Origin of the sequence: Kitasatospora sp. NPDC057936 (assembly GCF_042887525.1) — a bacterium.
In the GTDB taxonomy this organism is placed as follows: Bacteria; Actinomycetota; Actinomycetes; order Streptomycetales; family Streptomycetaceae; genus Kitasatospora.
In genome coordinates this window covers 1-57,671 of record NZ_JBHVPD010000018.1, presented here as the reverse complement: position 1 = coordinate 57,671, position 57,671 = coordinate 1, and the positions used below count along the sequence as shown (strand labels likewise).

General features: G+C 71.6%; 48 protein-coding genes and 3 tRNA genes (1 of these 51 running past the window's edge). 12 read left to right on the top strand and 39 right to left on the bottom strand.

Features of this window, described 5'->3' with window-relative positions; all coding sequences use genetic code 11:
• Both ACFVU9_RS12560 and rfbB read right to left on the bottom strand, forming a co-directional pair.
• A protein-coding gene (locus ACFVU9_RS12560; RefSeq protein WP_380435907.1) for a hypothetical protein crosses the window boundary here: on the bottom strand, window positions 1-881 show its 5' portion. It extends 436 nt beyond the left edge of the window; the window shows 881 of its 1,317 coding nt (coding positions 1-881); it begins with the start codon at window positions 879-881; the stop codon falls past the left edge of the window.
• Complete coding sequence (rfbB, locus tag ACFVU9_RS12555) at window positions 878-1,852, bottom strand: dTDP-glucose 4,6-dehydratase (protein ID WP_380435905.1); 975 nt, start codon at window positions 1,850-1,852, stop codon at window positions 878-880. The genes ACFVU9_RS12560 and rfbB overlap by 4 nt, the downstream gene beginning before the upstream one ends.
• 93 nt (window positions 1,853-1,945) lie before the next feature.
• Between rfbB and rfbA the strand changes: the two genes are divergently transcribed.
• From rfbA to ACFVU9_RS12530, 5 genes are all read left to right on the top strand, one after another.
• Window positions 1,946-2,821, top strand: coding sequence for a glucose-1-phosphate thymidylyltransferase RfbA (gene rfbA, locus ACFVU9_RS12550; RefSeq protein WP_359962247.1), 876 nt, complete (start codon window positions 1,946-1,948; stop codon window positions 2,819-2,821).
• The gene (rfbC, locus tag ACFVU9_RS12545) at window positions 2,818-3,417 is read left to right on the top strand and encodes a dTDP-4-dehydrorhamnose 3,5-epimerase (protein WP_387592767.1); all 600 of its coding nucleotides are present in this window, start codon (window positions 2,818-2,820) and stop codon (window positions 3,415-3,417) included. Before rfbA ends, rfbC begins: the two co-directional genes overlap by 4 nt.
• A gap of 152 nt (window positions 3,418-3,569) precedes the next feature.
• Window positions 3,570-4,472: a glycosyltransferase family 2 protein gene (locus ACFVU9_RS12540; protein ID WP_380435901.1), complete on the top strand. Its 903-nt coding sequence runs from the start codon at window positions 3,570-3,572 to the stop codon at window positions 4,470-4,472.
• Between the two features lie 26 nt (window positions 4,473-4,498).
• Window positions 4,499-5,455 (top strand): NAD-dependent epimerase/dehydratase family protein, encoded by a 957-nt coding sequence (locus ACFVU9_RS12535; protein ID WP_387592764.1) that lies wholly within the window; start codon window positions 4,499-4,501, stop codon window positions 5,453-5,455.
• Between the two features lie 154 nt (window positions 5,456-5,609).
• The gene (locus ACFVU9_RS12530) at window positions 5,610-6,716 is read left to right on the top strand and encodes an acyltransferase family protein (RefSeq protein ID WP_387592762.1); all 1,107 of its coding nucleotides are present in this window, start codon (window positions 5,610-5,612) and stop codon (window positions 6,714-6,716) included.
• Here the strand turns inward: ACFVU9_RS12530 and ACFVU9_RS12525 are convergent.
• The 9 genes from ACFVU9_RS12525 to ACFVU9_RS12485 all read right to left on the bottom strand — a co-directional run bounded on the left by ACFVU9_RS12525 (window position 6,706) and on the right by ACFVU9_RS12485 (window position 17,629).
• Window positions 6,706-7,179 (bottom strand): GtrA family protein, encoded by a 474-nt coding sequence (locus tag ACFVU9_RS12525; protein ID WP_387592759.1) that lies wholly within the window; start codon window positions 7,177-7,179, stop codon window positions 6,706-6,708. The genes ACFVU9_RS12530 and ACFVU9_RS12525 overlap by 11 nt on opposite strands.
• Window positions 7,180-7,196: 17 nt before the next feature.
• Complete coding sequence (locus tag ACFVU9_RS12520; protein WP_387592756.1) at window positions 7,197-9,626, bottom strand: hypothetical protein; 2,430 nt, start codon at window positions 9,624-9,626, stop codon at window positions 7,197-7,199.
• Between the two features lie 84 nt (window positions 9,627-9,710).
• Window positions 9,711-10,724, bottom strand: coding sequence for a glycosyltransferase family 2 protein (locus ACFVU9_RS12515; RefSeq protein WP_380435891.1), 1,014 nt, complete (start codon window positions 10,722-10,724; stop codon window positions 9,711-9,713).
• 134 nt (window positions 10,725-10,858) lie between these two features.
• Window positions 10,859-12,019 carry an acyltransferase family protein gene (locus ACFVU9_RS12510; protein WP_380502159.1) on the bottom strand — a complete coding sequence of 387 codons (1,161 nt, stop codon included), beginning with the start codon at window positions 12,017-12,019 and terminating at the stop codon, window positions 10,859-10,861.
• 244 nt (window positions 12,020-12,263) lie between these two features.
• Entirely contained in the window at window positions 12,264-13,457 is a 1,194-nt protein-coding gene (tuf, locus tag ACFVU9_RS12505; protein ID WP_380435887.1) for an elongation factor Tu, read from the bottom strand.
• 236 nt (window positions 13,458-13,693) lie between these two features.
• On the bottom strand, window positions 13,694-15,799 hold the full coding sequence (gene fusA / locus ACFVU9_RS12500; RefSeq protein WP_380435885.1) for an elongation factor G: 2,106 nt from the start codon (window positions 15,797-15,799) through the stop codon (window positions 13,694-13,696).
• Window positions 15,800-15,838: 39 nt separating this feature from the next.
• Window positions 15,839-16,309, bottom strand: coding sequence for a 30S ribosomal protein S7 (rpsG, locus tag ACFVU9_RS12495; protein WP_148644378.1), 471 nt, complete (start codon window positions 16,307-16,309; stop codon window positions 15,839-15,841).
• Window positions 16,310-16,311: 2 nt separating this feature from the next.
• Complete coding sequence (gene rpsL, locus ACFVU9_RS12490; RefSeq protein WP_014144289.1) at window positions 16,312-16,683, bottom strand: 30S ribosomal protein S12; 372 nt, start codon at window positions 16,681-16,683, stop codon at window positions 16,312-16,314.
• A gap of 424 nt (window positions 16,684-17,107) precedes the next feature.
• Window positions 17,108-17,629 (bottom strand): DUF1707 and DUF4190 domain-containing protein, encoded by a 522-nt coding sequence (locus tag ACFVU9_RS12485; protein ID WP_380502161.1) that lies wholly within the window; start codon window positions 17,627-17,629, stop codon window positions 17,108-17,110.
• Between the two features lie 225 nt (window positions 17,630-17,854).
• Here ACFVU9_RS12485 and ACFVU9_RS12480 point away from each other — a divergent pair, with 225 nt between their 5' ends.
• The 4 genes from ACFVU9_RS12480 (at window position 17,855) to ACFVU9_RS12465 (ending at window position 23,171) form a co-directional block, all read left to right on the top strand.
• Window positions 17,855-18,718, top strand: a complete 864-nt coding sequence (locus ACFVU9_RS12480; protein WP_387592751.1) for an ABC transporter ATP-binding protein — start codon at window positions 17,855-17,857, stop codon at window positions 18,716-18,718.
• Window positions 18,715-20,331, top strand: a complete 1,617-nt coding sequence (locus ACFVU9_RS12475) for a transporter (RefSeq protein ID WP_387592748.1) — start codon at window positions 18,715-18,717, stop codon at window positions 20,329-20,331. The genes ACFVU9_RS12480 and ACFVU9_RS12475 overlap by 4 nt, the downstream gene beginning before the upstream one ends.
• A gap of 366 nt (window positions 20,332-20,697) precedes the next feature.
• Complete coding sequence (locus ACFVU9_RS12470; RefSeq protein WP_380502164.1) at window positions 20,698-21,972, top strand: DUF2786 domain-containing protein; 1,275 nt, start codon at window positions 20,698-20,700, stop codon at window positions 21,970-21,972.
• A gap of 80 nt (window positions 21,973-22,052) precedes the next feature.
• On the top strand, window positions 22,053-23,171 hold the full coding sequence (locus ACFVU9_RS12465; RefSeq protein WP_387592745.1) for an ADP-ribosylglycohydrolase family protein: 1,119 nt from the start codon (window positions 22,053-22,055) through the stop codon (window positions 23,169-23,171).
• Window positions 23,172-23,186: 15 nt separating this feature from the next.
• Here ACFVU9_RS12465 and ACFVU9_RS12460 read toward each other — a convergent pair whose 3' ends face one another.
• From ACFVU9_RS12460 to ACFVU9_RS12365, 20 genes are all read right to left on the bottom strand, one after another.
• On the bottom strand, window positions 23,187-24,464 hold the full coding sequence (locus ACFVU9_RS12460) for a serpin family protein (RefSeq protein WP_387592742.1): 1,278 nt from the start codon (window positions 24,462-24,464) through the stop codon (window positions 23,187-23,189).
• Window positions 24,465-24,563: 99 nt separating this feature from the next.
• A complete protein-coding gene (locus tag ACFVU9_RS12455; RefSeq protein ID WP_380435871.1) occupies window positions 24,564-25,562 on the bottom strand; it encodes an ADP-ribosylglycohydrolase family protein in 999 nt (332 codons plus the stop codon).
• A 19-nt stretch (window positions 25,563-25,581) separates the two neighbouring features.
• A complete protein-coding gene (locus tag ACFVU9_RS12450; RefSeq protein WP_387592739.1) occupies window positions 25,582-26,796 on the bottom strand; it encodes a cytochrome P450 in 1,215 nt (404 codons plus the stop codon).
• Window positions 26,797-26,866: 70 nt separating this feature from the next.
• The gene (locus tag ACFVU9_RS12445; protein WP_380502172.1) at window positions 26,867-27,604 is read right to left on the bottom strand and encodes an NAD-dependent deacetylase; all 738 of its coding nucleotides are present in this window, start codon (window positions 27,602-27,604) and stop codon (window positions 26,867-26,869) included.
• 128 nt (window positions 27,605-27,732) lie between these two features.
• Window positions 27,733-28,362, bottom strand: a complete 630-nt coding sequence (locus ACFVU9_RS12440) for a hypothetical protein (protein ID WP_380435865.1) — start codon at window positions 28,360-28,362, stop codon at window positions 27,733-27,735.
• Between the two features lie 131 nt (window positions 28,363-28,493).
• On the bottom strand, window positions 28,494-29,174 hold the full coding sequence (locus tag ACFVU9_RS12435; protein ID WP_380435863.1) for a response regulator: 681 nt from the start codon (window positions 29,172-29,174) through the stop codon (window positions 28,494-28,496).
• Complete coding sequence (locus tag ACFVU9_RS12430) at window positions 29,171-30,307, bottom strand: sensor histidine kinase (RefSeq protein WP_387592735.1); 1,137 nt, start codon at window positions 30,305-30,307, stop codon at window positions 29,171-29,173. The genes ACFVU9_RS12435 and ACFVU9_RS12430 overlap by 4 nt, the downstream gene beginning before the upstream one ends.
• 169 nt (window positions 30,308-30,476) lie before the next feature.
• Window positions 30,477-31,154, bottom strand: coding sequence for a DUF4097 family beta strand repeat-containing protein (locus ACFVU9_RS12425; protein ID WP_380435859.1), 678 nt, complete (start codon window positions 31,152-31,154; stop codon window positions 30,477-30,479).
• A gap of 182 nt (window positions 31,155-31,336) precedes the next feature.
• On the bottom strand, window positions 31,337-35,230 hold the full coding sequence (locus tag ACFVU9_RS12420; RefSeq protein ID WP_380435857.1) for a DNA-directed RNA polymerase subunit beta': 3,894 nt from the start codon (window positions 35,228-35,230) through the stop codon (window positions 31,337-31,339).
• Between the two features lie 99 nt (window positions 35,231-35,329).
• Entirely contained in the window at window positions 35,330-38,806 is a 3,477-nt protein-coding gene (rpoB, locus tag ACFVU9_RS12415; RefSeq protein WP_329930352.1) for a DNA-directed RNA polymerase subunit beta, read from the bottom strand.
• Between the two features lie 699 nt (window positions 38,807-39,505).
• Window positions 39,506-39,886, bottom strand: coding sequence for a 50S ribosomal protein L7/L12 (rplL, locus tag ACFVU9_RS12410; protein WP_363648534.1), 381 nt, complete (start codon window positions 39,884-39,886; stop codon window positions 39,506-39,508).
• Between the two features lie 88 nt (window positions 39,887-39,974).
• The gene (rplJ, locus tag ACFVU9_RS12405; protein ID WP_350503606.1) at window positions 39,975-40,538 is read right to left on the bottom strand and encodes a 50S ribosomal protein L10; all 564 of its coding nucleotides are present in this window, start codon (window positions 40,536-40,538) and stop codon (window positions 39,975-39,977) included.
• Between the two features lie 343 nt (window positions 40,539-40,881).
• Window positions 40,882-41,745: a hypothetical protein gene (locus ACFVU9_RS12400; protein WP_380435855.1), complete on the bottom strand. Its 864-nt coding sequence runs from the start codon at window positions 41,743-41,745 to the stop codon at window positions 40,882-40,884.
• Between the two features lie 459 nt (window positions 41,746-42,204).
• The gene (locus ACFVU9_RS12395; protein ID WP_387592729.1) at window positions 42,205-43,050 is read right to left on the bottom strand and encodes a hypothetical protein; all 846 of its coding nucleotides are present in this window, start codon (window positions 43,048-43,050) and stop codon (window positions 42,205-42,207) included.
• Between the two features lie 114 nt (window positions 43,051-43,164).
• Window positions 43,165-43,953, bottom strand: a complete 789-nt coding sequence (locus tag ACFVU9_RS12390; protein ID WP_380435851.1) for a hypothetical protein — start codon at window positions 43,951-43,953, stop codon at window positions 43,165-43,167.
• 147 nt (window positions 43,954-44,100) lie between these two features.
• The gene (gene rplA / locus ACFVU9_RS12385) at window positions 44,101-44,823 is read right to left on the bottom strand and encodes a 50S ribosomal protein L1 (protein WP_360342401.1); all 723 of its coding nucleotides are present in this window, start codon (window positions 44,821-44,823) and stop codon (window positions 44,101-44,103) included.
• Between the two features lie 103 nt (window positions 44,824-44,926).
• Window positions 44,927-45,361 (bottom strand): 50S ribosomal protein L11, encoded by a 435-nt coding sequence (gene rplK / locus ACFVU9_RS12380; protein WP_350511356.1) that lies wholly within the window; start codon window positions 45,359-45,361, stop codon window positions 44,927-44,929.
• Between the two features lie 165 nt (window positions 45,362-45,526).
• On the bottom strand, window positions 45,527-46,408 hold the full coding sequence (gene nusG, locus ACFVU9_RS12375) for a transcription termination/antitermination protein NusG (RefSeq protein WP_387592726.1): 882 nt from the start codon (window positions 46,406-46,408) through the stop codon (window positions 45,527-45,529).
• A 209-nt stretch (window positions 46,409-46,617) separates the two neighbouring features.
• Entirely contained in the window at window positions 46,618-46,974 is a 357-nt protein-coding gene (gene secE, locus ACFVU9_RS12370) for a preprotein translocase subunit SecE (RefSeq protein WP_359962165.1), read from the bottom strand.
• Between the two features lie 150 nt (window positions 46,975-47,124).
• Window positions 47,125-47,197: transfer RNA gene (locus ACFVU9_RS12365), tRNA-Trp, on the bottom strand.
• Between the two features lie 284 nt (window positions 47,198-47,481).
• Here ACFVU9_RS12365 and ACFVU9_RS12360 point away from each other — a divergent pair.
• A complete protein-coding gene (locus tag ACFVU9_RS12360) occupies window positions 47,482-48,729 on the top strand; it encodes a pyridoxal phosphate-dependent aminotransferase (RefSeq protein ID WP_380435846.1) in 1,248 nt (415 codons plus the stop codon).
• A gap of 138 nt (window positions 48,730-48,867) precedes the next feature.
• Entirely contained in the window at window positions 48,868-49,920 is a 1,053-nt protein-coding gene (locus ACFVU9_RS12355; protein ID WP_380435844.1) for an adenosine deaminase, read from the top strand.
• Here the strand turns inward: ACFVU9_RS12355 and ACFVU9_RS12350 are convergent.
• The 6 genes from ACFVU9_RS12350 to ACFVU9_RS12325 all read right to left on the bottom strand — a co-directional run bounded on the left by ACFVU9_RS12350 (window position 49,917) and on the right by ACFVU9_RS12325 (window position 52,477).
• A complete protein-coding gene (locus tag ACFVU9_RS12350; protein ID WP_387592722.1) occupies window positions 49,917-50,960 on the bottom strand; it encodes a UDP-N-acetylmuramate dehydrogenase in 1,044 nt (347 codons plus the stop codon). The two genes, ACFVU9_RS12355 and ACFVU9_RS12350, sit on opposite strands and share 4 nt — an antisense overlap.
• Before the next feature lie 60 nt (window positions 50,961-51,020).
• Window positions 51,021-51,443: a MaoC family dehydratase gene (locus tag ACFVU9_RS12345; protein ID WP_380435840.1), complete on the bottom strand. Its 423-nt coding sequence runs from the start codon at window positions 51,441-51,443 to the stop codon at window positions 51,021-51,023.
• A gap of 5 nt (window positions 51,444-51,448) precedes the next feature.
• A complete protein-coding gene (locus tag ACFVU9_RS12340) occupies window positions 51,449-51,907 on the bottom strand; it encodes a MaoC family dehydratase N-terminal domain-containing protein (protein WP_359962150.1) in 459 nt (152 codons plus the stop codon).
• Window positions 51,908-52,040: 133 nt separating this feature from the next.
• Entirely contained in the window at window positions 52,041-52,205 is a 165-nt protein-coding gene (rpmG, locus tag ACFVU9_RS12335; protein WP_006604855.1) for a 50S ribosomal protein L33, read from the bottom strand.
• Window positions 52,206-52,288: 83 nt separating this feature from the next.
• Window positions 52,289-52,361, bottom strand: a tRNA-Met gene (locus ACFVU9_RS12330).
• Window positions 52,362-52,404: 43 nt separating this feature from the next.
• Window positions 52,405-52,477: transfer RNA gene (locus tag ACFVU9_RS12325), tRNA-Thr, on the bottom strand.
• Window positions 52,478-52,729: 252 nt separating this feature from the next.
• Here ACFVU9_RS12325 and ACFVU9_RS12320 point away from each other — a divergent pair.
• Window positions 52,730-54,001 carry a hydrolase gene (locus tag ACFVU9_RS12320; RefSeq protein ID WP_380435838.1) on the top strand — a complete coding sequence of 424 codons (1,272 nt, stop codon included), beginning with the start codon at window positions 52,730-52,732 and terminating at the stop codon, window positions 53,999-54,001.
• Between the two features lie 271 nt (window positions 54,002-54,272).
• Here the strand turns inward: ACFVU9_RS12320 and ACFVU9_RS12315 are convergent, their stop codons facing one another.
• On the bottom strand, window positions 54,273-54,947 hold the full coding sequence (locus ACFVU9_RS12315) for a response regulator (RefSeq protein WP_380435836.1): 675 nt from the start codon (window positions 54,945-54,947) through the stop codon (window positions 54,273-54,275).
• Window positions 54,948-55,016: 69 nt separating this feature from the next.
• Entirely contained in the window at window positions 55,017-57,557 is a 2,541-nt protein-coding gene (locus tag ACFVU9_RS12310) for an ATP-binding protein (protein ID WP_380435834.1), read from the bottom strand.
• Between the last annotated feature and the right edge of the window lie 114 nt (window positions 57,558-57,671).

Genomic DNA, 57,671 nt, shown 5'->3' with positions numbered 1-57,671 from the left:
AACTCCCCGTGGTTGCCGGCCGCCGCGGCGCCGGACAGCGAGGAGACCAGCGAGGCCTGGATGGCCGCGTACGCGAAGAGCGGCACCCGGGCCAGCACCACCGCGTTGAGCAGCGCGGCGATCAGCGCCTTGGAGGAGGGCGAGAGCACGCCCACGCTCACCACCGCGGCGTTGACCATGAGCTGCGCGAGCAGCGTCGAGCCGGTCAGCAGGCCGAGCCCGGTGACGACGTCGCGCCAGGCCGGGGCCGGGCCGCCGCGCCGGTCGGCGAGCACCGAGCGCATCCCGATCACCGAGGCGGCGAGCGGCGCCACCACGAGGATCAGGCTGAACGCGAACGCCGAGTGCACGCCGAACAGCGGGATCAGCGCGGCCAGGCCGATCCGCAGACCGCCGTCGACGCCCAGCTGGAGGCCGTAGGAGCCGAACCGGCCGAGGCCGGCCAGCGCGCCGCGGGCCACCGAGCTGACGGCCAGGCCGACCAGGGCGCCGCCCATGCCGGCCACCAGGCCGATGTCGCCGGAGAAGAAGCGGTCCGCGATCGGGCGGGCCGCCACCGCGACGCCGGCCAGCACGACGGCCAGCACGGCGGCGGTGGCCAGCAGCACCCGGCGGATGGCCGGGCCGGGGCCGTGGCCGGCCACGTCGCGGGCGGCCACCAGCCGGTTCAGCTCCAGCTCGACCGGCGAGAACAGGCCGTACCCGACCGACATGACCAGCGTCCACAGCATGGAGACGCCGGCCACCTGCGTGGTGTCCAGGCCGTGCCCGGCGAGCGCCAGGAAGATGTACGAGGAGGCACCGAGCACGACGGTGCCCCCCGCGACGAGCCGCACGCCGGGGGGCAGCGCCCCCAGCAGCCTGGCCACCGGGTTCGTCATCGCAGCGCGGCCTTGGCCTTCAGCGGCTCCCACCAGGCGCGGTTCTCGCGGTACCAGGCGATGGTGGCCGCGAGGCCGTCCTCGAAGCGGACCTGCGGGGCGTAGCCGAGCTCCTCGCTGATCTTGGTGATGTCCAGCGAGTAGCGCAGGTCGTGGCCCTTGCGGTCGGCGACCGGCTCCACGGACGACCAGTCGGCGCCCGCGGCCTGGAGCAGCAGCTCGGTGAGCTCCTTGTTGGTCAGCTCGGTGCCGCCGCCGATGTTGTAGACCTCGCCGGCGCGGCCCTTGCGCATGGCGAGCTCGATGCCGCGGCAGTGGTCGGAGACGTGCAGCCAGTCGCGGATGTTGCCGCCGGTGCCGTACAGCGGCACCTTCTTGCCGTCCAGCAGGTTCGTGGTGAACAGCGGGATGACCTTCTCCGGGAACTGGTAGTGCCCGTAGTTGTTGGAGCAGCGGGTGACCACCACGTCCATGCCGTGGGTGCGGTGGTAGGCGAGCGCCAGCAGGTCGGAACCGGCCTTGGAGGCGGAGTACGGGGAGTTCGGGGCGAGCGGCCACTCCTCGGTCCACGAGCCCTCGGAGATCGAGCCGTACACCTCGTCGGTGGAGACGTGGACGAAGCGGGCGACGCCGTGCTTGCGGGCCGCGTCCAGCAGCACCTGGGTGCCGAGGACGTTGGTCACCACGAACGGGCCGGCGCCCTCGATCGAGCGGTCGACGTGCGACTCGGCCGCGAAGTGCACGACCACGTCGTGTCCGGGCATCACCTGGTCGACGGCGTCGGCGTCGCAGATGTCGCCGCGCACGAAGGCGTAGCCGCTGTGGTCGGCGACCGGGGCCAGGTTGGCCTCGACGCCCGAGTAGGTGAGCTTGTCGAAGACGGTGATCTGATCCGTTGCGTCGGCGCCGAGCAGCTGGCGGACGAACTCTGAACCGATGAAGCCGGCGCCGCCGGTGACGAGGATGCGCATAGTGCGGGCAGTCTACCGGGGTGAATCGAACCCCGGACCCCGGGCCGACGGGGGCTTCCGGAGCGCCCCCGGACCTCACATAAGCTGCTCGGCATGCGTGGAATCCTCTTGGCCGGCGGCACCGGCTCCCGACTCTGGCCGCTGACCCGGGCTGTCTCGAAGCAGCTCCTCCCGGTCTTCGACAAGCCGATGATCTACTACCCGCTGTCGACCCTGGTCATGGCGGGGATCAGCGAGATCCTGATCATTACCACCCCCCAGGACCAGGAGCAGTTCCAGCGCCTGCTCGGCGACGGCTCCCAGTTCGGCCTGAAGCTGGAGTACGCCGTCCAGGAGAAGCCCGAGGGCATCGCCCAGGCCTTCGTCCTCGGCGCCGACTTCATCGGCGACGAGCCGGTCGCGCTGATCCTGGGCGACAACATCTTCCACGGCAGCGGCCTCGGCACCCGGCTCGCCCAGCGCACCGACCCCAAGGGCGGCATGGTCTTCGCCTACCCGGTCGCCGACCCGACCGCCTACGGCGTCGTCGAGTTCGACGACAACGGCCAGGTCATCTCCATCGAGGAGAAGCCGGACGCCCCGAAGTCCCGCTACGCCGTGCCCGGCCTCTACTTCTACGACAACCGCGTCGTGGAGATCTCCCGCGGCCTGACCCCGAGCGCCCGCGGCGAGCTGGAGATCACCGCCGTCAACGAGGAGTACCTCAAGCTCGGCGAGCTGCACGTCACCGTCCTCGACCGCGGCACCGCCTGGCTGGACACCGGCACGTTCGTCTCGATGGTCCAGGCCTCGGAGTTCGTCCGGGTCATCGAGGAGCGCCAGGGCTTCAAGATCGGCTGCATCGAGGAGGCCGCCTGGCGGGCCGGCCTGATCGACGCCGAGCAGCTGCGCGAGCTGGCCGAGCCGCTGCGCAAGAGCGGCTACGGCGACTACCTGGTCGCGCTGCTCGACGAGGAGGCGGCCAAGTGAAGTTCCGCGAACTGTCCATCCCCGGCGCCTTCGAGGTCACCCCGCAGCAGCACGGCGACCCGCGCGGCCTGTTCATGGAGTGGTACCGCTTCGACCGCCTGGAGGAGGTCGTCGGCCACCCGCTGCGGCTCGCCCAGGGCAACCTGTCGGTGTCGGCCAAGGACGTCGTGCGCGGCATCCACTTCGCCGACGTCCCGCCCGGCCAGGCCAAGTACGTCAGCTGCGTGCGCGGCGCCGTCCTGGACGTGGTCGTCGACCTGCGGGTGGGCTCCCCCGCCTTCGGGAAGTGGGAGTTCGTCCGCCTCGACGACACCGAACGTAAGTCCGTCTACATCCCCGAGGGCGTCGGCCACGGCTTCTGCGCGCTGACCGACGACGCCACCCTGTCGTACGTCTGCTCCGAGACGTACAACCCGACCGGCGAGCACTCGGTGCACCCGCTCGACCCGGACCTCGGCATCGAGTGGCCCGCCGACGCCCCCCAGCTGTCGGCCCGCGACGCGGCCGCGCCCACGCTCGCCGAGGCGATCGCGAGCGGCCTGCTGCCGGACTACCGGCAGTGCCTGGCGTACACCGAGGGCCTGCGCACCAACTGAACCGACCGGTGCCCGGACCGGCCGCCCGCAGCGGCCCCGGTCCGGGCATCGCCGTCGGCGGGGGGCCGCGCGGGGCTCAGTATGATGGGCCCGCCGCGGGGTCGTGCTCCCGCCCGCAGGCCCCGAACCCGACCACCGGATGTGCCTCCACCATGACCACTCTGGAAATCCTGCTTCCGTACTACGGCGACGTCGCACTGATGCAGGAGGCGGTCCGCAGCGTCCTGGCCCAGACCGACCCGGACTGGCGGCTGACCGTCGTGGACGACGGCAAGGAGCCCGGGGTCCCGGAGTGGTTCGCGGAGCTCGGCGACCCGCGGGTGCGGTACTTCCGCAACGAGCAGAACCTCGGCGTCACCGGCAACTACCGCAAGTGCCTGGGCATGGCCGAGCACGAGCACATGATGTTCATGGGCACCGACGACGTGATGCTGCCCAACTACGTGGCCACGATCCGCTCGATCCTCGCCCAGCACCCCGGCGTCGCGATGATCCAGCCCGGCGTCCAGGTCATCGGCAGCGACGGCCGGCCGAGCACCTCGCTCGCCGACGAGTCCAAGCGCCGCATCTACGCGCCCAAGGCGCAGGGCCGCGTCCTGATGGACGGCGAGGAGCTCGCCGTCAGCCTGCTCAAGGGCAACTGGCTCTACTTCCCGTCCATCTGCTGGCGCACCGAGGCCGTGCGGACCACCGGCTTCCGCGACAACCTGGAGATCATCCAGGACCTCGCCCTGGTCATCGACCTCCTCCAGGCCGGCGAGCAGATGGTCATCGACGACGTCCGCGCCTTCCAGTACCGCCGGCACGCCGTCAGCATCTCCTCCTCGTCCGCGTTCAGCGGCACCCGCTTCACCGAGGCCCGGCGCTACTTCCTCGACGCCGCCGACCGCCTCGACGCGCAGGGCTGGCCGCGGGCGGCGCGCGCCGCCCGGATCCACCTGTCCGCCCGCATCCACGCCCTCACCCTGGTCCCGGGCGCGATGCGCGCCGGCCAGTGGGACGGTGCGAAGGCCCTGCTGCGCAACGCCACCAGCACGGCCCGCCGTCCCCGCTGACCCACGAACCCCCTGGAGTCCCCGCAATGACCGCTCCGCACACGGCACCGGCCCGGGTGGCCGTCCTCGGTGGCACCGGCTTCATCGGCCGGGTGCTCGGCGCCCGCCTCCTGGCGCAGGGCGCCGAGGTGCTCAGCCTCGCCCGCAAGGCCCCGGCCGAGCCGGCGCCCGGCCGGTTCGTCGCCTTCGACCTCTCCAACGGCGACCCCGCCGAGCTCACCGCGCTGCTCGACCGCGAGCGGATCGACACCGTCGTCAACGCGGCCGGCGGCATGTGGGGCCTGAACGACGAGCAGATGTACCAGGCCAACGTCGTCCTCACCGAGCGGCTGATCGAGGCCGTCGCCGCCATGGCCTCCCCCGCCCGCCTGGTCCACCTCGGCACCGTCCACGAGTACGGCATGGCCCCGGTCGGCACCAGCCAGCGCGAGAGCGACCCGGCCGCCCCGGTCATGGAGTACGGCAAGCTCAAGCTCGCCGCCACCGAGGCCGTCGTGCGCGCCGTCGAGGCCGGCCGGATCTCCGGCGTCGTGCTGCGGCTCGGCAACGTCGTCGGCGCCGGCCAGCCCGGCCACAGCCTGCTCGGCGTCATGGCCGCCAAGCTCGACGCCGCCCGCGCGACCGGCGAGACCGCGCAGCTCTCGCTGCAGCCGCTCACCGCCCTGCGCGACTTCGTCGACCTCACCGACACCCTCGACGCCGTCCTGCTGGCCGCCGCCGACCGCTCGGCCCCGCCGGTCGTCAACGTCGGCACCGGCTCCGCCTCCACCGCCCGCCACCTGGTCGAGCTCCTGATCGAGGAGAGCGGCGTGCCCACCGAGATCACCGAGGTCCCGGCCCCCGACGGCACCGGCCCGGAGACCGAGTGGCAGCAGCTCGACGTCACCGTCGCCCGCGACAGCCTCGGCTGGACCCCCCGCCGCACCCTGCGCGAGGCCGTCCGCGAGCTGTGGACCGCCCAGAGCACCGCGCCGGTCGCATAACGGCCGACCCGTCGTCCCGCGGCGCCCGGAGCACGGCTCCGGGCGCCGCACCCGCATCCGCGCACGAGGGGGAGCCATCGGAGAGCGTTTCCGGCGCGGGACCTTCGCCGACCTGACCGCCGGCCGGGCGAACGCCTTCGGGGCGCTGCGCCTGGTGCTCGCCGCCACCGTGGTGGTGTCGCACGTCTACCCGCTCGGCTGGGGCCGCCAGGACCCGCTGTGGTCCTGGAGCGGGCAGCAGACCGACCTGGGCAAGAGCGCGGTCCTCGGCTTCTTCGCGATCTCCGGTTTCGTCATCACCGGCAGCGCCCGGCGCCTCGGCACCCTGCGGTTCGTCTGGCATCGCGCCCTGCGGATCGTCCCCGGGCTCTGGGTCTCGCTGCTCCTGTCCGCCGCCGTCCTGATGCCCGTGCTCTACCGGTGGCAGCACGGCACCCTCACCGGCTTCTGGGACCGCTCGGACGGACCGCTCAGCTACGTCACCAGCCTCGGCAGCAGCAGCCCGACCGCGGGCTGGGACGTCTCCGGAGTCATCGCCACGGGCATCCGCGCCGGGACGAACTTCGACGGCAGCCTCAACGGCGCCCTGTGGTCGCTCAAGTACGAGCTCCTGTGCTACCTCCTGGCCGCCCTGCTCGCCCTGGCCGGGCTGCTGCGGCGGCCGGCAGCCGTCCCCGCGCTGGCGCTCGCGCTCTGGGTGCTGATCCTCTCCGGCGCCACCGACCTGCCCCCGGACGTGCCCCCGGCCGGCGGACCGGGCGCCACCCTGCCGCTCCTCGGCCGGCTCACCTGGCACCTCGCCGCCGTCCTGGCCTTCACGTTCCTGCTCGGCACCGCCTGCCGGCTCCACGCCGAACGCATACCGGTGGACGACCGCCTCGCCCTGGCCTCCGCCGTGGCGCTGGCCGCCACGCTCCGCTGGGGCGCCTTCGGCGCCCTCGGCCAACCGGCCCTGGTCTACCTGCTGTTCTGGGCCGCGGCCCGGCTCCCCCGCTGGTGCCGGCGCCTCGACGGGATCGGCGACTACTCGTACGGGGTCTACATCTACGGCTTCCCCGTCGAGCAGGCCCTGGCCCTGGTCGGCTGCGCCGCGTACGGCCGGCCGGGCTTCCTGGCCTGCGCGCTCACCGTGACGGGCGTGCTGGCCGCCCTCTCCTGGCACCTCGTCGAGGAACCGGCCACGCGGCTGCGCGGCTGGACGCCCCGGCCGCTGCGCCGCAGCGCCGACCGGGACGGCTCGGCCGCCCGCATCACTTCTTGAAGACCCACACCTTCATCAGCAGGAAGCGGACCACGGTGGCCAGGCCGTTCGCCACGATCAGGCCGCCGACCTCGACGACCTTGGAGGCGTGCGGGGCCGCCACGTCGAGCAGGGCGAGCACGCCGGAGCTCAGCGCGAGCCCGATCACGAACGCGACGGCCCCCTGCAGCTGGTGGCGCAGCGCCCCCTCGCTGCCGGTGATCCCGAAGGTGAACCGCCGGTTGGCGGCGGTGTTGGCGACGGCGCTCACCGCGAGCGCGATCAGGTTGGCGGCCTGGGGGTTGACCACCATCCGGGCCACGACGTACAGCCCGAGGTAGAACAGCGTGCTCAGCACCCCGATGACCAGGAAGGACGGGATCTGGCGGTTGGCCTTGCCGCCGCCGGCGGAGCCCTGCTCCGCGGCGTCCGGCACCGTGGCCGCGTCGGTCGACTCGTTGGTGGAAACCATGTGGGAACCCATGCGATCTGCTTGTCGGGTCAGGAGAGCTCGTACACGGCCACCCGGCCGTTGTCGAAGACGGGGGTGGCGAGGGACTTCAGGAGCGGCGACTCCGGAGCCGGCTTGCGGTCCGCCACCAGGTACCGGACGTGGTACCGGTCCCGCAGCTCCCGGAGGATGTCGGCGGTCGGGTGGTGGATCGCGTCGTCGTTGAGCTTGAGCAGCGGCTGGTCCCAGAAACTGGCGGACTTCTCCGACATCAGCCGCGGCGAGTACGCCCAGCCCTCCACGAGCACCGAGCGCTCGGAGTAGGCACTGAGCCAGAACGAGAGCGAGTTCCAGCAGTTCTGGCCCGGGACCGCCCAGTCGTTCTCGGAGCGGCAGTGGTCGTTGGTGACCAGGACGTCGGTCGGGCGGCTGTGCGCACGCACCCAGCGCGCGGCCTCGACCTGGCCGGCCGGCAGCGGCCAGGCGCCGTCCCAGACGACGTGCTTCGACTGCTGGACGTCGAGCAGCAGCGACGGCGCACCGGCCACGAGCGCGCCCGTGAGGAGCACCAGCCCGCCGCGCCGGCGCAGCCCGGGCAGCGCCCGCCCGGCCGCCCGCCAGAGCAGTCCGACGACGACGGCGACGGCGGCGAGCGCGGCCGCGGCGGCCAGTGCGGGCACCAGCGGGGTGTACGACTTGGTGCCCTTGGCGTCGCCGACCGCCTTGAGCGCGAAGGTCGCCCAGTCCCCCGCGTAGTGGTAGATGCCGTACGTCAGCAGGCCCACGAAGGAGAGCGTGCCGACCGCGAGCGCGACCTTGCCCCGGGCGGGCAGCGCGGCCCGCTCGAAGACCTCGCAGTAGCCCCAGGCCGACAGCAGCACGCCGAACGGCAGCCCGGCCAGCGTGAAGTAGCTGGCGTTGAAGCCATTGACCACCAGGTAGACCGCCGGGCCGGCCAGCGCGCCGCCGAGCAGGAACCACTGGGACTGCTCCAGCCGCAGCCGGCGCCGCCAGATCAACGGGACCATGCCCACCAGGCGGAGCTGGTGGTTGAGCAGGAAGGCGATCAGGGTCGCCGCGACGACCACCGCCTGCGTCACCGCGGTCCTGGTGTGCGCGGGGTCGGCCCAGTACTTCTGGACGTTGCCGAAGGGCACGACCTCCAGGCCGTAGCTCTCGAACTTGAACAGCACGGCGGTGGCGAACAGTTGGGCTCCGGCCACGATCACGCCGAGGCGGACGATCGCCCACGGGATCCGCCGGGTGCCGATGAGCACCATCAGGCCCGCGAAGGCCAGGCCCGCCAGGGTGACGGGCAGTGAGCTCGCCTTGGCCGCGCTGGAGGCCAGCGCGAAGAGCGCGACCAGGACGTAGGCGCCCCGGCCGAGCAGCGGCGCCCGGTCCCGCGCGGCACCGCCGGCGTCCCCGTTCGCGTCCTCGTTCGCGTCGCTCGCGTCCTCGTCGCCGCGGCCGCGCAGCACGTCCGCGATCACGCCGATCAGCGCCATCAGCAGCGGCTGGCTGTAGGTCAGCGACAGGCTCGCCCAGGACATCAGCGGCACCAGCGGCGCGCCGAAGGTCCAGTTGGGGGTGTTGTTCGGGTAGACCGCGTTGAACTCGCCGACCGCGAACACCAGCAGCGCCGCGACCGGCCCGGCCCAGGCCCGGCCGGACAGCCGGTGCCCCACCACCGCGGTGATCACCATCGCGAGGGCGACCAGCGCGGGCACCATCAGCCGCATCTGGACCACCGGCAGGTCGATGTGGCCGACCAGGTCGGTCATCGCCATGTGCGCGAAGGTGAACCAGTGGTAGTGCAGCGGCTCCCCCGCCGCCTGCGGGAAGGTCAGCGGGAAGTTGTTCTTCGCGTTGCCGGCCAGCGAGAGCAGGTACGGCAGGTCGATGTACTGCCGGGTGGTCTCGGTGTCCGGGATGATCGGGTTGCGGCTGAGGACGGCCGCGTAGAGGTAGGCGCTCGTGAGGCCGACGATGCCGGCGACGGACCAGTTCCAGCCCGTCGAGGTCCGCCGGTACCCGCGCGGGAACCAGTGCCGCCGCAGCCGCGGCACTGCGAGGAACGGGACCACCACGGCGAGCGGCCACGCCGTGGCGGCCGACTGGAGGCCGAGCCCGACCAGGACCGCCCAGGCCGCCAGCTCCAGCACGAGACCGACGACGGCGCCGAAGGCGAGGTCCTCGACCAGGGTGTGCGGCCGGCGGCGCAGGGCCCGGAACACCAGGGTGCCCGGCAGCAGGACGCCCCAGAGCACGTAGAAGGTGTAGCGCGCGACGTCCGAGACGGAGGTGTCCGAGGCCAGGAGCAGGGCCACCAGCAGGGCGTACGCGGCCAGCGCCGGCAGGAACCGCACCAGTCGCGCGCCGGTGCCGGGCCGGGCGGTGCCGGACACCGACGCGCCGACCCGCCCCTCGGCCGCGGACGGCGTCCCGAGAGCGGGTGCGGTGCTGTCAGTGGTGCCCATCGCGTGTTCTTTCTCCTGCGGGCTCGGCGTCGGGGTCACGGCGGTCGGTGGCGGAGTCCGGTCCGGGCGGGACCGGACTCGCGCTCACGCCACGAACTCGGAGACCTTCGCCGGCTTCGCGCTGCGGCCGTCGGCCGAGTCGTAGCCCACGAAGTAGGCCGGTCGCGCCTGGGCCGCCGAGTAGATCCGGCCGACGTACTCGCCGAGCAGACCCATGCAGATCAGCTGGACGGCGCCGAGGAAGAGCATCCCGATGAACAGTGAGGACCAGCCGGGCACGGTCTTGCCGAGCGCGTACGCGACGGTGGTGTAGACGCCGAGGCCGAAGCAGAGCACGAAGCTCAGCACGCCGAGCCAGGTGGCGAGCCGCAGCGGGGCGGCCGAGAAGTTGGTGATGCTGTCGATGGCCAGGCGGAGCATCTTCGACAGCGGGTAGTGGGTGCTGCCGGCGACCCGCTCCTCGCGCACGTAGACGACCTCGCCGCTCGGGAAGCCCAGCCACGGCACGAGCAGGCGGTAGACCGGCTGGTGCTCGGGCAGCGCCTTCAGGGCCTCGACGGCGGCCCGGCTGAGCAGGCGGAAGTCACCGGCCTGGTTGGGCATCTTCTTGCCGACGAGCTTGCGCATCAGCCAGTAGTAGGCGCCGGCCGTGCGCCGCTTGAACACGGTGTCGGTGCCGCGGTCGCCGCGCACGCCGTAGACGATGTCGAGGTTCTGCTCGCGCGCGAGCGAGAGCATCTCGGGGATCTTCTCCGGCGGGTCCTGCAGGTCGGCGTCGATCGACACGACGTAGTCGCCGAAGGCGCGGTGGATGCCCGCGGTCAGTGCCGCCTGGTGCCCGGAGTTGCGCGCGAAGCGGACGATGCGGAACTCCGGCCAGTCCTGGTGGATCTTCTGCATGAGCGCCGGGGTCGCGTCGGTACTGCCGTCGTCGATGCCGACGACCTCGTAGCTGATGCCGAGGTCGTCGAGGATCGGACGCAGCCGCTCAACGGTCAGGGGCAGCGCCTCCTGCTCGTTGTAGATCGGCATGACGACCGACAACAGCGGCGCCGGCCTGGTGGCCTCCGGCTCTGCCGATACAGCTGCGGTGAACATCAGTTGTCGCCTGTTTCCTTGTGAATGGGGATGTTCGATCAGTGCCGGGGCCCTGGTGACGGCCAGGCTAGCAGCAGGTTTTTACCTCTCGATGAATGCTTCTTGGGCGGAGCATTCATCGAGGAGCCCACCGTTCAGGGGCGGCGGGGGGCAGGTTCGTCCGAGACCTGGCGCAGGGTCGCCATGGACCGGTCCAGGGCCTTCTTGAGGACCTTCGACAGCGGCTTCTCGACCAGCCGGTGGATCAGCCAGGCGGTGACCAGGACCGTGGCCAGCGCCGCGAGCAGGGCCGCCTTGACGCCGAGGCCCCGGGTGAGGAGGAAGTGGATCAGCGTCCAGCCGACCTCCTGGTGGATCAGGTACAGCGGGTAGGTCAGCGCGCCCGCGACGGTCAGCCACTTCCACTGCACCCAGTCGAACCAGCCCAGTGCCGCGCCCAGGACCAGCAGGAACGCCAGCGTGACCGCGGCCGCCATGACGTTCCAGGAGAGCGGGTGGCCGAGGACGTTGACGTACATGTCCTTGATGGAGTTCAGCCTGGTCAGCGCGAGGATCCAGGAGAAGCCGACGATGCCCCAGAGCAGCAGGTTCGACCCGAACTTGTACATGAGGAACATGCCGACACCGGCGATGAAGAACGGCGACTCGTTCGGCATGGCCATCGTGGTCAGCAGCGGTATCCCGGCCTGCGGGGCGAGGACCGCGAAGATGGTCCAGATCCCGCAGAACGCCACCACCTTGCGGTAGGTGAGGCCGGTCGCCACGACGATGGCGAACAGCAGGTAGAACCGCATCTCGACCCAGAGGGTCCAGTACACGCCGTCGACGTGCCGCATCCCGAGCGGGGTCTGCAGCATCGTCAGGTTGCCGAGGATCGTGGTCAGGTTGAGCCCGTCCGCGGCACCGAGCCGGGCGAAGTGCTTGAAGTTGAGCACCACCAGGCTGGTCAGCGCGATGCCGGCCCAGTAGGCCGGGTAGAGCCGGACCACCCGGGAGACGAAGAACTCGCCCGGTCGCTTCCCCCAGCAGCTCATGCAGATCACGAAGCCGCTGATCACGAAGAACAGCTCGACGCCGAGCCAGCCGTACGCCGCCATGCGGTTCACCAGTGGCAGCGCCTGCTTGGGGGTCACCCCCTGCCAGACGCCCGCGATGCCCACGTAGGCCGTCCAGTGGAAGGACATCACGCTGAGGGCGGCGAACAGCCGCATGCCGTCCAGCGCGTAGAGGCGGGGGCGCTTCGGCTTGAGGGTGCCGGATTCGCCGGTCCGGGCCGAGGCACGGCGCCGGAGCAACGAGGGCTTCGTCAGAAGCGGAGCAGAGGTCATTCCGGAGCGCTTTCGGCGAGTGGGGCGAAGAGAGCCACGGTCAGCCTCGCTCTGGCGACGGCTGCGGGTGCCCCAGTCTATCCGGCGTGGAAAGCCCCCACCCACACCGGTGCCCCGGATGCCAGCCGACACGCCGAAGGGCCCCGCACACCCTGGAGTGTGCGGGGCCCTTCGGACTGGCCTGTACGAGGCAGGCAGGTCAGAACATCAATTACTTGATGATCTTGGTGACCTGGCCGGCGCCGACGGTGCGGCCACCCTCACGGATGGCGAACTTCAGGCCCTCCTCCATGGCGATCGGCTGGATCAGCGCGACCGTCATGCCGGTGTTGTCGCCCGGCATGACCATCTCGGTGCCCTCGGGGAGGGTCACGACGCCGGTCACGTCGGTGGTGCGGAAGTAGAACTGCGGGCGGTAGTTGTTGAAGAACGGGGTGTGGCGGCCACCCTCGTCCTTCGACAGGATGTAGGCCTGGGCCTCGAAGTCGGTGTGCGGGGTAACCGAACCCGGCTTGATGATGACCTGGCCGCGCTCGACGTCCTCGCGCTTGATGCCGCGGAGCAGCAGACCGACGTTCTCACCGGCCTGGCCCTCGTCGAGCAGCTTGCGGAACATCTCGATGCCGGTGACCGTGGTGGTGGTCTTGGTCTCCTTGATGCCGATGATGTCGACAGTCTCGTTGACCTTGAGGATGCCGCGCTCGATGCGGCCGGTGACGACGGTGCCACGACCGGTGATCGTGAAGACGTCCTCGATCGGCATCAGGAACGGCTGGTCCACGGCGCGGGCCGGGGTCGGGATGGCCTCGTCCACGGCGTGCATCAGGCCGAGGAGCTTCTCGCCCCACTCCTTGTCGCCCTCCAGCGCCTTCAGCGCGGAGACGCGGACGACCGGCAGGTCGTCGCCCGGGAACTCGTACTCGGAGAGGAGCTCACGGACCTCGAGCTCGACGAGCTCCAGGATCTCCTCGTCGTCCACCATGTCGGCCTTGTTCAGGGCGACGACGATGTAGGGGACGCCGACCTGGCGGGCCAGGAGGACGTGCTCCTTGGTCTGCGGCATCGGGCCGTCGGTGGCGGCGACCACCAGGATGGCGCCGTCCATCTGGGCGGCACCGGTGATCATGTTCTTGATGTAGTCAGCGTGACCCGGGCAGTCGACGTGGGCGTAGTGACGCGCCTCGGTCTGGTACTCGACGTGCGCGATCGAGATGGTGATACCGCGCTGACGCTCCTCCGGGGCCTTGTCGATCTGGTCGAACGGCGTGAAGGGGTTGATGTCCGGGTACGCGTCGTGCAGCACCTTGGTGATGGCCGCGGTCAGCGTGGTCTTACCGTGGTCGATGTGACCGATGGTGCCGATGTTGACGTGGGGCTTCGTCCGCTCGAACTTCGCCTTCGCCACTGAGTCCTCCTGAGGACAGTTCCTGTACGCCGTGCTGACGTCAGTTGGTCTTTTATCGGGTTGGGTGCGGGATGCCCGAGGACACCTCGTACCGTCCCGCGGGTGGGGGCCGGAGGGGCCCGGGAGAATCCGTCCGGATCCTCCCGGGTCGCCTCCTAATAGCCTAAGGGGTGGCAATCGTCCCGAATGTCGGGACGAACTGCCTCCTCGGGTAAGGGATCGGCTCGCGCCGGTCCTTACTCGCCCTTGGCCTTGGCGATGATGTCGTCCGCCACGTTCTTCGGAACCTCGGCGTACGAGTCGAACTGCATCGAGTAGCTCGCGCGACCAGAGGTCTTGCTGCGCAGATCACCGACGTAGCCGAACATCTCGGAGAGCGGCACCAGCGCCGTGACGACGCGGGCACCGTGACGCTCGTCCATGGACCGGATCTGGCCACGGCGAGAGTTGATGTCACCGATCACGTCGCCCATGTAGTCCTCGGGCGTGGTGACCTCGACGGCCATCATCGGCTCAAGAAGGACCGGCTTGGCCTTCCTGGCGCCTTCCTTGAAGGCCATCGAACCGGCGATCTTGAACGCGAGCTCGGAGGAGTCGACGTCGTGCGACGCACCGTCGAGCAGCGTGACGCGGACACCCTGGAGCGGGTAGCCGGCGAGCACACCGAACTCCATGGCCTCCTGGCAACCGGCGTCGACCGAAGGGATGTACTCCTTCGGCACGCGGCCACCGGTGACCTTGTTCACGAACTCGTAGCCCTCGGCCTGCTCGAGCGGCTCGATCGCGATCTGGATCTTCGCGAACTGGCCCGAACCACCGGTCTGCTTCTTGTGCGTGTAGTCGATGCGCTCGACGGCCGAACGGATCGTCTCGCGGTAGGCGACCTGCGGCTTGCCGACGTTGGCCTCGACCTTGAACTCACGCTTCATGCGGTCGACCAGCACCTCGAGGTGCAGCTCGCCCATGCCCGCGATGATGGTCTGGCCGGTCTCCTCGTCCGTGTTGACCTGGAAGGACGGGTCCTCCTCGGCGAGACGCTGGATGGCGACACCCAGCTTCTCCTGGTCACCCTTGGACTTGGGCTCGATCGCGACGCGGATGACCGGGGCCGGGAAGTCCATGGACTCCAGGATGACCGGGTGCTTCTCGTCGGACAGCGTCTCACCGGTGGTGGTCTGCTTCAGGCCCATGACGGCGACGATGTCGCCGGCGCCCACCGACTCGATCTCCTCACGCTTGTTCGCGTGCATGCGGTAGATCTTGCCGATGCGCTCCTTCTTGCCCTTGACGGCGTTCAGCACCGAGGTGCCGGACTCCAGGCGGCCGGAGTAGATCCGGACGAAGGTGAGCTTGCCCAGGTGCGGGTCGGACATGATCTTGAACGCCAGCGCGGCCAGCGGCTCGTCGTCCGACGCCTTGCGGGAGATCTTGGTGTCCGGGTCGTTGGGCTTGGTGCCCTCGACGGACTCGATGTCCAGCGGCGACGGCAGGTACTTGACGACCGCGTCGAGCAGGGGCTGAACGCCCTTGTTCTTGAAGGCGGTGCCACAGAAGATCGGGGTGAAGTCCGAGTTCAGGGTGCCCTTGCGGATCGCGGCCTGCAGCAGCTCGACCGGGATCTCCTCGCCCTCGAGGGCGAGCTCCATGATCTCGTCGCTGACGTTGGAGACGGTGTCGATCAGCGTCTCGCGGTACTCGTCCGCCTGCTCCTGCAGCTCGGCCGGGATGTCGACGATGTCGTACATCTCGCCCTTGGCGGCCTCGGCCGACCAGACCAGCGCCTTCATGCGGACAAGGTCGACAACGCCCTTGAAGTCCGCCTCGGCACCGATCGGGAGCTGCATGACCAGCGGGGTGGCGCTGAGGCGCTCCACGATGGTGTCGACGCAGAAGAAGAAGTTCGCGCCCGTGCGGTCCAGCTTGTTGATGAAGCAGATGCGCGGGACGCCGTAGCGGTCAGCCTGCCGCCACACGGTCTCGGACTGGGGCTCGACACCGGCGACACCGTCGAACACCGTCACGGCACCGTCGAGGACGCGCAGCGAACGCTCCACCTCGACGGTGAAGTCGACGTGACCCGGGGTGTCGATGATGTTGATGGTGTTGTCGACGTCGTCGACCGTCCAGTGACAGGTCGTCGCGGCCGACGTGATCGTGATGCCGCGCTCCTGCTCCTGCTCCATCCAGTCCATGGTGGCAGCGCCATCGTGGACCTCACCGATCTTGTACGAGACACCGGTGTAGAACAGGATCCGCTCGGTGGTGGTGGTCTTGCCCGCGTCGATGTGCGCCATGATCCCGATGTTGCGGACCCTGGCGAGGTCAAGGGAGGTTGCAGCCATGGTGGCTCGTTCTCTCTCTGTCTAGTGACGGGGTACGGACTACCAGCGGTAGTGCGCGAAGGCCTTGTTGGACTCGGCCATCTTGTGGGTGTCCTCGCGACGCTTCACGGAAGCGCCCAGGCCGTTGCTGGCGTCGAGGATCTCGTTCATCAGGCGCTCGGTCATGGTCTTCTCGCGACGGGCGCGGGAGTAACCGACCATCCAGCGCAGCGCCAGGGTGCTGGCGCGGCCCGGACGGACCTCGACCGGAACCTGGTAGGTCGCGCCACCGACACGGCGGGACTTGACCTCGAGGGCCGGCTTGACGTTCTCCAGCGCGCGCTTCAGCGCGACGACCGGGTCCGAGCCGGTCTTCTCACGGACGCCCTCGAGGGCGCCGTAGACGATCCGCTCGGCGGTGGAGCGCTTGCCGTGCAGCAGGATCTTGTTGACCAGCTGGGTGACGACCGGGGAGCCGTAAACCGGGTCGATGATGACCGGGCGCTTCGGGGCGGGGCCCTTACGAGGCATTCTTACTTCTCCTTCTTGGCGCCGTAGCGGCTGCGAGCCTGCTTGCGGTTCTTGACACCCTGGGTGTCGAGCGAACCGCGGATGATCTTGTAGCGGACACCAGGAAGGTCCTTCACACGACCACCGCGCACCAGCACGATGGAGTGCTCCTGCAGGTTGTGGCCCTCGCCCGGGATGTAAGCGGTGACCTCGATCCCGCTGGTGAGGCGCACACGGGCGACCTTACGAAGCGCCGAGTTCGGCTTCTTCGGGGTGGTCGTGTACACACGCGTGCAGACCCCACGGCGCTGCGGGGAACCCTTCAGCGCGGGAGTCTTGTTCTTCTCGACCTTGTCCTGCCGGCCCTTTCGGACCAGCTGCTGGATCGTAGGCACCGTTTCTCCGTTTTCTGTGTGCCAAGGCTTGGTGGAACTAACCTGCGGTGTCTCCCTCGCACACGACCCCGTGGTCGACCCACGCGGTCGGGTGTGTTGGGCTTGTTACGACACGGAATCCCATGGCTGATGTACAGCGACGGCGCTCTACGCGCGGAGCGCTGGAGGGCGCTCCGGCTCGGCGCGGCGGCCGGTGTGCATGCACGCACAAGGACCCGGGGACACCCCAGGCACAAGGTCAGAGCGTACCTAGCGCATGGGGCGCGGTCAAAACAAATGCAACGCCGCAGGTCGCGGCTGTCGGCCGGGTGTCGCGGGGGTGTCCCGCGAACGGCAGCCCGGTGACGAGCCGCCCTCCTGCCGCTCTACCACACCGGAGTGGCGTACGCCACTCGGCGCCCGGCACGGCGGCGCCCTCCGGCGCTCAGCCCCGGCCCCCCGCCGCCAGGACGACCCCCAGGAACATCAGGGCCCAGAACGCGGAGCCCAGGTAGCCGACCACCAGCCCGATGACCGCCGCCCAGTCCCCGTCCTGGTTGCGCTGCCTGATCTGCGAGCGGGCGATGTGGCCGGTGATCACCGCGGGCAGCGACAGCCCGGACAGGCCGAGCACCATCGACGTGACGGCCAGGCCGTTGGTGGAGCGCACCTGGTACGGCGGGTACGGCATCGGCGGCGGGTACGGCTGGAACGTCTGCGGCACCGGGCGCCCGTCGAACGCCGCCGGCGGCACCACCGGCCCGGACGGCAGGTCGGCGACCAGCACCGACAGCTGGCCGTAGGTCTGCGCGTGGGCCGCCGCCTCGTGGCGCTGCTCGTACTCCTCCAGCGACAGCCGGCCCTCGGCGTACGCCGCCTTCAGCACGTCGATCGTGCGGTCGCGGTCCGCGTGCGCCGCCCTCATCCCGGACTGCGGCGAAGGCTCACCCCAGGGCTGCACAGCCATCCGTCGCCTCCCGACACCCCGGCGCGCGCCGCGCGCCCAACTGGTCCTCATAGTGCCGGACGAACGGGGCGGCCGAGTAGTTGCCGGTTCACGGCAGGGGATTGCCGGAGCCGGTGTGCCTCACCCGTTCGGGGGACAAACTCAGGTCATCCTCAACTCGGACGACAGCCCGTTCGGCGAGTGACAGGCTGGATCCGCACGACCCGTCGACCAGAGAAGGCAACCATGCAGGCGTCAGCGCCTCCGCCGTCCGGAGCACCCGGACCCGCCACCCCGTCCGCCGCCTCCGCCGTCACCCCGTCCGCCGCTCCCGCCGCCTCCGCGGTGAGCATCCAGGGGCTCTGTAAGCACTTCGGCACCCAGGCCGCCGTCGCCGGGCTCAGCCTGGAGCTGCCGGCCGGCGCGTTCGTCGGACTGGTCGGCCCGAACGGCGCGGGCAAGACCACGACGCTCTCCATGGTCACCGGCCTGCTCCGGCCCGACCAGGGCGCCGTCCTCGTGCACGGCGGCGACGTCTGGGCCGACCCGGTCGCCGTCAAGGCGCGGATCGGCATCCTGCCCGAGGGCCTGCGGATGTTCGAGCGGCTCAGCGGGCGCGAGCTGCTGCAGTACAACGGGCGGCTGCGCGGCCTGCCCGGCGCCGAGGTGGACCGCCGGGCCGAGGAGCTGCTGGCCGTCCTGGACCTCGCCGCCGACGCCGACAAGCTCGTCGCCGACTACTCCACCGGCATGCGCAAGAAGATCGGCCTCGCCGCCGCGCTGCTGCACAACCCCGACGTGCTGTTCCTCGACGAACCCTTCGAGGGCGTCGACCCGGTCTCCGCGCAGACCATCCGCGGCGTGCTCAAGCGGTACGCGGCCGCCGGCTCGACGGTGGTCTTCTCCAGCCACGTCATGGAGCTCGTCGAGCAGCTCTGCGACTGGGTCGCCGTCGTCAACGCCGGCCGGGTCATCGCCCACGGGCCGCTGGACGCCGTCCGCGGCGGGCGCAGCCTGCACGAGGCCTTCCTCGACCTGATCGGCGTCCGCGAGGACGACGGGCAGGCGCTCGGCTGGCTCGGCGGCGGGAACGCCGGGGGCGAACAGTGACAACGGCCGTCCCCGACGGGGGGACGGTCGTCCGCGCGCTCGTGGCGCTCAAGCTGCGGCTGCTGCGCAACGGGCTGAAGCGCAGCCGGGGCCGGGCCGGGGTGTACATCGTCGGAGCGGTGTTCGGCCTGCTCTTCGCCACCGGGATCGCCCTCGCCCTGGCGGTGCTCAACGGCCGGGTGGCCGGCTCCGGGGACGCCGGCGTGATGCTGCTCGGCGTGCTCACCCTCGGCTGGGCCGCCATCCCGCTGTTCCTGTTCTCCAGCGACGAGAGCGCCGACCCGACCCGGCTCACCATGCTGCCGCTGCGGCCCGGACCGCTGCTGCGCGGCTCGCTGCTGGCCAGCCTGATCGGGCCGGGACCACTGGTCAGCCTGGTGCTCGTCACCGGTGCGGCGCTGTCCGGCGCGAACGGCGGCGCCTCGGCGGCGGCCGACCTGATCGGCGTGCCGCTCGCCGTGCTCTGCCTGGTCACGCTCTCCCGGGCGGTCGCGGCCGGCAACGCCCGGATGCTGTCCAGCCGGCGCGGCAAGGACTTCGCGATCTTCGGCGGACTGCTGTTCGCCCTGCTCGTCCAGGGCGCCAACGTCGGCTGGCAGAGCACCTTCGGCCGCCCCGACGCCAACGGACACCTCGACCTCGGCCCGCTGCGGCCGATCGCCGCCGTGCTGCGCTGGATCCCGCCGATCGGTGCGATGGACGCGGGCCGGACGGCCGGCGAGGGCCGGTACGCGCTCGCGCTGCTCCAGCTGGCGCTGGCCGGTGCGCTGCTCGCCCTGCTGCTGCGCTGGTGGCGGCGGAGCCTCCAGGAGCTGATGGTCACCGCGGACTCCTCGACCCTGGAGGTGGCCCGCGGGGTGCAGAGCTCGCGCGGCTGGGGCTTCCTGCCGGCCGGCCGGACCGGCGCGGTGATGCAGCGCCACCTGCGGTACGCCTGGCGCGAGCCGCGGGCCAAGGCGGCGGTGTTCACCAGCATCGGCATGACGCTGGTGATCTGCGTGCTGTCGGTGGTCCAGGGCTGGTCGAGCGTCTACCTGCTGGCGGCGACCGGGATGTTCCTCGGGCTGCAGATGCTCAACCTGTTCGGCATGGACGGCTCGGCGTTCTGGATGATCGCCGCGACCCTGCGCACCCCGGCCGACGCCCGCGACGAGCTGCGCGGACGGGCGTACGCGGTGCTGTCGTACGCGGTGCCGGTGACGCTGGTGCTCGCCGTGGTGCTGACGGTCGTCACCGGGGACTGGGCGCACCTGCCGTCCGCGCTCGGCCTCGCCCTCGCGCTGCTGGGCTGCGGCATCGCGGTCGGCTCGATGCTGAGCGTGCTCGCGCCGTACACGATGCCCGCGGACAGCAACCCGATGCGCAACGCCGCACCCGGGCAGAGCGGGCTGGTGCTGCTCAACCAGTTCGGGTCGATGCTCGGCGTCGCGCTGCTGGCGCTGCCCGTGGCCGGCTACCTGGGCTGGGCCCTCGCCGCCGACCGGCCCACCTGGCCGCTGCTGGCGGTCGGGCCGGTCTACGGCGGACTGATCGCGTACCTCGGCGTCCGCATGGCGGGCGCCCGCCTGCTGGAGCGCACCCCGGAGATCCTGGCCAAGGCCATAGAGCGCTGAGCGGTGCCGTGAGCGCCCGGTCCCCCGACGACGGGGGCCGGGCGCTCACTCGTCCGGCGGGCCGTCCGGCTCGTCGGCACGGCCCGGCGCTCCGGCCGTGCCCGTCCCCCACCCCCCGCGCCCCCACGTACCGCCCCCCCGGCAGCACTCGACCGCCCGTTCCCCCACCGCCCCTCGGCCGCCCCCGGCGACGCCCGGCGCTCCGGCCCTGCCCGTCCCCCACCCCCGCGCCCCCACGTACCGCCCCCCGGCAGCGCTCGACCGCCCGTTCCCCCACCGCCCCCTCGGCCGCCCCCCCCGGCGACGCCCGGCGCTCCGGCATCATGGCTGGAGGAAACCGGCCGTCGACGAGAGCAGGGACACACCGTGGGCAAGCGGGCGCAGCAGGGCGGCGGGGACGCCGGACCGCTGCTGGAGCAGGCGGTGCGGTCGGTGCTGACGGCCCCGGACGAGTTGCTGGACCTCGCGCTGGACACGGGCGCGTCGCTGCTGGCCGCGTCGGCCGGGCAGTGGCCGGCGGTGAGCCGGGCGGTGCTCGGGTACGCGGACACCGCCGTCGGGCGGTGCTGGTCGGCGGGGTGGCGCCCGGCCGACCTGGTGCGGGTGGTCCGGCGCGAGCTGAAGCCCGTCCACCTCGCGCTCGCCGTGGACCTGATCGCCGCCGAGGGCCGCCGCCACCCGGCGGCCGCGCTGGACCGGCGCTGGCAGGAGCAGCTGCGCGAGCTGGAGACCGAGGTGTGGTGGCCCGGCGACGACGGCTACCTGACCGCCTTCGCCCAGCGCCACCGGCTGGACCGCTTCGCGCTCGCCACCGCCGCCCTGGAGCTGATCCGCACCTGGGGCCGGCTGCCCCCGATCGCCCCGGTCGGGCCCGCCCCCGGTTCCGCACCCGCGCGCGGCGCGGCCGGGCCGGTGCCGGGCGAGCCGAGGATGCTGGCGCGCATCCGGGCGCTGCTCGCGAAGGCCGAGTCCACCGAGTACCCGGAGGAGGCCGAGGCGCTGACCGCCAAGGCCCAGCAGCTGATGGCCCAGCACAGCATCGACGAGGCGCTGCTGGCCGCCGCCGGCGCGGACCGCGACGCCCCGGCGGCGCTGCGGATCGGCGTGGACAACCCGTACGAGGGCCCGAAGACGATGCTGCTGGACGCGGTCGCGGCGGCGAACCGGTGCCGGGTGGTGTGGGCCAAGGAGTTCGGCTTCTGCACGGTGGTCGGCTTCGACGGCGACCTGGACGGCGTCGAGCTGCTGTACACCTCGCTGCTGGTGCAGGCCACGCACGCGCTCAACAAGGCCGGCGCGGGCCGGGACTCGCGCACCAAGGCGTTCCGGCAGTCGTTCCTGGTCGCGTACGCGGCGCGGATCCGCGAGCGGCTGACCGCCGCCACCGAGCGGACGACCAGCGCCGCGGCCGCCGGACGGCACCTGCGCGAGGACGGCACCGAGGAGCAACTGCTGCCGGACGAGCGACTGTTGCCCGCCCTCGCCGCCCGCTCCGAGGCGGTGGACGACGAGGTCGGCCGGCTGTTCCCGAAGCTGGTGTCGCAGCGCGTGCGGGTGAGCGACGGCGAGGGCTGGGCGGCCGGCCGGGCCGCCGCGGACCGGGCCGCCCTGCACGGGCGCGCCGGGGAGATCCGCCGGTAGCGGGCCGTTCGCGCCGGGTGACCCGACGGCCGGGGTGACCTGATAGAACGTAGTCCGCCACGAACACAAGGGGGATCGACGTGACGGATTCGGCGGCCGACGCGGGCTACCGCGACCGCGTGCGCGGAACGCTGCTCGGCGGCGCGATCGGCGACGCGCTGGGCTGGCCGGTGGAGTTCCAGCAGCTGCACCAGATCCGGGACCAGCACGGGCCGGACGGCGTGACCGGGCCGCCGCCCGCGGCGCGCCCCGGGACGGTCGAGGTCACCGACGACACCCAGATGACGCTGTTCACCGCCGAGGGCCTGATCCGCGGCTTCGTCCGCGGCTGGTCGGGCGGCGGCGGATCGGTGCCGGAGGCCGTCCACGGCGCCTACCGGCGCTGGCTGCTGACCCAGTACCAGCCCGCGCCGGACGCCGCGCCGCTCCCCCGCCCGTACGACGGCTGGCTGCTGCGGCAGCCGTTCCTGTACGCCCGGCGGGCGCCGGGCAACGCCTGCCTGAGCGGGGTGTCCGAGCACCCGGTGTTCGAGCCGCCGGCCCGGATCGGGCAGCCGGGACCGGTCAACCCGGGCTCCAAGGGCTGCGGCACGGTGATGCGCTCAGCGCCGTTCGGGCTGGCCAGGCTGGGCGCGGACCAGGCGTTCGGGCTGGCCGTGCAGTGCGCCCAGCTGACCCACGGGCACCCCACCGGCTACCTCGCGGCGGGCGCGTTCGCGGCGCTCGTCGAGCGGCTCGTAAACGGCACCGAGCCGTGGGCGGCGGTCGGCGAGACCGTCGACCAGATCCGCGAGCTGCCGGCTTCGAAGGAGACGGTGCAGGCGCTGGCCCGGGCCGTGCGGGTGGCGCAGGAGTCGGAGCCGTCGGCGGAGGCGGTGGAGCGGGTCGGGCTCGGCTGGATCGCCGAGGAGTGCCTGGCCATCGCGGTGTACTCGTTGCTGGCCGCGACCCTGGACCCCGACCCGGTGCGCACCGCGCTGCTGCTGTCGGTGAACCACTCCGGGGACAGCGACTCCACCGGCGCCGTCTGCGGCAACCTCACGGGTGCCGCGTACGGCGCCGCGGCCCTGCCGCCCGAGTGGGCGGGGGCCGTCGAGGGCCGGGCGGAGCTGCTGCGGGTCGCGGACGACCTGCTGGTGCTGTTCGGCAGCCGCGATCCGTCCCACCCGGCGCTCGGCGGGCGCTACCCGGCCTGGTGAGCCGCTTCCGGCGGCCTACCCGGCCGCCGGGTCGGTGACCTGTCCGAGGAAGAGCGGCCCCCCGCCGGCGGTGTCCCGGATCAGGAACAGGAACGGCCGGTCGACGTGCAGCTCGGCGGGGTGCATGGCCGGCGCCGCCGCTCCGGCCATCCCGGCACCGCTGCCGGCCGCCGCGACCGTGCCCTCCTCGTCGACCTCGATGGTGGCCTTCTGCACCACCGGGCCGACGGCGAGCGGCTCCTTGGAGATGCCGCCGAAGTCGGCCTTGTCGCCGAAGGCCGTGCTGACGCCGAGCGCGCGCAGGGCGGGGGTGAGCTCGTTGGACGTGTCGAAGTGGAAGCGCGGGAGCTCCAGGTCGACGGGCCTGGCGGCGAGGCCGCCGAGGATGCGGTCGAGCTGGGCCTGGTCGAGCCCCTTGGTGAAGGCGGCGAAGCCGCCCTGCGCGGGGACGATCACGTCCATCGCCAACCCGCCTCCGGCGTACGGGAGTTCGACGGCCTGCCAGGGCTCGCCGACGATCCCGCCGGAGCCCTCGGCGTACTTGAGGCTGCCGCTCTGGGCCATCGTGCTCACGTTCGGGGCGGAGCCGTCGAGCTTGTGGAACGGGCGGTCGGCGGTGTGCGCCGGCTTGAACGGGGAGGCCCACTTCGCCTTCAGGTAGAGCGCGTCGGTGAGGACCAGCCGGGTCTGGGCGGTGACCTGGCCCTGCGCGAAGAGGTCCTTGATCCGTCCGTCGGTGGCCTTCTCCACGGCCGCGTTGACGGCCTTGCGGGCGCCCTCCGGATCCTTGCGGAAGTCGGCGGGGTGCACCCCGGTGTCGAAGGCGTCGGCCAGGGTCTGCAGGTAGTCGGGCTGCACGGGGTAGCCCTGCTGGGTCCAGAGGTCGTCGGACCGGCGCAGCGTGACGTCGTCGCCGCCCTGGACCGGGCGGTCGAGTGCGCCGGTGGCGAGGGCGTACTGCTGCGGGGTGAGGCTCGTGTGCAGGGCCTTGGTGAGCTCGTCGGCGGTGGTGCCGCGGGCACCGGGCACCAGCATCGCGAGCAGGGTGGCCAGGCCGGACGGCGAGAGCACGACGTTGCGGCCGGCGCCGTCCGGAGTGGCGGTGAGGGCGTGGAGGAGGTCCAGGCCGAGGGCGCCGGTGCCGGCGGCGGTGGCGGTCACCTGTGCCGGATCGACCGCGGGACCGGTGCCGGACGCCGACACCCGGAGCACCGGCGGCGCGGCGGGCGTGGCGGCACCGGTGCTGCCGCAGCCCGCGACCAGCGGGGCGGCGAGCGCGGCGGCGAGGAGCACCGCCGCCGGGCGACGGGGGCTACGGCGGGTTCCGTGAGGGCTGCGGTACGTCATGGCCCTTCGACGCGCCCGCCCGCCCACCGGTTCCCGCCGTCCGGCTCAGTCCCAGAGCGCGCCGAACTCCAGGAGCTCGTCGCGGTGCTCGATCCGCTCGACCCAGTCGGCCGGCCAGGCCGTCTCACCGTGGTGGGCGCCGGCGAAGGCGCCGGTCAGGCAGGCGAGGGAGTCGGAGTCGCCGCTGGAGTAGGCGGCGCGGCGGACGGCGGCCACCGGGTCGTCCGGCAGCAGCAGGAAGCAGAGCAGGCCGGTGGCGAAGGCCTCCTCGGCGATCCAGCCCTCGCCGGTGGCCAGGCACGGGTCGGCCTCGACGTCGGGCGCGGCGAGGGCGGCGTCGACCTGGTCGAGCGACTTCAGGCAGTCGTCCCAGCCGCGGGCGATGACGGACTGCGGGGAGCCGCCGAGCCAGCGGTCGGCGAGGTCGCCGAGCCAGAAGTCGTCGTACCGGTCGCGCCGGGCGAGCGCGTAGGCCCGCAGCACCGCGGTCAGGCCGGCCGGCGGCACGCCCTCGGCGAGCTTGCGGACGGCGTACGCGGTGAGGTCGCTCGCGGCGAGCGCGGTCGGGTGGCCGTGGGTGAGCGCGGACTGCAGCTGCGCGGCGCCGGAGTGCTGCCGGGCGTCGAGCTCGCGGATCAGGCCGATCGGGGCGACCCGCATGTTGGCGCCGCAGCCCTTGGATCCGACGTCGCTCGCCTGCTGCCAGCGGAACTTCTCGTGGCTGAGCCGCTCGCAGGCGCGCAGGCAGGTCATGCCGGGGGCGCGGTTGTTGTCCGGTGAGCGCCACCAGTCGACGAACTCCTCGCGGACGGGCCGCTCCAGCCGCAGGGGCGTCAACGGCCCGCGGGCGAGGGCGGTGCGCAGGCCGCGGGCGAGGGCGAGCGTCATCTGGGTGTCGTCGGTGATCAACGCCTTCGTCGGCAGCGGCAGTTGCCGCCAGTCGGGCCAGTCGTTCGCGATCGCCTCGACCGTCTTGAACTCCGTCACCCGGCCGATCGCGTCCCCGATCGCCAGACCCAGCAGCGTGCCCGTCGCCTTGCCCACGGCCGCTCCCCCTCTTCCGTCACATCTCGACCAACAGCTCTTCCAGCCCCCGGATCACGTAGCCCGGGCGCCACTCGGGCTCGCGGACGAGCCGCAGGCCCAGCGCCCGGCGCAGCAGCGCGCCGTACGACTCGGTGAGCTCCAGTCTGGCGAGCGGGGCGCCGAGACAAAAGTGGATTCCGGCGCCGAAGGTGACGTGCGGGTTGTCGGTGCGGCCGAGGTCGAGCCGGTCGGGGTCGGCGAAGCGCTCCGGGTCGCGGTTGGCGGAGCCGAAGAGCAGGGCGATCTCGGAGCCGCGCGGGACGGTGACGCCGCGGACCTCGATGTCCTCCAGCACCCAGCGCTCGAACATCTGCAGCGGGGTGTCCCAGCGCATCAGTTCCTCGACCGCGGTGGGCAGCAGGCCGTCCACGTCGCCGCGCAGCCGGGCGAGTTCGCCGGGGTTGCGGAACAGCGCCCACCAGCCGTTGCCGGTGGTGTTGACGGTGGCCTCGTGGCCGGCGTTGAGCAGCAGCACGCAGGTGGAGATCATCTCCTGCTCGCTGAGCGCGTCGGTGCCCTCCTGGGCCTGGACGAGCGCGCCGATCAGGTCGGTGCCGGGGGCGGCGCGGCGCTCGCGGATCAGGGCGCGCAGGTAGTCGGAGAACTCGATGCTCGCGGTGACGGCCCGGCGGGCCGCCTCCTCGGTGGGGTTGAGCTCGAACATCCCGGTGATGTCGGCGGACCAGGGCCGCAGCAGGTGCCGGTCGGCCTCCGGGACGCCCAGCATCTCGGCGATGACGGCGACCGGCAGCGGCTCGGCGACGGCGGCGACGAGGTCGCCGCCACCGTCAGCCAGCAGTCCGTCCACGAGCTCCCCGGCGAGGCGCCGGACGGTCGGGCGCAGGCCCTCGACCATGCGCGGGGTGAAGGCCTTGGAGACCAGCCGGCGGATCCGGGTGTGGTCGGGCGCCTCCAGGTCGAGCAGCCCGTGGTCGTTGAGGGTGTGGAACGGCTCGTGCGCCGGGTCGGGCGCGGGCCGGCCGAACTCCTCGTGGCTGAAGCGGTGGGTGTACGTGCGCCCGAGGCGCCGGTCGCGCAGGAGCGCGCTGACGTCCTCGTGGCGCGAGACGAGCCACTGCTTCGTCGGCTCGTAGTACGTCACCGGCGCGTGCTCGCGCAGTTCGGCGTACGCGTCGTACGGGTGGGCCACGAACGCCGCCGACCAGGGGTCGAACTTCGCCGTCGTCGTCATCGGTCGATCACTCCAGGCCTAGAGGGGGGCCAGCCGGAAGGATCATCGTATGCAGGCGGTTCGTCCGACCTTAAGAGTGCTCGGCGAGCAACTTCCGCACCAGCGCCGGGAGGGCCGTGGAGATCGGCTCCCTGATCACCTCGTCCGCGGCCTCGTCGAACGGCGTCGGCTCGCCGTTCACGACGACCAGGCGGGCGCCGCCCTCCAGCGCGATCTGCGGCAGCGAGGCCACCGGGTAGACCTGGAGGCTGGTGCCGACCGCGACGAAGAGGTCGCAGGCCTTGGCGATCGCGTCGGCCTGCTGGAGCACCACCGGGTCCAGCGCCTCCCCGAACATCACCGTCCGCGGGCGCAGGATCCCGCCGCACTCCCGGCAGTCCGGGTCCGGCTCGCCCGCCTCGACCCGGGCCAGCGCCTCGGCCATGTCGCCGACCACCCGGCAGCGCGCGCACTGCACCTCCCGTGCGGTGCCGTGCAGTTCGAGCACCTTGCGGGCCGGCAGGCCGGCTCGCTGCTGCAGGCCGTCGACGTTCTGGGTCAGCACCCGCACGGGCAGCCCGGAGCGCTCCAGGTCGACCAGCGCGCGGTGCCCGGCGTTCGGCTCGGCGGCCAGCGCGCCGGCGTCCCGGCGCATCAGCCAGGCCCGGCGGCGCACCTCGGGGTCGGCCAGGTACGGGCCGAGGGTGACCAGCTTCTGGGCCGACGGGTCGCGCTGCCAGAGCCCGTTCGGGCCGCGGTAGTCGGGGATGCCGGAGTCGGTCGAAATGCCCGCGCCGGTGAGCACGGCGATCAGTGGACGCTTGGTCATACCCGGACCGTACGGGGACGGGCCCGCCGGCGGCCACCGAAAATCCTCGCGCCCCCGCCGCCGGGAGTCCGGACGAGCCATGGCGTGTCTTTCGGATCAGCCCGGGTGCCGCGACGCCAGGGCACGCCCTAGGCCAGGGCTGCCGTGCGCGGTGCGGCGCCGAGGCGCGCCAGCGGGGCCAGCGCGATCAGGTAGCAGGCGGCGGCCAACGGGATGAACGCCAGGTCGACCATCGACGCGAGCGTCCCGGCCACCATGAGGACCGGGCTCCACCAGCGCAGCGTCCGGGCCGCGCCCACCGAGGCGGCGACCAGCAGGGCCAGCAGGCCGACGTAGAACAGCAGCGGGCCGACCTTGTACACGGCCTCGAGCACGCCGGGGACGGCCTGGATCCGCTCGAACATCCGCGACTGCTCGTCCTTGGTCGCCGATGCCAGGCCGACGTACAGGTCGATCCCGATCTGGACCACCGAGGCCACCAGCCCCGTGAGCGCCACCCCCAGCACGGTGCCCGCCGCGAGCCGCCCGGCCGGCGTGCCGCGCGGGGCTATCAGCCGGCGCAGCCCCAGGAAGACCGGCGCGAACAGCAGCAGCCCGGCGAACATGAGCGCGTGTCCGGTCGTCCAGCCGAGGCCCGGCTCGCGGGAGCCGGGGACGAGGCGGATGCCGCCGTACAGCGCCATCAGGGCCGGGGCCCCGACGACGGCGTAGGCGGTGAGGCGGGTGCTGCGGGTGCTGGTGGTCCGAGCGGCGTTCATCTGCGTTCTCCCGTGGTGTCCGTGATCCGTTCTCCGACACCACAGATCCTGTCGGCCGGGGCCCTCGTCGCGGATCGCCCGCACCGGCGAACTGCCCGCCTCCCCCGCGCGGGGGAGGGCCCGGGACACACCTAGTCCTCCCCGGCCACCACCGCGCCGGACTCGTACGCGAACACCACCGCGTGCACCCGGTCGCGCAGCCCCAGCTTGCTCAGCACGTTGCTGACGTGCGTCTTCACGGTGTGCTCGCTGACCACCAGCTCCGCCGCGATCTCCGCATTGGACAGCCCGCGCGCCAGCAGCCGCAGCGTCTCCTGCTCGCGCAGGGTCAGCTGCTCCAGCAGCTTGGACGGCGGACGGACGGCCCGCTCCGCCGTCCCCGGGCGGCGTGCCGCGAACTCGCCGATCAGCCGCTTCGTCACCGAGGGCGCGAGCAGCGCCTCCCCCGAGGCGACCATCCGCACGCCGTGCGCCAGGTCGTCCCGGCGGACGTCCTTCAGCAGGAAGCCGCTCGCGCCCGCGTACAGCGCGTCGAAGACGTAGTCGTCGATGTCGAAGGTGGTCAGCATGATCACCTTGGTGGCCGGGAACTCCGCGCACACCCGCCGGGCCGCCTCCAGCCCGTCCATCACCGGCATGCGGACGTCCAGCAGCAGCACGTCGGGGCCGTGCTCGCGCACGGCCTCGACGGCCTCGGCGCCGTCGCACGCCTCGGCCACCACCTCGATGTCCGGCTGGGCGTCCAGGATCATCCCGAACCCGGCCCGCACCAGCTCCTGGTCGTCCGCGACGACCACCCGTATCGGCGTCATCCGCCCACCCTCTCCACCACCCCGGCCGGCCCCAACGGCAGCCGGGCAGTCACCAGGAAGCCCTCGCCGGCCGGGCCCGGACCGGCCTCGGCCCGCCCACCGCAGGCGGCGGCCCGCTCCCGGATGCCGACCAGCCCGCGCCCGCCGGACCAGCCGCCCACCGCACGGTCGGCGGCGAGCGGCACGCCGCGGCCGTTGTCGGACACCACGACCTCCAGCGCCTCGCCGGCCCGGCGCACCCGGATCGCGGCCAGGTCGGCACCGGAGTGCTTGACGGTGTTGGTCAGCGCCTCCTGCACGATCCGGTACGCCGCCGCCTCGACGTCGGCGGGCACCGCGCCCAGCCCGTCCGCGAGGTCGAGCTCCACCCGCAGGCCGGCCCGGCGCACCCGCTCGGCGACGTCGGCCAGTTCGGCCAGCCGCGGCTGCGGGGCCAGCTCGGGGCTCGCCCCGTCCTCCTTCAACACTCCCAGCACGCGCCGCAGTTGGACCATCGCGTCGCGGCCGGAATCGGCGATCGTGTCGAACGCGCGGATCGCCCGCTCCGGCTTGCTGTGCACCACCAGCGGCCCGGCCTCGGCCTGGATCACCATCAGCGACACGGCGTGCGCCAGGATGTCGTGCATCTCCCGCGCGATCCGGGCCCGCTCCTCGGCCACCGCCCTGGCCGCCTCGCTGGCCGTCCGCTCGCCCGCCTCGCGGGCCCGCGCCGCCTCCACCCGGGCCAGCTGCCGCTGGGCGCGCACCAGCGAGCCGAAGACGAACGAGCCGACCGACGTGAGCAGGCTGAACAGCATGCCGTTCGGCGAGTGGGTGCCCAGCACGTTGGCGAGCACCACGACCGCGAAGACCGTCCAGCGCTGCCGCTCCGAGGAGCGCTCGGCCACCGTGTAGATGCCGATCACCGCGTACAGCGGCAGCTGCGGGTTCGCCGAGTGCGCGACCAGCGACAGCACCACCGACGCCGCGCTGACCGCCGCCAGCGAGGTCAGCGTGAACCGGCGCCGCCACGGCAGCGGCAGCGCGGTCGAGACCGCGACCAGGTAGACCCACCAGGGCCACGCCACGTCGTCGTTGTAGACCGACCACACCGAGACCGCCGCCGAGACCAGCGCCAGCATTGTGTCCAGCACATACGGACTCCGCCCGGCCGTCCAGCCCCGCCAGCGCGCAGCGCGCTCCACCGTCGTACCTCCCCCGTACCCGGGGACGCCGCCCCCGCGGAGAAGATCATGCCCTACCGGCAGGACTTCCGGGACGGCCCGGGCGGCCGGACGCACGGGGCCGGCCACGACCGCCCGGTCAGACACCGGAAACCGTCACACCACCGGTCCCGGCCCGCGCGGTGATGCTGCGCGCCGCCCCCGCCTTCGACGGGATGCCGAGGTCCACCCCGCCGACCCCCGCCTGCGCGTCCACCGCGTACTCCGCGCCGGCCGGCACCTTCAGCCGCACGCCGCCGGTCGACACCTTGGCCTCGACCTTCGTCGGGGCCGCCGCGAAGTCCGCCCGCACCCCGCCGTTGGTGGCGCTCAGCCGCACCTGCGGCGAGGTCAGCCCGGTCGCCTCGACGCCCCCGTTGTCCACCGACGCATCGACCTCGGCGGCCAGCCCGACCAGGCGCACCCCGCCGGTCGTCTCCCTGACGGTGACCTTCGTCCCGGCCGGCACCTGCACGTCGTACCCGACGCCGCACGCGTCGCAGTCGTACGTCAGCCGCAGCACGCCGTCCTTCACCTCGTGCGTGGTGCGCGGCGCGTCCCCCTTGTAGTTCTGCTTCTCGGTCACCTGGACCGCGGTGCCGCCGCCCGTGACGACGACCCCGCCGGTGTGCCCCTCGACCACCAGCTCCCGGACGCCGTCCGTGACGCCGTAGCTCACCGTGCGGTGCTCGTCGTCGCCGCCCCCGAACGGCAGGCACGCCGACATCCCGAACAGCACGGCCCCCGTGATCGCCACCGCACCCAGTACCCGCTTCATTCCCGGCCCCCTTCGCAAGCCCGTCATCCCGACACCGAGAAGACTCGCGCAGCGGCCCCCTCCCCCGCCTCCCTCCCCGGAGCGGTCCTCACCACTCCCCCGCACGGGGGATCCGGGCCCGGAAACGCCGCAGGGCGGCCACCCCGTGAGGGGTGACCGCCCTGCGATCAGTGCTGCTCGACTCAGCCGGTGTACGGGCCGTAGTCGTAGTCGTCCAGCGGAACCGCCTGGCCGGAGCCGGCGCCGAAGGGCGACAGGTCGTAGTCGTCGTAGCCGACGGCCGAGTACATGGCGGCCTTGGCCTCCTCGGTCGGCTCGACCCGGATGTTGCGGTAGCGGGGCAGACCCGTACCGGCCGGGATGAGCTTACCGAGGATGACGTTCTCCTTGAGGCCCAGCAGCGGGTCCGACTTGGCGTGGATCGCCGCGTCGGTGAGGACCCGGGTCGTCTCCTGGAAGGAGGCGGCCGACAGCCAGGACTCGGTGGCCAGCGAGGCCTTGGTGATACCCATCAGCTGCGGACGGCCGGAGGCGGGGTGACCGCCCTCGGAGACCACACGACGGTTCTCGGTCTCGAAGCGGCCGCGCTCGACGAGCTCGCCCGGGAGCAGCTCGGCGTCGCCCGACTCGATGATCGTCACGCGGCGGAGCATCTGCCGGATGATGATCTCGATGTGCTTGTCGTGGATCGACACGCCCTGCGAGTTGTAGACCTTCTGGACCTCGGCGACCAGGTGGATCTGGACGGCACGCTGGCCCATGATGCGCAGGACGTCGTGCGGGTTGGTGGCACCCATGGTCAGCTTCTGGCCGACCTCGACCGCCTCGCCCTCGCTGACGAGCAGCTTCACGCGCTTGGACACCGGGTACGCGATCTCGTCGGTGCCGTCGTCCGGCGTGATGACGATCTTGCGGGTCTTCTCGGTGTCCTCGATCCGCGCCCGGCCGGTGGCCTCCGAGATCGGGGCCACACCCTTGGGGGTACGGGCCTCGAAGAGCTCGACGACACGCGGCAGACCCTGGGTGATGTCGTCACCGGCCACACCACCGGTGTGGAAGGTACGCATGGTCAGCTGGGTACCGGGCTCACCGATGGACTGGGCGGCGATGATGCCGACCGCCTCACCGATGTCGACCAGCTTGCCGGTGGCCAGCGAACGGCCGTAGCAGAAGGCACAGGTGCCGACGGCGGACTCACAGGTCAGGATCGAGCGGACCTTGACCTCGGCGATGCCGTGGCGGATCAGCTCGGCCATCAGCACGTCACCGAGGTCGGTGTTGGCGGTGGCGAGGAGCTTGCCGTCGACCGTGATGTCCTCGGCGAGCATGCGGGCGTAGACGCTGGTCTCGACGTCGTCGGCCTTGCGCAGCACGCCGTCGGCGCCCACGGAGCCGATCGACAGCTTCAGGCCGCGCTCGGTGCCGCAGTCCTCCTCGCGAATGATGACGTCCTGGGAGACGTCGACCAGACGACGGGTGAGGTAGCCGGAGTCGGCGGTACGGAGGGCGGTGTCGGCCAGACCCTTACGGGCACCGTGGGTGGAGATGAAGTACTCCAGCACGGTGAGACCCTCACGGAACGACGCCTTGATGGGTCGCGGGATGGTCTCGTTCTTGGCGTTCGACACCAGACCACGCATACCGGCGATCTGGCGCATCTGCATCATGTTTCCACGAGCACCCGAGTCGACCATCATGAAGATGGGGTTCGTCTTCGGGAAGTTCTCGTTCATGGCCTCGGCGACCTCGTTGGTCGCCTGGGTCCAGATGCCGATGAGCTCCTGCTTGCGCTCGTCGTTGGTGATCAGGCCGCGCTCGTACTGACGCTGGACCTTCTCCGCCTTCGCCTCGTAGCCCTCCAGGATCTGGGGCTTGTTCGGCGGGACGACGACGTCGGAGATCGAGACGGTGACACCCGAGCGGGTCGACCAGTGGAAGCCGGCCGACTTCAGGTTGTCCAGGGTCGCCGCGACGACGACCTTGGGGTAGCGCTCCGCCAGGTCGTTGACGATCGCGGAGAGCTGCTTCTTGCCCACCTCGTAGTCGACGAACGGGTAGTCCTCGGGCAGCAGCTCGTTGAAGAGCGCGCGGCCCAGGGTGGTGCCCAGGCGGAAGGGCTCGCCCTCGAACCAGGTCGACTGGCCGTCCTCGTCCACCGGGGCGGTCCAGCCGCGCGGCGGGACGGTGCCGGCGCCGAGGCGCAGCTCGATCGGGGCCTGGACGTCCAGCTCGCGGGCGTCGAAGGCCATGATCGCCTCGGCGGTCGACGAGAAGGTGCGGCCGGCGCCCTTCACGTTGTCGCGGTCCGAGGTCAGGAAGAACAGACCGAGCACCATGTCCTGGGTCGGCATGGTGACGGGGCGACCGTCGGCCGGCTTCAGGATGTTGTTCGAGGACAGCATCAGGATGCGGGCCTCGGCCTGCGCCTCCGCGGAGAGCGGCAGGTGGACGGCCATCTGGTCACCGTCGAAGTCCGCGTTGAACGCGGTGCAGACGAGCGGGTGGATCTGGATGGCCTTGCCCTCGACCAGCTGCGGCTCGAAGGCCTGGATGCCGAGGCGGTGCAGGGTGGGCGCACGGTTCAGCAGGACCGGGTGCTCGGCGATGACCTCTTCGAGCACGTCCCACACGACCGGGCGGGCGCGCTCGACCATGCGCTTGGCCGACTTGATGTTCTGCGCGTGGTTCAGGTCCACCAGGCGCTTCATCACGAACGGCTTGAAGAGCTCCAGCGCCATGGCCTTCGGCAGACCGCACTGGTGCAGCTTGAGCTGCGGGCCGACGACGATGACCGAACGGGCCGAGTAGTCGACTCGCTTGCCGAGGAGGTTCTGGCGGAAACGACCCTGCTTGCCCTTCAGCATGTCGCTGAGGGACTTCAGCGGGCGGTTGCCCGGACCGGTGACCGGACGGCCGCGGCGGCCGTTGTCGAACAGCGCGTCGACGGCCTCCTGGAGCATGCGCTTCTCGTTGTTCACGATGATCTCGGGGGCACCGAGGTCGAGCAGGCGCTTCAGGCGGTTGTTGCGGTTGATGACGCGGCGGTACAGGTCGTTCAGGTCGGAGGTCGCGAAGCGGCCACCGTCCAGCTGCACCATCGGACGCAGGTCCGGCGGGATGACCGGGACGCAGTCCAGCACCATGCCGTTGGGCTTGTTGGTGGTCTGCAGGAACGCGGAGACGACCTTGAGGCGCTTGAGCGCACGGGTCTTCTTCTGGCCCTTGCCGGTGCGGATGATCTCGCGCAGGCGCTCGGACTCCTCCGCCAGGTCGAAGGTCTCCAGGCGGTCCTTGAGGGCCGCCGCGCCCATCGAGCCGGAGAAGTAGGTGCCGAAGCGGTCGCGCAGCTCGCGGTAGAGCAGCTCGTCGCCCTCGAGGTCCTGGACCTTGAGGTTCTTGAAGCGGGCCCACACCTCGTCGAGGCGGTCGAGCTCGCGCTGCGCGCGGTCGCGCAGCTGCTTCATCTCGCGCTCGGCGCTCTCGCGCACCTTGCGGCGCACGTCGGCCTTGGCGCCCTCGGCCTCCAGCTCGGCCAGGTCGGTCTCGGCCTTCTTGGCGCGGCCTTCGAGGTCGGCGTCGCGACGGTTCTCGATCTGCTGGCGCTCGACGGAGACGTGCGCCTCCAGCGACGGCAGGTCGCGCTGACGGCGCTCGTCGTCGACCCAGGTGATCATGTAGGCGGCGAAGTAGATGACCTTCTCGAGGTCCTTCGGCGCCAGGTCGAGCAGGTAGCCGAGGCGGGACGGCACACCCTTGAAGTACCAGATGTGGGTGACCGGGGCGGCCAGCTCGATGTGGCCCATCCGCTCGCGGCGCACCTTGGCGCGGGTCACCTCGACGCCGCAGCGCTCGCAGATGATGCCCTTGAAGCGGACGCGCTTGTACTTACCGCAGTAGCACTCCCAGTCCCGGGTGGGGCCGAAGATCTTCTCGCAGAAGAGTCCGTCCTTTTCGGGCTTCAGGGTGCGGTAGTTGATGGTCTCCGGCTTCTTGACCTCGCCGTGCGACCACTGGCGGATGTCGTCGGCGGTGGCCAGGCCGATGCGGAGCTCGTCGAAGAAGTTGACGTCAAGCACTGGTCGTCAAGCCCTCTTTCGTAAGTCGAGAGTCGTTCATGTGGTCTGAGGGGGGCCTGGGGGCGGGCCGGCCCGGTCAGCGGGCCGGCCCAACCTCCGTCAGACCTCTTCGACGCTGCTCGGCTCGCGCCGGGACAGGTCGATGCCGAGCTCCTCGGCGGCGCGGAAGACGTCCTCGTCGGAGTCCCGCATCTCGATGGACTGGCCGTCCGAGGACAGCACCTCCACGTTGAGGCAGAGCGACTGCATTTCCTTGATGAGGACCTTGAAGGACTCGGGAATGCCGGGCTCGGGGATGTTCTCGCCCTTGACGATGGCCTCGTAGACCTTCACGCGGCCGAGCACGTCGTCGGACTTGATGGTGAGCAGCTCCTGCAGCGCGTAGGCCGCGCCGTACGCCTCGAGGGCCCACACCTCCATCTCACCGAAGCGCTGACCACCGAACTGCGCCTTACCACCGAGCGGCTGCTGGGTGATCATCGAGTACGGACCGGTCGAACGGGCGTGCAGCTTGTCGTCGACCAGGTGGTGCAGCTTGAGGATGTACATGTAGCCGACCGAGACCGGCATCGGGAACGGCTCGCCGGAGCGGCCGTCGAACAGGCGGGCCTTACCGGTGGAGTTCACCAGGCGCTCGCCGTCACGGGTGAGCGTGGTGTTGTCCAGCAGGCCGGTGATCTCGTCCTCGCGGGCGCCGTCGAAGACCGGGGTGGCGAGGTTGGTGCCGCCCTGGACGGTGTCGGCGCCGATCGCCTGCAGGCGCTGGGCCCACTCGTCGGCGAGGCCGGAGACGTCCCAGCCCTGCTTGGCGAGCCACCCGAGGTGAATCTCCAGGACCTGCCCGGGGTTCATTCGGGACGGGACGCCCAGCGGGTTGAGGATGATGTCGACCGGGGTGCCGTCCTCCAGGAACGGCATGTCCTCGACCGGCAGGATCTTGGAGATGACGCCCTTGTTGCCGTGACGGCCGGCGAGCTTGTCACCGTTGGTGATCTTGCGCTTCTGGGCCACGTAGACGCGGACCAGCTGGTTGACGCCCGGGGGCAGCTCGTCGCCCTCTTCGCGGTCGAAGACGCGGACGCCGATGACCTTGCCGGACTCACCGTGCGGGACCTTCAGCGAGGTGTCGCGGACCTCACGGGCCTTCTCACCGAAGATCGCGCGGAGCAGGCGCTCCTCGGGGGTCAGCTCGGTCTCGCCCTTCGGGGTGACCTTGCCGACCAGGATGTCGCCGGTGACGACGTCGGCGCCGATGCGGATGATGCCGCGCTCGTCGAGGTCGGCGAGGACCTCCTCGGAGACGTTCGGGATGTCCCGGGTGATCTCCTCGGGGCCGAGCTTGGTGTCACGGGCGTCGACCTCGTGCTCCTCGATGTGGATCGAGGAGAGGACGTCGTCCTGCACGAGGCGCTGCGACAGGATGATCGCGTCCTCGTAGTTGTGACCCTCCCACGACATGAACGCCACGAGCAGGTTCTTGCCGAGGGCCATCTCGCCCTCGTCGGTGCACGGGCCGTCGGCCAGGACCTGGCCGGTCTCGACCCGGGCGCCCTCGTCCACGAGCACCTTCTGGTTGAAGGCGGTGCCCTGGTTCGAGCGGGTGAACTTGGCGGCGCGGTACGTGGTGTAGGTGCCGTCGTCGTTCGCCACGGTGACGTAGTCGGCCGAGACCTCCTGGACGACACCGGCCTTCTCGGCGGTGATGACGTCGGCGGCGTCGACGGCGCAGCGGTACTCCATGCCGGTGCCGACCAGCGGGGCCTCGCTCTTCAGCAGCGGCACCGCCTGGCGCATCATGTTCGAGCCCATGAGCGCGCGGTTGGCGTCGTCGTGCTCGAGGAACGGGATCATGGCGGTCGCGACCGACACCATCTGGCGCGGCGAGACGTCCATGTAGTCGATCTCGGAGCCCGGGATGTAGTCGATCTCGCCGCCACGGCGGCGGACCAGGACGCGAGGCTCGGCGAAGTGCAGGTCCGCGGTCAGCGGGGCGTTCGCCTGGGCGATGACGTAGCGGTCCTCCTCGTCGGCGGTGAGGTAGTCCACCTGCTCGGTGACGACACCGTCGACGACCTTGCGGTACGGGGTCTCGATGAAGCCGAACGCGTTGACCCGGCCGTACGAGGCGAGCGACCCGATCAGACCGATGTTCGGGCCTTCGGGGGTCTCGATCGGACACATGCGCCCGTAGTGCGAGGGGTGCACGTCACGGACCTCGAAGCCGGCGCGCTCACGGGAGAGACCACCGGGACCGAGGGCGGACAGACGGCGCTTGTGGGTCAGGCCCGACAGCGGGTTCGTCTGGTCCATGAACTGCGACAGCTGGCTGGTGCCGAAGAACTCCTTGATGGAGGCGACGACCGGCCGGATGTTGATCAGGGTCTGCGGCGTGATCGCCTCGACGTCCTGGGTGGTCATGCGCTCGCGCACGACGCGCTCCATACGGGCGAGACCCGTACGGACCTGGTTCTGGATGAGCTCGCCGACGTTGCGCAGGCGGCGGTTGCCGAAGTGGTCGATGTCGTCGACCTCGACCACGATGTCGCGGCCGGTCTCGTCGTTCCACTCGGTCTCACCGGCGTGCAGCTTCACCAGGTACTTGATCGCACCGATGATGTCGGGCTCGGTGAGCACGCCGGAGTCCAGCGACTCGGCGTTGCCCAGCTTCCGGTTCACCTTGTAGCGGCCGACCTTCGCGAGGTCGTAGCGCTTCGGGTTGAAGTACAGGTTCTCCAGAAGCGTCTGCGCGGCCTCGCGCGTCGGCGGCTCGCCCGGACGCAGCTTGCGGTAGATGTCCAGCAGCGCGTCGTCCTGGCCCTGGGTGTGGTCCTTCTCCAGGGTGTTGCGCATGGACTCGTACTCGCCGAACTCCTCGAGAATCATCTCGTTGGTCCAGCCGAGCGCCTTCAGCAGCACGGTGACGGACTGCTTGCGCTTGCGGTCGATGCGGACGCCGACCATGTCGCGCTTGTCGATCTCCATCTCCAGCCAGGCACCACGCGAGGGGATGACCTTGCAGGAGTAGATGTCCTTGTCGGAGACCTTGTCCAGGGTGGAGTCGAAGTACACACCCGGGGAACGGACCAGCTGCGACACGACGACACGCTCGGTGCCGTTGATCACGAACGTGCCCTTGTGGGTCATGAGCGGGAAGTCGCCCATGAAGACCGTCTGAGACTTGATCTCACCGGTCTCGTTGTTGGTGAACTCGGCCGTGACGAAGAGCGGGGCCGCGTACGTGAAGTCACGGTCCTTGCACTCGTCAATCGAGTTCTTCGGCGGCTCGAAACGGTGGTCGCGGAAGGTCAGGGACATCGACCCGCTGAAGTCCTCGATCGGGGAGATCTCCTCGAAGATCTCCTCCAGACCGGACTTGGTGGGGACGTCCTGACCGTTCTCCAGCGCCGCCTCGACCCGGGACTTCCAGGCCGCGTTGCCGAGCAGCCAGTCAAAGCTCTCGGTCTGCAGGGCCAGGAGGTTGGGGACCTCGAGGGGCTCCTTGATCTTCGCGAAGGAGACGCGGAGCGGGGCGGTGGATGCGGCGGAATTGTTCGAGGCGTTGCGCGGCGCGGCCAAGAGGGGGGTCCTTCCGAGGGCTCGGAGCTCACTACGCGCGTACCAGCCGGGCCTGCATGGGCTTGGTCCCGCCTCCCTCGCCACTGGCCTCCGCCGGGACCGAAGTCCCAGGTCAGAGCCGCTTTGCGGAGGTGGTGCCAGACCCCTTCAGGGCAACGCAAACTCCGGGCGACGAGTCACGGAGCAGCTAACAGGCAGCGCAAAGGGACAGTGTAGCCAAAGGGCACACTGCTGTCCAGCTCTGATTCGGAAACCGAATCGGAGACTCCTCCCGGTAGCCGGCGGGCGCGGGCGCTCGCCGGTACTGCTCTGGGCACTGCACCGGCCCGGACCGAGCCGGGCCGCTCAACTCACGTGGAGTCACTTCCCGCCGGAGCCGCTGGTTATGCATCCAGCCGCAAACCAACCGGGGGGACTCGCGCCTTGAGAATCGCGCGCCGCGCCAGGTTCGTCAAGGGCCCCGCCTCCGGCGCGGACCTCGCCCTGTCCATCGATCGGAACCCCTCCGGCGTTACAGAAGCCGTGGTGGGGGCTACTCCCGATGACGGTGATCACCATACCCCCCGGCACCGACAGTGCCGAGTGAGCGATGGGCCACACCGGTGGTCCCGACCTGCGGCCGGGAACGCGAAAAGGCCGGGCCGACCACCCGCAAGGGTGATCGGCCCGGCCCGGAGCCCCCTCGGAGGGGGCCCGAGATCACTTGACGGTGACCTTGGCGCCGGCACCCTCGAGGGCGGCCTTGGCCTTCTCGGCAACGTCCTTGGCAACCTTCTCCAGGACCTTGGCACCAGCGGTGTCAACGAGGTCCTTGGCCTCCTTCAGGCCGAGGGAGGTCAGGGTGCGCACCTCCTTGATGACCTGGATCTTCTTGTCGCCGGCACCATCGAGGATGACGTCGAACTCGTCCTGCTCCTCGACGGCCTCAACGGCGGCCGGGCCACCGGCGGCGGCAACGGCGACCGGGGCGGCGGCGGTGACGTCGAACTTCTCCTCGAAGGCCTTCACGAAGGCAGCGAGCTCGATGAGGGTGAGCTCCTCGAACTGCGCGAGCAGCTCGTCCTGGGACAGCTTCGCCATGATGGCGTCCTTCCACTAAATCGGCAGGTGGTGCCGTATGTACGGGTTGGGCGGGCACGGGCCCGCAGCGAGGCGTGAGCCTGCCGAATTACTCGGCGGCGGCGTCCTCGGCGGCGGGAGCCGGCGTACCGGCACCGCCCTGCTCGACCTTGTCGCGCAGCGCGTCCACAGTGCGGACGAGCTTCGACGGCAGGGCCTGGAAGAGCGCGGCAGCCTGGGACTGCTTGGCCTTCAGGGCACCCGCCAGCTTGGCGAGCAGCACCTCGCGGGACTCGAGGTCCGCGAGCTTCTTGATCTCATCGGCGGACAGCGCCTTACCGTCAAGGACACCGCCCTTGATGATGAGAGCGGGGTTCTCCTTGGCGAAGTCACGCAGAGCCTTCGCCGACTCCACCGGGTCACCGGTGACGAAGGCGACAGCCGTCGGACCGTTGAACAGGTCGTCCAGCTCGGAGATCCCGGCCTCATTGGCCGCGATCTTGGTCAGCGTGTTCTTCACCACGGCGTACTCGGCGTTGTCGCCGAGCGAGCGACGCAGGGTCTTGACCTGCTTCACCGAGAGACCGCGGTACTCGGTCAGCAGCGCCGCGGAGGAGCCACGGAACTTGTCCGTGATCTCGGCGACGGCGGCAGCCTTGTCGGGCCTGGCCATAGGCTTACGCCTCCTTCCGTGATGTCGAAGTCCGGCCGACCGCGAAAGTCGACCATTCACACCTCGAACCGACCGGACGGAAGGAAAGCTCTTGCGGAAAATGCAATGAGCCCCGGTGCGCAGGCGCACGGGGCTCGTAGCGACCTCGACGGGCATTCGCGCGAACGCGGACCCGGAAGTCGAAGCTCCAGACACACCTGCGCGGGCTGCCTGCGCACGGGGCGCAGATCCTTCGGTCACCGGCTCCCTGACGAGAGCGTGGCGACAACCAGCGGTCTTTGGCTTCGGCAACAGTAACCGGACTCCGCCGTCCGGGGCAAATCGCCCCCGGGACGCCGGGAGCTCAGCGGGCCAGCGGGGACACGGTGCGCGTCCCGGTGTCCACGGTGTCGGTCTCGGCAGGGGCCTGGACGGAGAGCAGGGCGCCGGCGAGGTCGGTGTAGAGCACCGAGTCGTCCGCCCGGCCGGAGTCCCCGGTACCGGTGCGCTGGAGCTTGACCAGCTGGTCCTTGTCGTTCAGCCACAGGTCCAGGGTCAGCGAGAGCGAGCCGCCGGGGGCGAGCGCCGCCCGCAGCCCGTCCCGGCGGGACTGGCTCAGCTGGGTCTGGGCGGCCGCGTACTTCTCCGCGGTCGTCGTCACCTGGTAGTGCTCGACGGTCGAGTCCTCGAACTTCTCCTCGGCGACGAACCGCGGCTCCACGCCGTCCGCGGTCGCGGCGGTCAGCGCCTCGACCGGGTTCAGCAGGTCGATCAGCCCCGCGTACGGGACCTCCTTGTGGCCGTCCGGGCCCGGCGGCGTGGAGAAGCGCTCCCAGTGCTTGCCGCCCTGACGGGCCGCGGTGGCCGCGTCGCCGCCCTGGTAGGCGACGGTGTCCACGACGATCAGCTGCTCGGCGTCGGCCGGGGTGGACCGCTTGATCTGCAGCGCCGTCTTGGGCTGCCAGAACAGCGGCCCGGCGCCGGCGTCGGCCCCCAGCCGGTAGCTGACCTTGGCCCGGCGGGCGGTCTGCATGGCCAGCTCGGCGGAGAGCAGGACGCCGTGCGGCGAGCGGTCGGTCGGCTTGGCCGGCCCCGTCGGGGAGGCGCTGGTCGGGGTCGGGCTGCCGGTGGGCGTCGGCCCGGCGTCGCCGCCACCGCCGCACGCGCTCAGCCCGCTCGCCAGCAGCACGACGACCGCCACGGCCGTCAGCCGCCGCCGTCCCGCCATCGCTGTCCCCTTTCGCCCCGGTCGCCCTTCCGCCGCGGTCGCCGCCGCGGCGGCCTCGCTGTTCCGGCCACCATGCCACCCGGGCCCGGGTCAGCCCGCGGCGCCCCCTTGTCCAGCGCCGCCGGCTCGGACGGCTCCACCGTGTCGGCGGGGTCCGGAGCGGGGGCGGTCACCGGGGTGCCGTAGTCCGAGTATGTGACGGTGACCCTAAACGCGCCGTTCTTGGTGGCGCCGGGTCGGCGTTCTGGAGCTGGTCGCCCCCCGGAGACCTTCGCCCTGACCGCCTTGTCGTAGTGCAGCCAGTGCCGCCCTCCCACGGCACCGACGGCCTGACCGCCGAGGCGCAGGTACATCGCGTCCCGGGTGGAGCGGTACGGGGCCGACCGGCCGCCGGTGAGGGGCGTCAGGAGCTTGCCGAGCGGGGAGCCCGATGGGCTCCCCGTGCGGTGGTCGGGCGGCTCAGCCGAGCAGCTTGAGGATGTCGGCCGGGTTGCCGAGGTCCGCCGCGGCGGGCGCCGCGATCTTCGCCGCGCTGCCGAGACCCGTGTACTTGACGGTGACGGCGTCGTGCTCGCCGTTCTTGTCGCCGAACTCCTGGAGCTGCACCAGCTGCTGCTTGGCGTCGAGCCAGAGGTCGACGGTGATGGTCTTGCCGTCTTGCTCCAGCGACTTCTGGACGGCCTGGCGCTGCTCCGGGCTGAGCCCGGTCATGCCGGCCACCATGGTGGAGGTGTCCTCCACCGAGCGGATGTGGGTGGCCTGGGTGCCCTCGACGGCCTCCTGGCCGACCTTGGTCGGCTTGTTCGCCGCGGCCAGGGTCAGCTGGACGACCGGGTTGAGCATCTGGGTCATCAGCAGGAGGCCGTCGCCCATCTCGTTGCCGGCGGGCATCTTCACCCAGTGCTTGCCGCCGAGCGCCGCGGCCTCGGCGTCCCCGCCGCCGAGGTAGACGTCGGTCCCGACCACCCGGATGCGCAGCTTCTTGGTGTCCATCTCACCGGTGAGGTCCACGGACGTCTTGCCCGGGTCCTTCCAGTCGGCGTCGCCGCTGCCGCCGGTGTGGGTGGAGCCGTCCGGGGCGACCATGGTGACCTTGCCGTTGCCGGCCTTCTGCATCACCAGCGCGGAGGCGGCCAGCGCGGCCTTCGGGTCCCCGCCCAGGGCCCCGGCGACGGCGTCGCCCGCGGCCTTGGTGTCACCGCCCTTGGTGTCGGCCGCGCTCTTGGCACTGCTGCCGCAGGCGGTCACGCCCCCCACCAGCACGGCGGCCGTGACAACGGCCGAAGCGAGACGCACAGCACGCATGGGAGTCCCCCCGTAAGATCCGAAACGATCCGCTGAAGAGCCGATTTTCGGCCCTCGCTCAGGCGGACTCTAACGGATCGCCAGAACCGGCACGCGGGGATGTCCGCGCGCCCGTCAGCCCGTCGGGGCGGGCGTTCCCTCTCCCTCCCCGGGGGCGGAGACGTCCGTCGTGGTCACCACGGTTCCACCGCTCCCCCTGGCCGTCTCGCGCAACCGCAGCAGCCGGTTGCCCGGCCCCACCCACACGTCGAACCCGATCGTGGTGACCCCGAGCCCGCGGTAGTAGGCGAGCACCCCGGCGAGCCGCTCGGCCGAGAAGTCCTTGTCCGCGCCGAAGTAGTCGGCCACCGGCGCCGCGCCCTGGTAGTGCGCGACCGTCGTCCCGGCCAGCTGCTCGGCGCCGAGCGAACCGAGCGCCCCGGCCTGGACCATCGTGTACGCCGTGCTGCCCGGAGTGCTGATCAGCCAGGTCGTCCAGCCGCCCGCGTACCCGCCGGGCGAAGCGCCCGCGCGCGGGTCCAGCGACTCGGCGCCCGTACGGTCCGCGTGCTTGGCCGCGCCGCCCTGGTAGACGAGGTCGAACTCGCCGTCGCGGCCGGTCAGCCGCCCGGTGCCCAGCTCGTCGGTGACGCTCAGGTCGGTCTCGTCCCGGTCGCCCCAGACCAGCGTGCCGCTCGCGGTGCGGCGCCCGGCCGGGCCCTCGGTCACGACGTCGATCCGGGCCCCGCCGGCGTCGTCGAGCGCCTGGGCCGCCGCGAGCACCACCTGCCTGGGCGGGACCGCCGCCGCGACGTTGCCCGGGGTCCGGGCGTCCGGGACGGCCAGCAGGCTGCACCCGGTGGTGCCACCGAGCAGGAGCAGGACGGCCCCGAGGGCGGCGAGGCGGTGGGCGGACGGCAGCACGGCACACTCCGGCGGTCGACACGAGTCGGTCACATGATCCGACCGGCCGAGCGTACGACGCGCCCGACAACGCAACGACGGCGGGCCCGCACTCCCCGCGAGGGGAGTACGGGCCCGCCGTGACGGACTGCTCTGGAGCGCTGTGGCTCAGACCGCGGCCGGGTCTTCCTCGACGAGGAGGTTGCGGGTGCGGTTCGGGTCCACCTGGATGCCGGGGCCCATGGTGGTCGAGAACGCGGTCTTCTTGATGTAGCGGCCCTTGGCGGCGGACGGCTTGGCGCGGAGCACCTCGTCCAGCGCGGCGGCGTAGTTCTCGACCAGCTGCTCGTCGGTGAAGGAGGCCTTACCGATGATGAAGTGCAGGTTCGAGTGCTTGTCGACGCGGAACTCGATCTTGCCGCCCTTGATCTCGTTGACGGCCTTGGCGACGTCCGGGGTCACGGTGCCGGTCTTCGGGTTCGGCATCAGGCCACGGGGACCGAGCACGCGGCCCAGGCGGCCGACCTTGCCCATGAGGTCCGGGGTGGCGACGACGGCGTCGAAGTCGAGGCGGCCCTTGGCGACCTCGTCGATGAGCTCGTCGGAGCCGACGATGTCGGCGCCCGCAGCACGCGCGGCCTCGGCACGCTCGCCGGTCGCGAAGACCAGGACCCGAGCGGTCTTACCGGTGCCGTGCGGGAGGATCACGGTGCTGCGGACCATCTGGTCGGCCTTGCGCGGGTCGACGCCCAGACGCATGGCGACCTCGACGGTGCCGTCGAACTTGGTGGTGCTGGTCGCCTTGGCGAGGCGGACGGCCTCGAGGGGGGCGTAAAGGCGCTCGCGGTCGACCTGAGCGTCCGCGGCCTTCAGAGCCTTGCTGCGCTTCACTGCTGCTCCTGAATGGTGATTGGAGTTGTGGTATTCGACGGACCTGCGCAGGCCCTACCACAGGGACGGCTGAGCCGGTTTGTCCCTGACGGGACGGGGCTGGTCAGCCCTCGACGGTGATGCCCATCGACCGGGCGGTGCCGGCGATGATCTTCTCCGCCGCGTCCAGGTCGTTGGCGTTGAGGTCGGGCATCTTGGTCGTGGCGATCTCGCGGACCTGGGCGCTGGTGAGCTTGGCGACCTTGGTCTTGTGCGGCTCGCTGGAGCCCTTGTCGATACCGGCGGCCTTCAGGATGAGGCGCGCGGCCGGCGGCGTCTTCGTGATGAAGGTGAAGGAACGGTCGTCGTAGACCGTGATCTCCACCGGCACGATCATGCCGCGCTGCGACTCGGTCGCAGCGTTGTAGGCCTTGCAGAACTCCATGATGTTGACGCCGTGCTGGCCCAGCGCGGGGCCGACCGGCGGAGCCGGGTTGGCCGCGCCGGCGTTGATCTGGAGCTTGATAAGCCCCGTGACCTTCTTCTTCTTGGGAGGCATGTCTCTCCGGGTCCTTCCGAGAGGTGATTGCTGGTGCGTGCGGAACCGGGGCGACACCCGGTCGCCAGCACACACATCGAACCAGGCTAACGCGTCCGCGCCGCTGGACCAAAACGGATTCGGGGCGGGGCCGTCGGCCCCGCCCCGAATCCGAAGACCGTACGACTAGTTCTTCTGGATCTGGTCGAAGGACAGCTCGACCGGGGTCTCCCGGCCGAAGATCTCGACCAGGCCCTTGACCTTCTTCGAGTCGGGGTTGATCTCGTTGATGGTCGCCTGGAGGGTCGCGAACGGGCCGTCGGTGACGGTGACCGAGTCGCCGACCTCGAAGTCCAGGACCTGGATCTCGCTGGGCTTGACCGGCGAGGGCTTGCCGGCCTCCTTGGCCGCCTGGCGCTCGACGTCCGGGGCGAGCATCTTGACGACCTCGTCCAGAGTCAGCGGGTACGGGTCGTAGGCGTTGCCCACGAAGCCGGTGACACCGGGGGTGTTGCGCACGACGCCCCAGGACTCGGGGGTGAGGTCCATGCGCACCAGGACGTAGCCGGGGAGCTTGTTCTGGCGGATGGTCTTGCGGTCGCCGTTCTTGATCTGGACGACCTCCTCCTGCGGCACCTCGGCCTGGAAGATGTACTCCTCGACGTTCAGCGAGACGGCGCGCTGCTCCAGGTTCTGCTTCACCCGGTTCTCGTAGCCGGCGTAGGTGTGGATCACGTACCACTCGCCGGGCATGAAGCGCAGGTCCTCGCGGAACTTGGCGACCGGGTCGACCTCGACGGCCTCCTCGACCTCGGCGGCCTCCTCCTCGGCCTCCTCGACCTCGGCGGCGGGCTCCTCGACGGTCTCCACGTGCAGCGCGGCCTCCTCGGCGGGCTCGCCGGCCTCGGCCTCGTCGAACGCCTCGACCTCGTCCTCGTCGCCGTCCACGGCGTCCACGATCTGCTCGGCGGACGCTGCGTCGTCAGCCAGCTCGGCCGCGTCCAGCTCGGCGGCGACATCCGCCTCGCGGACGGTCTCGTCGGCGTCGTACAGGGGGGACTCAGACACGGTGGCTGCTTCTTTCCTGGAGATGGTGAAGGTGGCGCGCTCCGCTACGGCCGCCCGCGCGCCCCGCTCGCGCGGGCGCCAGGTGGATGTCCGGAGACTTCAACAGTACCGAGTCAACGGTAGCGGCCGTGTACGTGCGGCGCAGACAGCTCGACCCGGGCCGAAGTATCGGCCCGGGTCGGGAAGCTTTTCGAAGGCGGTCGGCTCGGTCAGCCGAAGACCAGCAGGCTGAGCTTGGAGAAGCCGTAGTCCAGACCGGCCACCAGGGCCATCATGACCACGACGAAGGTGACCACGACGGTGGTGTAGCTGGTGAGCTCGCCGCGGGTGGGCCAGACGACCTTGCGCAGCTCGGCGATGATCTGGCGGTAGAACAGGCCGATCCGGGCGAACAGGCCCTTCTTGGCCCGCTTGCCGGACTTGTCGCCCGAACGCTTGGCGCGCTTGCGGTCGCGGCGCGAGAGCGCCTTCTCCTCGCCCTCGGCGGGCGCGTTCTCGGCAGCGCCGTCGGCACCCTCGGGGTTGCCGCTCTCAGGCGTTGCGGTGGAGCCCGTGGTCTCCGTCACTCGTCCTCACCTGAATCCGGGTCCTGCCGAGCATCACCTGCGCACCCGGTCGGGCACGTGCTAGCCGGCTAAAGCGGTGCTGATCGGTGCCCTCTCCGCATCAAGCCCGCTCGCTCTGTGGAGCGAACGGGCTGAATACGGGTCAAGCAGCAGGGCAAGAGGGACTTGAACCCCCAACCGCCGGTTTTGGAGACCGGTGCTCTACCAATTGAGCTATTGCCCTACGGTGCCTCGCGGCTCCGGTAGCGACCAACCTACCGCATCTCCCGCCGCTGTCTGCACATGCGGTGAAAGCTCCGGTTGTTTTCGGTGGCCGTCGAGCAGTGAGTGTACGTGGTCCGGGGCTGTTTGGTCGAACCTCTTCTCGCCGGAGCACCGGTCGCCCGGCTTATGTCCGGCATGCCCGCATGATCACCGTCCGATCATCCGCGGCCGCGATTCGGACGGGCCCGTACGGATGGTGAAACCGCGCTGCCCGGTCCGTCCCGGTTCTGCGACGATGCAGGCATGAGCGCTTCCACCCCGCAGCCCGACCCCTCCATCCGCCCCGCCGACCGCCGGGTCTCCGCCCGGATCGGCGCGATCGCCGAGTCCGCGACCCTCGCCGTGGACGCCAAGGCCAAGGCCCTCAAGGCGGCCGGCCGGCCGGTGATCGGCTTCGGCGCCGGCGAGCCCGACTTCCCCACCCCGGACTACATCGTCGAGGCGGCCGTCGAAGCCTGCCGCGACCCGAAGAACCACCGCTACACCCCGGCCGGCGGCCTGCCCGAGCTGAAGGAAGCGATCGTCGCCAAGACCCTGCGCGACTCGGGCTACGCGGTGGACGCCTCGCAGGTGCTCGTGACCAACGGCGGCAAGCAGGCGATCTACGAGGCGTTCGCGGCGATCCTGGACCCGGGCGACGAGGTCATCGTCCCGGCCCCGTACTGGACCACCTACCCGGAGTCGATCCAGCTGGCCGGCGGTGTCCCGGTCGAGGTGATCGCCGACGAGACCACGGGCTACAAGGTCTCGGTCGAGCAGCTGGAGGCCGCCCGCACCGAGAACACCAAGGTGGTGCTCTTCGTCTCGCCGTCCAACCCGACCGGCGCGGTGTACACCCGGGCCGAGGCCGAGGAGATCGGCCGCTGGGCGCTGGAGCACGGTCTGTGGGTGCTCACCGACGAGATCTACGAGCACCTCGTCTACGGCGACGCGGCCTTCACCTCGCTGCCGGCCCTGCTGCCCGGCCTGGCCGACAAGTGCATCGTCGTCAACGGCGTCGCCAAGACCTACGCGATGACCGGCTGGCGGGTGGGCTGGGTGATCGGCCCGAAGGACGTCATCAAGGCCGCGACCAACCTGCAGTCGCACGCCACCTCGAACGTTTCCAACGTCGCCCAGCGCGCCGCGATCGCCGCCGTCAGCGGCGATCTCTCGGCCGTGCACGAGATGCGCACCGCGTTCGACCGCCGGCGCAAGACCATCGTGAAGATGCTCAACGAGATCGAGGGCGTCGTCTGCCCCGAGCCCGAGGGCGCGTTCTACGCCTACCCGTCCGTCAAGGGCCTGCTCGGCAAGGAGATCCGCGGCAAGCGCCCGCAGACCTCCGGCGAGCTGGCGAGCCTGATCCTGGACGAGGTCGAGGTCGCCGCCGTCCCGGGCGAGGCCTTCGGCACCCCCGGCTACCTGCGCTTCTCCTACGCGCTCGGCGACGCCGACCTGGTCGAGGGCATCGGCCGGATCCAGCAGCTGCTCGGCGAGGCCCGCGACTGACGACCGGCCGACGCCCGGCCGACGGCCGTCGTCGACCCGACGCGCCGGGTTCACCGGCGGACCGCCCTCCTTTCACCCCATCGGGGGATGAAGGGAGGGCGGTTCCCGTTCGGGGGCCCGATAGGGCAGGATCGGCAAATGGAACGCCTGTTGAATCCGCGAGACGTCAGGGGCCTCCCGAAGGCCCACCTGCACCTGCACTTCACCGGCTCGATGCGTCCGGCCACCCTGCTGGAACTGGCCGACAAACACGGCGTCCGGCTGCCGGAGGCGCTCAGCTCCGGCGAGCCGCCCAGGCTGCGGGCGACCGACGAACGCGGCTGGTTCCGCTTCCAGCGCCTCTACGACACCGCGCGCTCGGTGCTCCGGGACGAGGCCGACATCCGCCGGCTGGTCCTGGAGACCGCGCAGGACGAGCGGCGGGACGGCTCCCGCTGGCTGGAGATCCAGGTCGACCCGACCTCGTACGCCCCCCGGCTGGGCGGGCTGATCCCCGCACTGGAACTCATCCTCGACGCCGTCGAGCAGGCCGCCGCGGCCACCGGCGTGGGCATCCGGGTGCTGGTCGCGGCGAACCGGATGAAGTCCCCCATGGACGCCCGGACCCTGGCCCGGCTCGCCGTCCGCTACGCCGACCACGGTGTGGTCGGCTTCGGCCTCTCCAACGACGAGCGCCGCGGCCTGGCCCGGGACTTCGACCGGGCCTTCGCGATCGCCCGCCGGGGCGGGCTGCTGGCCGCCCCGCACGGCGGCGAGCTGGCCGGCCCGGAGTCCGTCCGGGACTGCCTGGACGACCTGGGCGCGGGCCGGATCGGCCACGGCGTCCGGGCCGCCGAGGACCCGCGGCTGATGGAGCGGCTGGCCGCCCGGCAGGTCACCTGCGAGGTCTGCCCGTCGTCCAACGTCTCGCTGGGCGTCTACGAGCACCCGGACGAGGTCCCGCTGCGCAAGCTGTTCGACGCCGGGGTGCCGCTCGCGCTCGGCGCGGACGACCCGCTGCTGTTCGGCAGCCGGCTGGCCGCTCAGTACGACCTGGCCCGCGACGTGCTGGGCTTCACCGACGCCGAACTCGCCGAGCTGGCCCGCCAGTCCGTCCGCGGCTCGTGCGCACCGGAGGCCGTCCGCAAGGAGCTCCTGGCTGACATCGACGCCTGGCTGGCCGACGGGCACGGCCCCGTGGACGGGTCCTAGAGCCGCACGCCCACCATCACCGGCTCGTTGACGAGCTCCACCCCGAAGGCCGCCCGCACGCCGTCCCGGATCTCCCGGGCGAGTGCGAGCAGGTCCTCGGCGGTGGCGGAGCCGCGGTTGGTCAGGGCCAGGGTGTGCTTGGTGGAGAGCGTGGCCGGACCGCTGCCGTAGCCCTTGCCGAAGCCGGCCTTGTCGATCAGCCACGCGGCCGAGGTCTTGGTGCAGCCCTCCGGCGCCGGGTAGGCGGGGGCGTTCCCGGTGCCCGGACGGGTGCGGAAGGACTCGTACTGCGCGGCCGTGAGCACCGGGTTGGTGAAGAAGGAGCCGGCCGACCAGGTGTCGTGGTCCGCCGGGTCCAGGACCATGCCCTTGCCGGCGCGCAGCCCGAGCACCGCGTCGTGGGCCTTCTCCAGCGGCACCCGCTCGCCCTGCTCGACGCCGAAGTGCTTCGCCACCTCGGCGTACTTCACCGGGCTGGAGAGGCCGTCGTGGTCCGCGAGGGCGAAGCGCACCCGCAGCACGACGTAGCGGTCCGGCTCCGCCTTGAAGCGGCTGTGCCGGTAGGAGAACCCGCACGCGTCGTTCGCCAGCGTGACGACCTCGTCGGCGGTGCGGTCGTACGCGACGACCTCGGTGATCGTCTGCGCGACCTCCTGGCCGTACGCGCCGACGTTCTGCACCGGCGTGGCACCGGCCGAGCCGGGGATGCCGGCCAGGAACTCGATGCCCGCCAGGCCGTGGTCGAGGACGGTCCGCTCGACCGCCGCCGACCAGACCTCGCCGGCCGCCAGCTCCAGGACCGTCCCGTCCAGCGCGAAGCCGGTGGTGGCGATCCGCAGCACCGTGCCGGGGAAGCCGGCGTCGCCGATCACCAGGTTCGAGCCGCCGCCGATCACCAGCAGCGGCTCGCCCGCCGCGTCGGCCTCGCGGACGGCGGCGACGACCTCGTCGTCGGTGTGCGCGGTGACCAGCCTGCGGGCCGGCCCGCCGAGCCGGAGCGTGGTCAGCGGGGCAAGGGGGGCGTCGTTTTCTACCAGCACGCCCCCCAGCGTACGGGTGGAAGGAGCACCGCCCGGCACCCCTTCCACCCGGTACGGGTCCTAGCCGAGGCGGACGACGGCCCGGGACATGCCGAGGACCTTCTGGCCGCCGAAGGTGGCGACGAGGTCGACCTGGACCCTGCGGTCGTCGAGGAGCTTGGCGACCTTGCCGGAGACCTCGATCACCGAGCCGACGCCGTCGTTCGGGACGGGGACCGGGCGGGTGAAGCGGACGCCGTACTCGACCACGGCCGCCGGGTCGCCGACCCAGTCGGTGACCACCCGGATCGCCTCGGCCATGGTGAACATGCCGTGGGCGATGACGTCGGGCAGGCCGACCTCCAGCGCGAACTTCTCGTTCCAGTGGATCGGGTTGAAGTCGCCGGAGGCGCCCGCGTAGCGCACCAGGGTGTCGCGCGTCACGGGGAAGGACTGCGCCGGCAGCTCGGTGCCGACCTCGACCTCGTCGTAGCTGATCGCCATCGGGCTCACTCCCCCGCCTCGTCGGCGGCCCGGGCCACCAGGGTCATGACCGACGTCACCACGTGCTCGCCGGTCGCGTCCGTCACCTCGCCGCGGACGGTGAGCACGTCGTTGCCCGCCAGCGACTTGATGTTGTCGATGGTCACGTCGACCGACAGCCGGTCGCCGGCCCGCACCGGGCGGGTGTAGGCGAACTTCTGGTCGCCGTGGACCACCCGGGTGAAGTCCAGGCCCAGCTCCGGGTCCTCGACCACCTGGGCCGCGGCCCGGTAGGTGATCAGGAAGGGGAACGTCGGCGGGGCGATCACGTCGGGGTGGCCGAGCGCCTTGGCCGCCTCGGGGTCGGTGTAGGCCGGGTTGTGGTCACCGACGGCGACGGCGAACTCACGGATCTTCTCGCGACCGACCTCGTAGGGCTCGGTCGGCGGATAGGTCCGCCCGATGAAGGAGGGATCGAGCGCCATGGCGGCAACTCCTCGAGGACGCGGTGGATACGAAGCGGTGGGTACGAAAAAAACTCCGGGCCGCAACCCAGTGAGGGATGCGGCCCGGAGTATGAGACCTGGATTCACACAGGCCCGATGCCCTACGGGAGGGTCAGCGGGTCTCGCGGTGCGCGGTGTGCGAGTTGCAGCGGGGGCAGTGCTTCTTCATCTCAAGACGGTCCGGGTCGTTACGCCGGTTCTTCTTGGTGATGTAGTTCCGCTCCTTGCACTCCACGCAGGCCAGCGTGATCTTCGGGCGGACATCGGTGGCAGCCACGGGAGTGCCTTCCTTGGACAACGAATAAGAACACAACAAGAGTAGCCGACCGGGAGTGCGATCTCCCGACCGACTACGCGGGGTAGCGGTGACCGGACTTGAACCGGTGACACAGCGATTATGAGCCGCTTGCTCTACCAACTGAGCTACACCGCCACAGTGATCCGCAGCACAGCCGGAGCTGACTGCTTTTCACCAGAGCCCCCATGCGGAATCGAACCGCAGACCTTCTCCTTACCATGGAGACGCTCTACCGACTGAGCTATAGGGGCGAACGAGGAAGAGATTACACGTTCCGCGCCCAGAGGTGAAATCCGTATCCGGCCGCGAAGACCGCAGGTGGGCGCGGTGCACGGACGAGCGATCCAAGGCACCGCGTTCGAGCGGCCTGCGAGCCGCGCGGCCCGACCCGATACGACTAATGCCCGCCTCCCGGCGCCCCGCCCCCCGGCCCCATAGGCTCGACCCTCATTGATCGGGACGGCCTGCCACCCGACGGGCCCCAGCGCGAGAAGGAGCCGGCGATGGACAGCGCAGCCGCCGACGGGCCGCACCAGGGGCCCGGCCCGGCGGCCAACCCGCTCGGGCACGGCCCGGTCCTCCTGCTCACCGGCGCCCGGCTGGCCGACGGGCGGGTGGTGGACGTCCGGATCAGCGGCGACCGGATCCAGGCCGTCGGCACCGTGGGCAGCCTCGGCCCGCTGCCCGCCATGCCGGGCACGCCCACCGTCACCACCGGCGCCAAGATCGACCTCAAGGGCTACCTGCTGCTGCCCGCCCCCGTCGAGGCGCACGCCCACTACGACGTCGCCTTCTCCGCCGCACTGCCCACCCCGCCGCCCGAGACGCCCGCCGACCTCACCCGGCGGATCACCGAGGCCGCGCTCACCTCGCTCGGCTACGGCGCCACCGCCCAGCGCACCCACGTCCGGATCGGCGACGTGCACGGGCTGGGCCGGCTGGAGGCGGTGCTCACCGCCCGGCAGGCGCTGCGCGGGCTGGCCGAGCTCCAGGCGGTGGCGATGCCCCGGCTGCTGACCGGCCGGGCCGGGGCGGACGGCCGGGCGCAGCTGCGCGACGCGCTCAAGCTGGGCGCCACCGCGGCCGGCGGCTGCCCGGAGCTGGACCCGGATCCGGCCGGGTACGTGCAGGTGCTGCTGGAGGCCGCCCGCGAGGCGGACTGCCCGGTGGACCTCCACACCACCGCCGCCGATCCGGCCCAACTCGCCCGCCTGGTCGGCGCGTTGGCTCCGCTGCAGCCGCGCGTGACGCTCGGCCCGTGCGGGTCGCTGGCCCGCGGCGCGGCGACGGTGCTGGCCACCGCGGGGGTGCGGGTGGTGTGCCTGCCGCAGAACGGCGGCTGCTCCGGTCTCGAAGGCCCGCCGACGGGCCTGCGTCCCGGCCTGCTCAGGGAGTTGACGGAGGCCCGGGTCGAGCTGTCGGCGGGCAGCGGCACGCTGCGGGACCAGTCGAACCCGGTCGGCCGGGCGGATCCGCTGGAGGCCGCGTACCTGCTGGCGGCGAGCGGGGCACTGGGCCCGGACGAGGCGTACGACGCGGTGGCGAACCGGGCCCGGGCGGCGCTCGGGCTGCCGCCGGTGCGGGTGGACGCCGGGTTCCCGGCGGAGCTCCTGGCGGTGCGCGGGGACAGCCTGGCCGGGGCGCTCGCGGGCGGGCACAGCCGACTGGTGGTGCACAGCGGGCGGGTGGTCAGCCGGACCAGCGCTGTACGGGAGTTCGCGGACACCGTGGCGCTGGCGCTGCCGCGGCAGTCGGGGAGCAGCGGCGGGGGCTGAGTCCCGTTCCCCGATAGGCGCAGGGCCGGAAAAGGCGTAGGGGCGCGCAATGGACAGTTGCGCGCCCCTCCCCCACCTGCTGGCCGCCTTGCGGCGGCGGGAGCGGGCCCCGGCCTCCCCCACATTGGAGCCGGCGCCCGCTCGGACAGCACTGACGCTACGCCCGCGGACGACCGCTCCCGACCGGCCTTGACGCCCTCCTGTCGGTGAACCGGCGCCTCTTGACGGGCCTTTGACGGCTTGACGGTCCTTTGACGACGCGGCCGTCCCGTCAGGGCTCGTAGCGGTACCCGATGCCCGGTTCGGTGATCAGGTGCCGCGGCCGGGCCGGGTCCCGCTCCAGCTTGCGGCGCAGCCCGGCCAGGTAGACCCGCAGGTAGTTGCCGCGCTCCTCCTGGGCCGGCCCCCACACCTCGCGCAGGATCTGCCGTCCGGGCACGAGCCGGCCCGGGTTGGCGAGCAGCAGGGCGAGGATGCGCCACTCCGTCGGGGTGAGCCGCACCGGGCCGGACGGGCCGGTGACGGTGGTGGCGGCGAGGTCCACGGTGTGGTCGCCGATGACCGGCTGGAGCAGCGGGAGGCCGCCTAAGGGCCGGCGCAGCACCGCGCGCAGCCGGGCCAGCAGCTCCTCCATCTGGAAGGGCTTGGTGAGGTAGTCGTCGGCGCCGGCGTCGAGGGCGCCCACCTTGTCGGCGGCGCCGGAGCGGCCGGACAGCACGATGATCGGCATCGCGCTGTGGCTGCGCAGGCCGCGCAGGACGTCCATGCCGTCGACGTCCGGCAGGCCGAGGTCGAGCAGGACGGCGTCCGGGCTGGTGCGGGCGGCGCGGTCGAGCGCCTCACCGCCGCTCGCGGCCGTCCGGACGGCGTAGTGCCGGGCGCTGAGGTTGATCCGCAACGTCCGCAGTAGAGCGGGTTCGTCGTCGACGATCAGAATTTCACTCATGCGGCCACCTCGCTTCGCTCGGCGGTCGCTTCGCGAAACACGCACCTCTCGATGATTCGTTCGCTTCGCTCACTCATGTTCAGGCTCCTCCCGAGTGGCGGCTGCGGGCAGGGTGAGCAGCATGGTGGTGCCGCCCCCGGGGGTGTCCTCGACCTCCAGGCTGCCGCCCATGGCTTCGGCGAGGCCGCGCGAGAGGGCGAGGCCGAGGCCGACGCCGGTCGTGTTGTCGGTGTCGCCGAGACGCTGGAACGGCAGGAAGACCCGGTCCCGGTCCTCGGGGGCGATGCCGGGCCCGCGGTCGATCACCCGGATCTCGACCTGGTCGGCGTGGTGGCTGGCGGTGACCAGGACGGGCGCGCCGGGCGCGTTGTGGCGCAGCGCGTTGGTGATCACGTTGGCGAGGACGCGCTCCAGCAGCGGCGGGTCGGCGAGCACCGGCGGGGCGGTGTCGAGGTCGAGCGGCTGGACCGGCGCGTACGGGTCGGGGAGGCTGTCCAGCGCCCGGGGCAGGATCTCGTCGAGGTGGGTCTCGGTGAGGTGCAGGGTGAGGGCGCCGGCCTGGAGGCGGCTCATGTCGAGCAGGTTGTCGACCAGGCGGGTGAGCTTGACCAGCGACTCGTCGGCGGTGGCGAGGAGTTCGGCCTGGTCCTCGGGCGAGAACTCGACGTCGGGGCTGCGCAGCGAGCCGACCGAGGCGAGCGCGGCGGCCAGCGGGGTGCGCAGGTCGTGGCTGACGGCGGCGAGCAGGGCGGTGCGCATCCGGTCTGCGGCCTTGATCGGCTCGACCTCGGCGGCGACGACGGCCAGCCGGTCGCGCTCCAGGGCGGCGGCGACGTGGGCGGCGAAGGCGGTGAGGACGCGCTGGTCGGCGGCGGGCAGCCGGCGGCCGGTGAGGACCAGGACGGCGTCGGTGCCGACCGGCACCTCGGTGGTCTCCCCGCCCGGCTCGCCCGGGTGTTCGGCCTCGGAGTGGGCCAGCACCTCGCCGCCGGTGCGGGAGAGCAGGGCGACGGCGTCCATGCCGAAGGCCGTCCGGGACTTCTCCAGCAGCGCGGGCAGCGCGTCGGCGCCGCGCAGCACGCTGCCCGCCAGGGTGGAGAGGGTCTCGGCCTCGGCGGTGGCGCGGGCGGCCCGGCTGGTGAGCCGGCCGGCGTGGTCGACGACGGTGGAGACGGCCAGCGCGACGGCGGCGAAGACCACCAGGGCGACGATGTTGTTCGTCTCGGTGATGGTCAGGGTGTGGACGGGCGGGATGAAGAAGTAGTTGAGCAGCACCGAGGCGATGACGGCGGCCAGCAGCGCCGAGGTGGCGCCGCCGAGCAGGGCGACGATGACCACGCCGAGTTGGAAGATCAGCGCGTCGGTGGTGAGGTTCACGCTGTGGTGCGCCTGGGAGAGGATCCCGGTCAGGATCCACGGCACCACGAAGCCGGCCGCGTAGCCGGCGATGGTGCGGCGCTTGGAGTGGCGCCGGCCGAGCGAGGGCAGCCGGCCGCGGCGGGTGAACTCGTGGGTGACCATGTGGACGTCGATGTCCTCGGACGCGTCCACGGTGGTCTCGCCGATGCCGGGGCCGGTGAGGAAGCGGCTGATCCGGCCGCGGCGGCTGGTGCCGAGGACCAGCTGGGTGGCGTCGTGGGCGCGGGCGAAGGCCAGCAGCGCGGTGGGGATGTCGTCGCCGACCACCACGTGGTAGCTGCCGCCGAGGGTCTCGACCAGCTGCCGCTGCTGGGCGAGCGCGCCGGAGGAGGCGCCGGCCAGGCCGTCGCTCCTGGTCACGTGGACGGCGAGGAGGTCGCCCCCGGCGGTGCGGTCGGCGATCCGGGCGGCGCGGCGGATGATCGTCTCGCCCTCGGGGCCGCCGGTGAGGGCGACCACGACGCGTTCGCGGGTCTCCCAGACGCGGTCGATGTTGTGGTTGGCCCGGTAGTCGCGCAGGCCCTCGTCGACCCGCCCGGCGACCCACAGCAGGGCGAGTTCGCGCAGGGCGGTGAGGTTGCCGACCCGGAAGTAGTTGGAGAGCGCGGCGTCCACCTTCTCCGCCTTGTAGACGTTGCCGTGGGCCATGCGGCGGCGCAGCGCCTGCGGGGCCATGTCGACGAGTTCGATCTGGTCGGCCCGGCGGACCACCTCGTCCGGGACGGTCTCCCGCTGCGGGATCCCGGTGATCTTCTGGACGACGTCGTTCAGCGATTCCAGGTGCTGGATGTTGACGGTGCTGATGACGTCGATGCCGGCGGCGAGCAGGTCCTCGACGTCCTGCCAGCGCTTGGCGTTGCGGCCGCCGGGGATGTTGGTGTGCGCGAGCTCGTCGACGAGGACGACGGACGGGCGGCGGGCGAGCACGCCGTCGAGGTCCATCTCCTCGAACTCGGCTTCCCGGTAGGAGCGGTGGACCCGCGGCAGGACCTCCAGGCCGGCCAGCATACCCTCGGTGTGCCGGCGGCCGTGGCACTCGATGTACCCGACCACGACGTCGGCGCCGCGCTCCTGTCTGCGCCGCGCCTCGTCCAGCATCCGGTAGGTCTTGCCGACCCCGGGGGCGGAACCCAGGTACACCCGCAGCCGGCCGCTGCGGGTGCCGGTGCCGGGCGTGAGGTCGCGGGCCATGGGCGCTGCTCTTTCGTGTCCTGCGGGGCGGCCTGCCAGGGCGGCCCCGCACCGGGGTCGGGGTGTACGGCGGGGGGGCCCCGCGGGGGGGGGGGGGCCCCCCCCCCGCCCCCG

Coding starts and splice junctions, on each gene's coding strand:
- rfbB (WP_380435905.1), bottom strand. CDS start 1,852: ATGCGCATCCTCGTCACCGGCGGCGCCGGCTTCATCGGTTCAGAGTTC.
- rfbA (WP_359962247.1), top strand. CDS start 1,946: ATGCGTGGAATCCTCTTGGCCGGCGGCACCGGCTCCCGACTCTGGCCG.
- ACFVU9_RS12540 (WP_380435901.1), top strand. CDS start 3,570: ATGACCACTCTGGAAATCCTGCTTCCGTACTACGGCGACGTCGCACTG.
- ACFVU9_RS12535 (WP_387592764.1), top strand. CDS start 4,499: ATGACCGCTCCGCACACGGCACCGGCCCGGGTGGCCGTCCTCGGTGGC.
- ACFVU9_RS12525 (WP_387592759.1), bottom strand. CDS start 7,179: ATGGGTTCCCACATGGTTTCCACCAACGAGTCGACCGACGCGGCCACG.
- ACFVU9_RS12520 (WP_387592756.1), bottom strand. CDS start 9,626: ATGGGCACCACTGACAGCACCGCACCCGCTCTCGGGACGCCGTCCGCG.
- ACFVU9_RS12515 (WP_380435891.1), bottom strand. CDS start 10,724: ATGTTCACCGCAGCTGTATCGGCAGAGCCGGAGGCCACCAGGCCGGCG.
- fusA (WP_380435885.1), bottom strand. CDS start 15,799: ATGGCTGCAACCTCCCTTGACCTCGCCAGGGTCCGCAACATCGGGATC.
- rpsG (WP_148644378.1), bottom strand. CDS start 16,309: ATGCCTCGTAAGGGCCCCGCCCCGAAGCGCCCGGTCATCATCGACCCG.
- ACFVU9_RS12485 (WP_380502161.1), bottom strand. CDS start 17,629: ATGGCTGTGCAGCCCTGGGGTGAGCCTTCGCCGCAGTCCGGGATGAGG.
- ACFVU9_RS12480 (WP_387592751.1), top strand. CDS start 17,855: ATGCAGGCGTCAGCGCCTCCGCCGTCCGGAGCACCCGGACCCGCCACC.
- ACFVU9_RS12450 (WP_387592739.1), bottom strand. CDS start 26,796: ATGACGACGACGGCGAAGTTCGACCCCTGGTCGGCGGCGTTCGTGGCC.
- ACFVU9_RS12445 (WP_380502172.1), bottom strand. CDS start 27,604: ATGACCAAGCGTCCACTGATCGCCGTGCTCACCGGCGCGGGCATTTCG.
- ACFVU9_RS12440 (WP_380435865.1), bottom strand. CDS start 28,362: ATGAACGCCGCTCGGACCACCAGCACCCGCAGCACCCGCCTCACCGCC.
- ACFVU9_RS12435 (WP_380435863.1), bottom strand. CDS start 29,174: ATGACGCCGATACGGGTGGTCGTCGCGGACGACCAGGAGCTGGTGCGG.
- ACFVU9_RS12425 (WP_380435859.1), bottom strand. CDS start 31,154: ATGAAGCGGGTACTGGGTGCGGTGGCGATCACGGGGGCCGTGCTGTTC.
- rplL (WP_363648534.1), bottom strand. CDS start 39,886: ATGGCGAAGCTGTCCCAGGACGAGCTGCTCGCGCAGTTCGAGGAGCTC.
- rplJ (WP_350503606.1), bottom strand. CDS start 40,538: ATGGCCAGGCCCGACAAGGCTGCCGCCGTCGCCGAGATCACGGACAAG.
- ACFVU9_RS12400 (WP_380435855.1), bottom strand. CDS start 41,745: ATGGCGGGACGGCGGCGGCTGACGGCCGTGGCGGTCGTCGTGCTGCTG.
- ACFVU9_RS12395 (WP_387592729.1), bottom strand. CDS start 43,050: ATGCGTGCTGTGCGTCTCGCTTCGGCCGTTGTCACGGCCGCCGTGCTG.
- rplK (WP_350511356.1), bottom strand. CDS start 45,361: ATGCCTCCCAAGAAGAAGAAGGTCACGGGGCTTATCAAGCTCCAGATC.
- ACFVU9_RS12360 (WP_380435846.1), top strand. CDS start 47,482: ATGAGCGCTTCCACCCCGCAGCCCGACCCCTCCATCCGCCCCGCCGAC.
- ACFVU9_RS12355 (WP_380435844.1), top strand. CDS start 48,868: ATGGAACGCCTGTTGAATCCGCGAGACGTCAGGGGCCTCCCGAAGGCC.
- ACFVU9_RS12345 (WP_380435840.1), bottom strand. CDS start 51,443: ATGGCGATCAGCTACGACGAGGTCGAGGTCGGCACCGAGCTGCCGGCG.
- ACFVU9_RS12340 (WP_359962150.1), bottom strand. CDS start 51,907: ATGGCGCTCGATCCCTCCTTCATCGGGCGGACCTATCCGCCGACCGAG.
- ACFVU9_RS12320 (WP_380435838.1), top strand. CDS start 52,730: ATGGACAGCGCAGCCGCCGACGGGCCGCACCAGGGGCCCGGCCCGGCG.
- ACFVU9_RS12315 (WP_380435836.1), bottom strand. CDS start 54,947: ATGAGTGAAATTCTGATCGTCGACGACGAACCCGCTCTACTGCGGACG.
- ACFVU9_RS12310 (WP_380435834.1), bottom strand. CDS start 57,557: ATGGCCCGCGACCTCACGCCCGGCACCGGCACCCGCAGCGGCCGGCTG.